Origin of the sequence: Streptomyces sp. NPDC086147, from assembly GCF_040702165.1 — a bacterium.
Lineage (GTDB): Bacteria > Actinomycetota > Actinomycetes > Streptomycetales > Streptomycetaceae > Streptomyces.
Genome location: NZ_JBFBJO010000025.1, coordinates 1 through 57,671, shown reverse-complemented (window position 1 = coordinate 57,671; position 57,671 = coordinate 1). Strand labels below are relative to the sequence as shown.

44 protein-coding genes, 1 tRNA gene and 8 pseudogenes (1 of these 53 running past the window's edge) are annotated in these 57,671 nt (G+C 67.5%); 20 read left to right on the top strand and 33 right to left on the bottom strand.

Features of this window, described 5'->3' with window-relative positions; translation table 11 throughout:
• Both AB0398_RS31035 and AB0398_RS31030 read right to left on the bottom strand, forming a co-directional pair.
• Nucleotides 1-360: the 5' portion of a hypothetical protein gene (locus AB0398_RS31035; protein WP_366378984.1), read on the bottom strand. The gene continues 216 nt to the left of window position 1, outside the view; the window shows 360 of its 576 coding nt (coding positions 1-360); it begins with the start codon at nt 358-360; its stop codon lies off the left edge, out of view.
• Nucleotides 361-1,950: 1,590 nt separating this feature from the next.
• Nucleotides 1,951-2,397, bottom strand: coding sequence for an RNase adapter RapZ (locus AB0398_RS31030; RefSeq protein WP_366378983.1), 447 nt, complete (start codon nt 2,395-2,397; stop codon nt 1,951-1,953).
• Nucleotides 2,398-2,571: 174 nt separating this feature from the next.
• On the opposite strand from AB0398_RS31030, the gene AB0398_RS31025 reads away from it, so the two are divergent.
• Nucleotides 2,572-2,829 (top strand): hypothetical protein, encoded by a 258-nt coding sequence (locus tag AB0398_RS31025; protein WP_366378982.1) that lies wholly within the window; start codon nt 2,572-2,574, stop codon nt 2,827-2,829.
• On the opposite strand, the gene AB0398_RS31020 is transcribed toward AB0398_RS31025, so the two are convergent.
• A complete protein-coding gene (locus tag AB0398_RS31020) occupies nt 2,810-2,986 on the bottom strand; it encodes a hypothetical protein (protein WP_366378981.1) in 177 nt (58 codons plus the stop codon). The two genes, AB0398_RS31025 and AB0398_RS31020, sit on opposite strands and share 20 nt — an antisense overlap.
• Nucleotides 2,987-3,071: 85 nt before the next feature.
• On the opposite strand from AB0398_RS31020, the gene AB0398_RS31015 reads away from it, so the two are divergent.
• A complete protein-coding gene (locus tag AB0398_RS31015; RefSeq protein ID WP_366378980.1) occupies nt 3,072-3,290 on the top strand; it encodes a hypothetical protein in 219 nt (72 codons plus the stop codon).
• Between the two features lie 19 nt (nt 3,291-3,309).
• Here AB0398_RS31015 and AB0398_RS31010 read toward each other — a convergent pair whose 3' ends face one another.
• The 5 genes from AB0398_RS31010 to AB0398_RS30990 all read right to left on the bottom strand — a co-directional run bounded on the left by AB0398_RS31010 (nt 3,310) and on the right by AB0398_RS30990 (nt 7,097).
• Entirely contained in the window at nt 3,310-4,707 is a 1,398-nt protein-coding gene (locus AB0398_RS31010) for a hypothetical protein (RefSeq protein ID WP_366378979.1), read from the bottom strand.
• 438 nt (nt 4,708-5,145) lie between these two features.
• A complete protein-coding gene (locus AB0398_RS31005; protein WP_366378978.1) occupies nt 5,146-5,343 on the bottom strand; it encodes a hypothetical protein in 198 nt (65 codons plus the stop codon).
• 97 nt (nt 5,344-5,440) lie between these two features.
• The gene (locus AB0398_RS31000; protein WP_366378977.1) at nt 5,441-6,316 is read right to left on the bottom strand and encodes a helix-turn-helix transcriptional regulator; all 876 of its coding nucleotides are present in this window, start codon (nt 6,314-6,316) and stop codon (nt 5,441-5,443) included.
• 12 nt (nt 6,317-6,328) lie between these two features.
• The gene (locus tag AB0398_RS30995) at nt 6,329-6,865 is read right to left on the bottom strand and encodes a DUF6879 family protein (protein ID WP_366378976.1); all 537 of its coding nucleotides are present in this window, start codon (nt 6,863-6,865) and stop codon (nt 6,329-6,331) included.
• On the bottom strand, nt 6,834-7,097 hold the full coding sequence (locus AB0398_RS30990; protein ID WP_366378975.1) for a hypothetical protein: 264 nt from the start codon (nt 7,095-7,097) through the stop codon (nt 6,834-6,836). The genes AB0398_RS30995 and AB0398_RS30990 overlap by 32 nt, the downstream gene beginning before the upstream one ends.
• 197 nt (nt 7,098-7,294) lie before the next feature.
• Between AB0398_RS30990 and AB0398_RS30985 the strand changes: the two genes are divergently transcribed.
• The 3 genes from AB0398_RS30985 (at nt 7,295) to AB0398_RS30975 (ending at nt 10,026) form a co-directional block, all read left to right on the top strand.
• Entirely contained in the window at nt 7,295-7,774 is a 480-nt protein-coding gene (locus tag AB0398_RS30985; protein ID WP_366378974.1) for a DUF6415 family natural product biosynthesis protein, read from the top strand.
• Nucleotides 7,771-8,001, top strand: a complete 231-nt coding sequence (locus tag AB0398_RS30980; protein WP_366378973.1) for a helicase associated domain-containing protein — start codon at nt 7,771-7,773, stop codon at nt 7,999-8,001. Before AB0398_RS30985 ends, AB0398_RS30980 begins: the two co-directional genes overlap by 4 nt.
• Nucleotides 8,002-8,385: 384 nt before the next feature.
• Nucleotides 8,386-10,026: a hypothetical protein gene (locus AB0398_RS30975; protein ID WP_366378972.1), complete on the top strand. Its 1,641-nt coding sequence runs from the start codon at nt 8,386-8,388 to the stop codon at nt 10,024-10,026.
• Between the two features lie 186 nt (nt 10,027-10,212).
• Here the strand turns inward: AB0398_RS30975 and AB0398_RS30970 are convergent.
• Nucleotides 10,213-11,020, bottom strand: a pseudogene (locus AB0398_RS30970) (transposase family protein).
• Nucleotides 11,021-11,248: 228 nt separating this feature from the next.
• On the opposite strand from AB0398_RS30970, the pseudogene AB0398_RS30965 reads away from it, so the two are divergent.
• A pseudogene (locus AB0398_RS30965) lies at nt 11,249-11,994 on the top strand (transposase family protein).
• A 20-nt stretch (nt 11,995-12,014) separates the two neighbouring features.
• On the opposite strand, the gene AB0398_RS30960 reads toward AB0398_RS30965, so the two are convergent.
• Entirely contained in the window at nt 12,015-12,764 is a 750-nt protein-coding gene (locus AB0398_RS30960; RefSeq protein ID WP_366378971.1) for a transposase family protein, read from the bottom strand.
• Nucleotides 12,765-13,057: 293 nt separating this feature from the next.
• On the opposite strand from AB0398_RS30960, the gene AB0398_RS30955 reads away from it, so the two are divergent.
• From AB0398_RS30955 to AB0398_RS30945, 3 genes and pseudogenes are all read left to right on the top strand, one after another.
• Entirely contained in the window at nt 13,058-14,764 is a 1,707-nt protein-coding gene (locus tag AB0398_RS30955) for a serine/threonine-protein kinase (RefSeq protein WP_366378970.1), read from the top strand.
• On the top strand, nt 14,746-15,855 hold the full coding sequence (locus AB0398_RS30950) for a serine/threonine-protein kinase (protein ID WP_366378969.1): 1,110 nt from the start codon (nt 14,746-14,748) through the stop codon (nt 15,853-15,855). The genes AB0398_RS30955 and AB0398_RS30950 overlap by 19 nt, the downstream gene beginning before the upstream one ends.
• A 96-nt stretch (nt 15,856-15,951) precedes the next feature.
• Nucleotides 15,952-16,957: pseudogene (locus AB0398_RS30945) on the top strand (IS630 family transposase).
• Nucleotides 16,958-17,094: 137 nt separating this feature from the next.
• Here AB0398_RS30945 and AB0398_RS30940 read toward each other — a convergent pair.
• The gene (locus tag AB0398_RS30940) at nt 17,095-17,445 is read right to left on the bottom strand and encodes a DoxX family protein (RefSeq protein ID WP_366378968.1); all 351 of its coding nucleotides are present in this window, start codon (nt 17,443-17,445) and stop codon (nt 17,095-17,097) included.
• 96 nt (nt 17,446-17,541) lie between these two features.
• On the opposite strand from AB0398_RS30940, the gene AB0398_RS30935 reads away from it, so the two are divergent.
• Nucleotides 17,542-17,973, top strand: coding sequence for a helix-turn-helix domain-containing protein (locus tag AB0398_RS30935; RefSeq protein WP_366378967.1), 432 nt, complete (start codon nt 17,542-17,544; stop codon nt 17,971-17,973).
• 308 nt (nt 17,974-18,281) lie between these two features.
• On the opposite strand, the gene AB0398_RS30930 is transcribed toward AB0398_RS30935, so the two are convergent.
• Entirely contained in the window at nt 18,282-19,802 is a 1,521-nt protein-coding gene (locus AB0398_RS30930; RefSeq protein ID WP_366379010.1) for an ISL3 family transposase, read from the bottom strand.
• Nucleotides 19,803-19,982: 180 nt separating this feature from the next.
• On the opposite strand from AB0398_RS30930, the pseudogene AB0398_RS30925 reads away from it, so the two are divergent.
• The 3 genes and pseudogenes from AB0398_RS30925 to AB0398_RS30915 form a co-directional block, all read left to right on the top strand.
• Nucleotides 19,983-20,267 (top strand): annotated as a pseudogene (locus AB0398_RS30925) (IS5/IS1182 family transposase); the annotation flags it as partial.
• Between the two features lie 125 nt (nt 20,268-20,392).
• Complete coding sequence (locus tag AB0398_RS30920; RefSeq protein WP_366378966.1) at nt 20,393-21,796, top strand: DNA cytosine methyltransferase; 1,404 nt, start codon at nt 20,393-20,395, stop codon at nt 21,794-21,796.
• Complete coding sequence (locus AB0398_RS30915) at nt 21,793-22,614, top strand: very short patch repair endonuclease (protein WP_366378965.1); 822 nt, start codon at nt 21,793-21,795, stop codon at nt 22,612-22,614. Before AB0398_RS30920 ends, AB0398_RS30915 begins: the two co-directional genes overlap by 4 nt.
• Before the next feature lie 597 nt (nt 22,615-23,211).
• On the opposite strand, the gene AB0398_RS30910 is transcribed toward AB0398_RS30915, so the two are convergent.
• From AB0398_RS30910 to AB0398_RS30870, 9 genes are all read right to left on the bottom strand, one after another.
• The gene (locus tag AB0398_RS30910) at nt 23,212-24,528 is read right to left on the bottom strand and encodes an RNA polymerase subunit sigma-70 (protein WP_366378964.1); all 1,317 of its coding nucleotides are present in this window, start codon (nt 24,526-24,528) and stop codon (nt 23,212-23,214) included.
• 5 nt (nt 24,529-24,533) lie between these two features.
• Entirely contained in the window at nt 24,534-25,133 is a 600-nt protein-coding gene (locus tag AB0398_RS30905) for a hypothetical protein (protein WP_366378963.1), read from the bottom strand.
• Nucleotides 25,130-26,785 (bottom strand): DEAD/DEAH box helicase family protein, encoded by a 1,656-nt coding sequence (locus tag AB0398_RS30900; RefSeq protein WP_366378962.1) that lies wholly within the window; start codon nt 26,783-26,785, stop codon nt 25,130-25,132. The genes AB0398_RS30905 and AB0398_RS30900 overlap by 4 nt, the downstream gene beginning before the upstream one ends.
• 5 nt (nt 26,786-26,790) lie before the next feature.
• Nucleotides 26,791-29,106, bottom strand: a complete 2,316-nt coding sequence (locus tag AB0398_RS30895) for an ATP-binding protein (protein WP_366378961.1) — start codon at nt 29,104-29,106, stop codon at nt 26,791-26,793.
• Nucleotides 29,107-30,132: 1,026 nt separating this feature from the next.
• Entirely contained in the window at nt 30,133-30,960 is an 828-nt protein-coding gene (locus AB0398_RS30890) for a phospholipase D-like domain-containing protein (protein ID WP_366378960.1), read from the bottom strand.
• Nucleotides 30,936-32,807, bottom strand: a complete 1,872-nt coding sequence (locus tag AB0398_RS30885) for a hypothetical protein (protein WP_366378959.1) — start codon at nt 32,805-32,807, stop codon at nt 30,936-30,938. Before AB0398_RS30885 ends, AB0398_RS30890 begins: the two co-directional genes overlap by 25 nt.
• 60 nt (nt 32,808-32,867) lie before the next feature.
• Nucleotides 32,868-36,347, bottom strand: coding sequence for a hypothetical protein (locus AB0398_RS30880; RefSeq protein ID WP_366378958.1), 3,480 nt, complete (start codon nt 36,345-36,347; stop codon nt 32,868-32,870).
• 251 nt (nt 36,348-36,598) lie between these two features.
• Entirely contained in the window at nt 36,599-36,928 is a 330-nt protein-coding gene (locus AB0398_RS30875; RefSeq protein WP_366378957.1) for a hypothetical protein, read from the bottom strand.
• Between the two features lie 72 nt (nt 36,929-37,000).
• Nucleotides 37,001-37,870, bottom strand: a complete 870-nt coding sequence (locus AB0398_RS30870) for an IS5 family transposase (protein WP_366378956.1) — start codon at nt 37,868-37,870, stop codon at nt 37,001-37,003.
• Nucleotides 37,871-38,080: 210 nt separating this feature from the next.
• Here AB0398_RS30870 and AB0398_RS30865 point away from each other — a divergent pair, with 210 nt between their 5' ends.
• The 3 genes from AB0398_RS30865 to AB0398_RS30855 all read left to right on the top strand — a co-directional run bounded on the left by AB0398_RS30865 (nt 38,081) and on the right by AB0398_RS30855 (nt 40,380).
• On the top strand, nt 38,081-38,422 hold the full coding sequence (locus AB0398_RS30865) for a hypothetical protein (protein ID WP_366378955.1): 342 nt from the start codon (nt 38,081-38,083) through the stop codon (nt 38,420-38,422).
• A gap of 525 nt (nt 38,423-38,947) precedes the next feature.
• Entirely contained in the window at nt 38,948-39,541 is a 594-nt protein-coding gene (locus AB0398_RS30860) for a TetR/AcrR family transcriptional regulator (protein ID WP_366378954.1), read from the top strand.
• Entirely contained in the window at nt 39,538-40,380 is an 843-nt protein-coding gene (locus AB0398_RS30855; protein WP_366378953.1) for an alpha/beta hydrolase, read from the top strand. Before AB0398_RS30860 ends, AB0398_RS30855 begins: the two co-directional genes overlap by 4 nt.
• Nucleotides 40,381-40,746: 366 nt before the next feature.
• Here the strand turns inward: AB0398_RS30855 and AB0398_RS30850 are convergent.
• Nucleotides 40,747-41,512: pseudogene (locus AB0398_RS30850) on the bottom strand (transposase family protein).
• Nucleotides 41,513-41,857: 345 nt separating this feature from the next.
• Between AB0398_RS30850 and AB0398_RS30845 the strand changes: the two are divergent.
• Nucleotides 41,858-45,115, top strand: coding sequence for an RICIN domain-containing protein (locus AB0398_RS30845; RefSeq protein WP_366378952.1), 3,258 nt, complete (start codon nt 41,858-41,860; stop codon nt 45,113-45,115).
• A 309-nt stretch (nt 45,116-45,424) separates the two neighbouring features.
• Here AB0398_RS30845 and AB0398_RS30840 read toward each other — a convergent pair.
• The 7 genes and pseudogenes from AB0398_RS30840 to AB0398_RS30810 all read right to left on the bottom strand — a co-directional run bounded on the left by AB0398_RS30840 (nt 45,425) and on the right by AB0398_RS30810 (nt 50,193).
• Nucleotides 45,425-46,410, bottom strand: a pseudogene (locus tag AB0398_RS30840) (IS630 family transposase).
• 246 nt (nt 46,411-46,656) lie between these two features.
• Nucleotides 46,657-47,422 (bottom strand): annotated as a pseudogene (locus AB0398_RS30835) (transposase family protein).
• Nucleotides 47,423-47,743: 321 nt separating this feature from the next.
• A complete protein-coding gene (locus AB0398_RS30830; protein WP_366378951.1) occupies nt 47,744-47,929 on the bottom strand; it encodes a CsbD family protein in 186 nt (61 codons plus the stop codon).
• Nucleotides 47,930-48,005: 76 nt separating this feature from the next.
• On the bottom strand, nt 48,006-48,416 hold the full coding sequence (locus AB0398_RS30825; RefSeq protein WP_366378950.1) for an STAS domain-containing protein: 411 nt from the start codon (nt 48,414-48,416) through the stop codon (nt 48,006-48,008).
• Between the two features lie 80 nt (nt 48,417-48,496).
• The gene (locus AB0398_RS30820) at nt 48,497-48,913 is read right to left on the bottom strand and encodes a hypothetical protein (RefSeq protein ID WP_366378949.1); all 417 of its coding nucleotides are present in this window, start codon (nt 48,911-48,913) and stop codon (nt 48,497-48,499) included.
• Between the two features lie 155 nt (nt 48,914-49,068).
• Nucleotides 49,069-49,521 carry an SHOCT domain-containing protein gene (locus AB0398_RS30815; RefSeq protein ID WP_366378948.1) on the bottom strand — a complete coding sequence of 151 codons (453 nt, stop codon included), beginning with the start codon at nt 49,519-49,521 and terminating at the stop codon, nt 49,069-49,071.
• An 87-nt stretch (nt 49,522-49,608) separates the two neighbouring features.
• Nucleotides 49,609-50,193 (bottom strand): DUF308 domain-containing protein, encoded by a 585-nt coding sequence (locus tag AB0398_RS30810; protein WP_366378947.1) that lies wholly within the window; start codon nt 50,191-50,193, stop codon nt 49,609-49,611.
• A 791-nt stretch (nt 50,194-50,984) separates the two neighbouring features.
• Here AB0398_RS30810 and AB0398_RS30805 point away from each other — a divergent pair.
• The gene (locus AB0398_RS30805) at nt 50,985-51,899 is read left to right on the top strand and encodes a hypothetical protein (protein ID WP_366378946.1); all 915 of its coding nucleotides are present in this window, start codon (nt 50,985-50,987) and stop codon (nt 51,897-51,899) included.
• Between the two features lie 229 nt (nt 51,900-52,128).
• On the opposite strand, the gene AB0398_RS30800 is transcribed toward AB0398_RS30805, so the two are convergent.
• The 4 genes and pseudogenes from AB0398_RS30800 to AB0398_RS30785 form a co-directional block, all read right to left on the bottom strand.
• Nucleotides 52,129-52,623: a hypothetical protein gene (locus AB0398_RS30800; protein ID WP_366379011.1), complete on the bottom strand. Its 495-nt coding sequence runs from the start codon at nt 52,621-52,623 to the stop codon at nt 52,129-52,131.
• Nucleotides 52,624-53,202: 579 nt separating this feature from the next.
• A pseudogene (locus AB0398_RS30795) lies at nt 53,203-53,400 on the bottom strand (helix-turn-helix transcriptional regulator); the annotation flags it as partial.
• Between the two features lie 237 nt (nt 53,401-53,637).
• Nucleotides 53,638-53,802, bottom strand: a complete 165-nt coding sequence (locus tag AB0398_RS30790; protein WP_366378945.1) for a hypothetical protein — start codon at nt 53,800-53,802, stop codon at nt 53,638-53,640.
• A 380-nt stretch (nt 53,803-54,182) separates the two neighbouring features.
• Nucleotides 54,183-54,267 (bottom strand) — tRNA-OTHER (locus AB0398_RS30785).
• Nucleotides 54,268-54,604: 337 nt separating this feature from the next.
• On the opposite strand from AB0398_RS30785, the gene AB0398_RS30780 reads away from it, so the two are divergent.
• The gene (locus AB0398_RS30780) at nt 54,605-57,271 is read left to right on the top strand and encodes a Helicase associated domain protein (RefSeq protein ID WP_366379009.1); all 2,667 of its coding nucleotides are present in this window, start codon (nt 54,605-54,607) and stop codon (nt 57,269-57,271) included.
• 114 nt (nt 57,272-57,385) lie between these two features.
• Complete coding sequence (locus tag AB0398_RS30775) at nt 57,386-57,619, top strand: hypothetical protein (RefSeq protein WP_366378944.1); 234 nt, start codon at nt 57,386-57,388, stop codon at nt 57,617-57,619.
• The last annotated feature ends 52 nt before the right edge of the window (nt 57,620-57,671 follow it).

The window sequence follows — 57,671 nt, the reverse complement described above, 5'->3', positions numbered from 1 at the left end:
GCCGGTGTTCCAGGTGACGGTCAGCGTGCGGGTGGCGCTGCCCAGTAGGTCGAAGCAGCTGCGTGCTCGGGGGGCGTTGTTGAGGGTTGCGGTGCCGGAGGTGACTGCGGTGGTGGCGGAGACGCAGGGGCCGAACTGGTAGGAGACGGTGGAGGCGACCTGTTGTGGGGTGTTGGTGAGTGCCGGGCTGTAGGTGGTGACCGCGCTGCTGGGCGGTGTGCAGGTGAGGGCGAGGATGCCGCTGGGGGTTGCCTGGGCCGCCGGAGCTGCAGCGAGTGAGCCTGCCAGCAGGCAGGCACCCATGAGCAGGGCGGCCAGTCGGGACCGGGCTCGTTTGGTGGTGAGCGTGAACGGGGGCATCGGATCGTCTCCCATCGAAGGGGGATGCTGCGCAGGATGGTTCCGGGTGCCACGGCGACGCGAAGCCGTACGGGTCTGCCGCAGCGGGGGAGTTCAGGGTCCAGGGCACTGTTCGCCGTTGAGAAGGGCGTGGGCGAGACCAGGGGAAGCGTATGGGGGCGCATGGCCCAGCGCGCGGTCTGGTGGAGCTGTGCACGTATCTCCGTGGTGGTCTTTGCCGTTACGCCTGATGGCCCCACGATTCATGCGAAGACGTGTCCTGTGTGCGGTGCGGTTCGTTGCCTGTGTATGAATCCTCGATCTGTGCGTGCTCTGGCTCTTACTACGACCGCCTTCGGTGTGGTTCTTGGCGGTGCCGGGAGTGCGGCTGCCGGTGGTATCGGTGACCTCCTTTCGCCGGCGTTCGGCACAGCCTGCGCCAATCATGGTGTCGGTGGTCAGGCTGCGGGGGAAGCCCGGGGTGGTTCAGGACACGTCGACGGAAATACGGTGGGTGTCCCCCTGGCCAATGCGCTCAATCAGTGCGGTGGAGCAGATCTGCCGGGACAGGATGCCGTCATCAATCTCGCGAGGCCCGATTCCGCACAGAATCTGGCCATGGGTACGCTCACTCCAAAGCCCGCCTCGGATTCATATGTGGACTTCGTTATCGGGCAGGCCTCCGTAGAGCTGACCAACCTCTTCAATGGGGACCAGGCGCTGGGGCAGGCGCTGGGAGGGTTTCTGGGCTCGTCTGGAGGCCTCCGGTAGCCTGTCGGCACCCCAGACACCGGCTGCCGGTGGCCCTTGGGACAGCCGGCGCATCCTTCAGCCGGTTTGAAGAGCAGCCACCTTCGCACCGAAGCCGCTCTGTTCAACAACCCTGAGGCAGGGTTGTTGAACAGAGCGGCTTCGGTGCGGGACGTTTGCGCACAATTTGGCACGCAGTAATTCTTTAACTCGCTTACCGAAATAGCGATCGAACTCGAAGACCTTCCGGTTCGCCTTCAAAAACCGGGCAACTCCGCACGGAAAATGTTCACACCAAAGCAAGACCGGCCGCTTAATGGATCCCTGCCCGCCCAAGGGACTCACATTACCGGGCCTCTTTCACTGCTGGATTCCAGGAGTGAGGATCCAGAATATTATTGCAGGCCAGAGGCACTCAAGGTGGGCATCTGAGTTGCGGACTGGGGAAGCTGGGTGAGCGGCGCATTCTGCCCAAGCTGACCGAGCATGTCCTGGGCACCAGGCAGGTCTGCGCCGCCGCACTGGTTGAGAGCCCCGGTGAGGGGAAGGCCGGCAAGGTTCCCGCCCGCGGACCCCGTGCTGTGTGTAGTGGCTCCGTCCGCCTTCGCGCCCACCTGGTGGTTGGCGCAGGAGGTGCCGAAAGCCGGGCTGAGGAAGTCACCGATACCGCCGGCGGACGCGGGAGCGGCGACCACGACGCCGCCCGCCACGGCAGTGGCGGTGAGAGCAAGCGCGGTGAATGCCTGAGAGCGTTGTGTCATGACCGGTGAACGAACGCTGCGACAGCCGGTCACGTACCGACTCACCCGTCCGGTGACATGCCCCGGCCCGGTCGGCGGCCGCGACCAGGGGCCGGGTGGATCAGGCCGGGGTCGAAGAGGAGGACAGGACGGGGTGGCCGATGTGGTGGTGCTCGATCTCGACGCCGTACGCCCCGCTCCACGCCTCCCAGACCAGGAGCCCGACGGCTTCCGCTACCGCGACGCTGCGGTGCCGGCCTCCCTGGCATGCCACCGTGAGCCGCACCAGGCGGCCCATGGGGACTTCGTCGACCAGGGCGCGGAGCTGGACGGCGGTGCGCAGGATCACCTCCAGGGCGGCGGGGGTCACCAGGACGTGGGCGTGCACGTCGGCGTCCAGGCCGGTGCGGTAGCGCATCGCGGGGTCGTCGGCGGGGTTGCGTAGTGCGCGGCTCAGGTCGAGGTACAGGCCGTCGGTGACGAGGCCCGGGGCGCCGTCGTGACGGACGCCGATGGAGGAGACTACGGCGGCGACCGGGCCGCGGCCGGGGAGGTGTGTGATCTGCATGCCCCCCACGCTCCCGCCCCCACAACTCCCCTGCCAATAGTTGCCCGTTGCCTCTGCGGGTAGGCAACGGGCAACGCACCGGGGGCCGTTGGTGCGGGCGAGGGGTCGGGGCCGCAGGGCGGGGCCTCGCTCCCCCGGGCGGGCGCGAGGCCGCTGGAGGGCTACGGTGGGCCGATGGACGCACGCGAGGTCATGGTGGAGCTCCACGGCGGGCAGCTAGACGGGCAGCGGGTCCCGTTCGACCCGGAGGATCCCGATCCGTGGATCGCGGTCATCAGCGACCACGGCCGCTACCCCGGAGGCCGCTCCCTGTACCGGCCCGACGCGGACGGCGTCTGGCGATGGGAATGCGACCTGCGCCCCGAGGAACTGCGACCCGGCCCCCGCCCTCGGGCGGGGGCCTGGAACCGGTCTACCGCTCGCCGAGCTTGACCTCGTAGGACTCCACTTCAGCGCCCTCGCCCAGGGCCTCGCGCTTGAGCCGCATGTAGCGCTCAAGGGCCGATTCGCTGTACGAGACCGCCGACACCCCGGCCTTGTCGCCCAGCCGCCAACGGATCTTGAAGCTCTTGCCCGCCTGCTTCGCCACGGTCTCCTCCTCCTGTGCTCCGGTACGGCTCCAGCCTCGCACCCGTCACTGACAGCGCAGGTCAGATACTGCGTAGGCTCAGCGCATGAGCTACCACGCGGTACTCCAGTTCCGGCCGCCGGACGGACCTAGGGTCATCTGCACGTGGGAGCGGGAGGAGATCGCGGACGGCAGGTTCGAGGAGTGGGTCTACACCTACTCCGAGCATCCCACCGCCCGCATCACACTGGTCGAGGAGAATGCCGGCGCCCGCCGGGTCCTGTCGGAGTGGACCCGGGCCACCGGCACCATCCGGCACACCTGAGGCTCGCCCGCCCCCTGTCTCAGGCCGGCTGCTCCGCAGGGGCGGGGCGGGTCAGGTGCGCGCAGCGGATCCCGCCCGCCGGGTGCCACTCCATCACCGGCTCGGCGGTGCGGCTGTGCTCAGCGCAGTACGAGATGGGGATCAGGCCGCCGCAGGCCTGCCGCACGCACACGCACTGCGCGCCCGGGGCGGTGTGGGGGACGGCGTGGTCGACCGTGCCGCCCCGGGGGCGGCGGTCGGCGGTGCCGCGCAGGCCGGCGGGCCACACGAGGGTGATCCGCAGCCCGCCCAACCTCGACCGGTACTGCTCGCTCACCCGCACTCCGCCCGGGACCGCGAGCGGGGGCGTGGCGGGCGCGGTGAGGCGGCGCAGGGACGCTCCGGTGTAGGTGGCGGTGAGGGCGGCCAGGGCGTCGGCGTCGGTGTCGGTGTCGGTGGTCCAGCCGGACAGGCGGTCCTCGCCGGCGGCGTCGTCGGCCAGCTCCAGGACCGGGTCATCGAGCCGGAACCGGCGCTCCCCCGCCGCGCCGGACCGCGCGGTGAGGGTGGCCGACGGCATGCCCGCAGGTACGGCGATCTTGTCGTGCGCCAGGAGCCAGGCGACCACCGCGGATCGCTCGAACCGGGGGTGGACGTCGGTCCCGGCGACCGGGGCGGGGAAGTCGTCGTGACGGCGGCGCCAGTTCACCACCGCCGCCCGGCCGACCCCGGCCATCCGCGCGACCGCCGCCAGGAACACCGTGTCCCCTTCCGCCGGGTCGGCGGGGTCGAGGGAGGCGAGCGGGGAGCGGCGGCCCGGGGCGAGGGCGCGCAGGGCCCGCCAGTCCACCGACGGGCGGGAGACGGGCAACAGGGCGATGTCCTGGCCGGAGTACAGCGGGACTGTGACCGGGCCGCCCCGGCTCCGCTTGAACGCGACGTCGACTGTGCGCACGGGGGCGATCCACCCGAGACGGACCACGTGATCCCACTCGGTGCGGCGCACGCCGAGACGGACGGCGGCCTGGTCCGGGCCGAGGAGGACATGGCGGTCCAGGAGCGCGGGCAGGTCCCTGCGGCGGGCGAGGGTGGCGACCTGGTCCGGGTGGACGTCGGGGGTAGCCGGGTCGCCGCCGAGGTAAGCGAGCAGACCGGCGCGGACCAGGTGCCCGATCGCGGAGGCCGTCACCGGCGGACGGCCGAACGGCAGCGGCTCCCCCAATGCTTCGGTCAGCCGCTCCGCCGCCCGCCACGCATCGGCCGGCCCCCGCAGCGCCGCCCGGATCCCCTCCGCGTCGGCGGCCTCCACCACCGCACGCGACCACTCCGTCCCGGCGTCCGGCGCCGGAACCAGCCCTGAGGCGACCGCCCACCGCCAGGCCGACACCGACACCCTCAGGCGGCCCGCCGCCGCGTACTCGTCGTACGTCTCACGCATCACTCGCTCCTCATCTCGCACCGTGGCGCGGCCCGACGACCGGACCGCGCCCGAAACATGCCGAACAATCCTTTTTTGTCAATAGCCGGATTTTCAGGGGGAGTTGGACCGCCACCGCAGAAATCGCGTACGCGTAGGCGAGGGCAGAAGTCACCCGTGCGGGGGATGCGCCCGACAGGTTCTGCCGGGCGGAGCCGACACGTCTGCGTCCCCTTGACCGAGGGTGGTCAAGGGGACGCGGCCTTGGAGTGCAAGGCAGTCAAGGGGGTGCGCGCCTTCGATCCGAGCGGGCCGGCCCCCGCCGGGCGGGGCAGTCACATAAGACGCAGTAACACACGGCGCCAGACGGGGGTTTCGGGGGATCGGTCGAGGTCAGCCCGTGTGAATAACAAGTCGTGTGAACGCGTGTGTTACTGGCGGCGGGGCTGGTTCGGCGGGTCACCGGAGCGCCACGACCAGGGCGACGAGAGCGACGAGGGTGGGGGCCCAGGTGCCGCAGACGGTCAGCGGCTGGGCGAAGCGCGGGTGGCGCAGGACGACGTAGCCGAGGGCGCCGAGGTAGAGCGGGAGGACGAGGGCCAGGAGCAGGAGACGAGCAGGGTGAGCGTGGACACGGCAGGGCCCCCTACAAGGCATGGGCGGGCACGCCGGTTCGGCGTGCGGGTGAAGTGGATGGCGCGGTGGTGCTCCGTACGGCGGTAAAGGCCGGAGGGGGCGCCTTTCGCCGTTCGGGTCAGGCGGCGTCGGGTTCCCGAGCCGCGGACAGCGCTTCGATCGCGTTGACTATGAGGGCGCGGGCGGCGGCCCCGTATACGGCCATGCTGCGCAGCTCCTCGAACGCCGTCTCGTACAGAGTGACTTCACTGGGTTGGGTGATGTTCACCTCGGCGGAGAGCAGCTCGATGGAGGCGAGGGTGTCGTCGTACAGGTGGAACACCTCCTGCGGCCACAGTGTCCGGCTGGGGGTGCTCATGGGGATGATGCCGAGGGAGACGGCCGGGAGGGCGCCGGCGGTGAGGAGGTGGCCGAGCTGGGCTGCCATGTCGTCGCTGTTGCCGAGCTGATACCGGAGGACGCTCTCCTCGATGACGACGACGAAGCGGCGGCCGGCCTGGTGGATGATCCGGGACCGTTCGACCCGGGCGGCGGCGGCCTCGGCGGAGTCGTCCGGGACGCCGAGCAGGCGCGAATTGCTGGAGAGCAGGGCTCGGATGTAGCTCTCGGTCTGGAGGATGCCAGGGACGAGGGTGGGCGAGTAGATCCGGAAGAGCCGGGTGGCCTGATAGAGGCTCGTGTAGCTGGTCTGGAGCTGGCGGAGGCCGTTGCGGGCCCGCGTGCGCCACTCCTGGTACATGGTCTCGGCGTCGCGGGAGAGCGCGACGAGGTCGGCGGCCTGGCCGTCGGCGCCGCAGGCCCGGCACCAGGCGACGATGTCGAGGGTGGATGGTGGCGTCTTGGCCGTCTGGATCCGGGAGACCTTTGAGTGGCTCCACCCACATTGGGTGGCGAGCTTGGTGATCGTCAGCCCCGCGTCCTCGCGCAGCTCACGCAGGTGGCGCGCGACGCCCTCACGAGCGGCCTGCGCCGAGGAGGACGGGGAGACGGACATGATGAGCTCCTGCTATCGAATCTTGTACTCGGCGTGCGGGACAGCACGCTCCCATACCGCCTCGATGGCGTTGGCGTACGCCCTCACGAGGTCGGGCTCCGTACGCAGCTCCATCGGCACGGCAGCCCACAGGCCTTCTCCGGTGAAGTGGTTGAGGAGCAACTGTTCCTCATCGAAGAGCCAGCCGTCCACTACCGGCAGGAGGAGCCCGACGGCCTGGTCCCGGGGGAGCCACCGCACCCCCTCGCCTGCGGCCACGTTTACCGCTGTGCCCGCGTGCTCGTACCGGATGTAGTCGCTCACCGGCTCCGACACGATCCGGACCCGCCGCATCACCACCCCGCGGGTAGTCGCGGCCCGCACCATCTCCACCCAGGGTGCCCAGTACGCGGAGGCTGGGTCGACGTCGCGTTCGCCGGTCTCGCGCCAGTGTCGGTAGTCGTCGGCCTCGTCCGGCACGGTGTAAACGTCGCGGAGCTCCAGGTGGATGGCCGACCACTGGGCGCCGGCGAGTAGCTCATCGAACCGCGGCGGCTCGTTCTGCGGCATCGCAGGCCTCCCTCAGGATCGGGACCATGTGGACGGGTACCCGGACGACCGTCTCCCCGGCCGGGATCGCCTTGACGTGGCCGGGCGCGTTCTTCTCCACGCACTCGGCGCGGGTCGCCTCGTTGGCGGTGTAGCTCTGGATCACGATGTCGCCGGCTTCCTCGTCGACCCAGGCCGTCGGGCTTCCGGTCTGCCCGGACTCGGGGTCTACGCCGATGAACTGTAGGGACATGTTCGGCCTCCCTCGTAAGGGTGTGCACTGATGTGCACCAACGTGCCGCCGCCAAGGCACTCGGTCAAGGGTGCGAACATGCCAGAGCGGCAGGTCGGCTGAATCTGTGCACAGCCGTGCACAACGCTGGTGTGCACGCACAGCCGCTCCCTACCGTCATAGCCACCGGCAGGCACGACAGAGGGCAGGAGCAGCCGATGCGCGAGCACACCGAGCACACGAGCCAGGCAGGTAACACCCCAAGCGCGACCGAGACGGACCTCGGCACGACCCTCCTCCGCCAGGCCGCCACGGCCCTCGAAGAGGAGCACGCCGAGACAGCAGCATTCAGCCTCGTCCGCCAGGCCCTCGCCATACGGCAGACCCCCGCCCCTCAGGAGCTCGCCGAGCTCACCGACTCGCTCCTGACGCACTGCGCGAGCCTCGCCGTCGGCGTGCAGACCATCCCCGCGCGGCAGCGCCCGGCGCGTGGCGCGGGTGCGCTCAGGGACTGGGCCCAGCTCCAGGCCGACGGCCCCGCCGACGGGCCCCTCGGCCCCTGGTCGTACGCCCGCCAGCTCGCGCTCGTCGCCCGCAACATGCTCCAGGCGATCTGCGACCACCGCGGCGCGGCCCTGGAGCGGGCCGCGTACGTCGGCCGGCCGAGCCTGCCGCCGCTGGCGCCGAGCTCGCGGTGAAGGAGTGGCAGCGGCAGACGCTCTACTGCCTGGCCGTCCTCGGGCTCCTCGCCGCCGTCGTCTACAGCACCACGCACTGCAAGGTCGTGGAGATCGACGTCGACGGCGAGAGGGAGCCGGTGCCCGTACGGCTGGGGGTGTGGGTCTCCAACAACAGGGCGAGGCGGGACAAGCTCACCTCGGAGAAGCTCGAGGCTCTACGAAAGTTGGGCATCGACTGGGCGTAGGAGATCCGTCTGTGGCTGCACCGTCTGGATGGACGGGCGCTGCGTCTGATTCTGGGACCAGGCCGTGGGTGTGGAGCGTACGTCGCCTCGCCCGTGCCCCGGAGTTTTTCCGGCTGGGTGTTCTGTCCTGGGAGGTTGTGGACGGGTGAGGCAGGTCTCGATCGGTCGGCGCATGTCCGCCGGAATCTTGACAAGGGTGTCCGAGGTATCTGGGCGGAGCGGGCTCGCTCGGCGCTCTGGGTGGGGAGTGTGAGAGCCTGCCCGAGGCGTCGAGGGGGGCAGGGGCGTCGCCGCGAGGGTATCGGGAAGGTCGTGGGTGGGGTGAGGGACGTGATGCTCCGGGTGGCTAGGGCACGGTGGGCCGCTCAGGGGATGGTTCGGGCGGTGGCGGTAGTGGTGGCGGCGCTGGTCGTGTCGCTGCTTGCGGTCGTACCGGTAGCAGGTGTGTCCGCGGCGGCGCGGGCCGCGGATACCGCATCGGCAACGCCGCCGGCTGCGCCACCGCCTGGGCCTGCGCCCGAGTCGTGGTGGCCGACGGCCATGTTCGTGCCGGTGGAAGGCACGCCGGCCGCCGAGCTGGGCGGGCAGCTCTTCCCCACACTGTCCCCCGCGCCCGGTGGTGGGCGGGTGACCGGGATCGTCGTCACCTACGACCTGTCCGAGGTCGCCCACGCGGTGCGGGTGGTACGGCCGGACGCCTCCTGCACGGCGGCCGGCGAGGTCATCACCTGCCGGGCCATCGACGACTACTCGCTGGCCCCCACCCCCTTCTCCCTGCTCGCCCCCGCCTCCGCACCCCTCGGCGACGCCGGCACCGTCATGGTCCGATTCTCCGGCCGTGCCAACCTCCCGCCCGAGTGGAAGGTGCGGGTGTCCGTCGGACCGCCGGAGTTCCACACGCGGCCGTTTCCCGAACGGTTGTTGCTGCCGGCCTCGTCCCGCGGCACGCCGCCCCCGCTGCGTCCCGCGTTCGTCAACACCGGCGGGCCGCTGCCCACGAGCGTCGTGCTGTTCATATCGGTCAATGACTCGATGCCCGGGCGGAATCGGGTCGAGGACCCGGCGAGGCGGAGCAGCCCGGTCTTGAACGAGACCCTGAAGCTGCCCCGCACCTTCCGTAACTGCCACTACAGCCCCCGCGGGGACGACGCCATCTGCGAAATCCGCGGCCGCCTGCGTCCGGGCCGGGGGTACGAGACGGACGCGGAGATCCGGGCCGAGAACAGCAGCTGCTGCCAGACCGAAGGCTCATACCAGTACCGCGTCTCCGCGTTCGAGGATCTCAAGCCCTTCGAGGTCGCCGAGTACCGGGCGCTGCCCGTGGGCTCCGGCCGGGCGCTGGGGCTCAGGTCGACCGACGCCTCCGGGCTGACCGGTACCGCCTCGGAATCGCTGTCGTTCCGGTCGGCGGACCTGTCCGTCGGAACGCGTTTCTACGCGAAATCGGTGGTGATCGCGGGGATGGTCGGCGCCTGGGCCTCGCTCGAACTCCCGCAGCCGACCGAGACGGACGGCTTCGGTGCCCCGGTCTCCGGCAGCCCGGTGACGGTCGCCCTCCCGCCCGGGGTGTCCTTCGCACCCGCTCCCGAGCCAGGCTCATACCCCTCGGAGCAGCAGTGGTGCGCGCCTGAAGACCTGTCCGCGCGGAGTCTGACCTGCGCGGCGGGTGCATTCCCGACCATGATCGCGGTGAGGATCGACCAGGCGGTTCCTGGCGCCCGGGGCAAGGTGTCGGTCGCCGTCCCTCCCGGTGACACCGACCCGTCCGACAACGAGCTGCCGATCGAGGTACTGGCCACCGGTACCGCGAAGCCGGAGCCACCCAGGGCCACGGCCTCGGCCAAAGCCTCGCCCGACAACGCAACCGGCAAGGGGCCAGGAGGATGGGCTGCCCCGGCCGTGCTGGCACTGGTGACCGCGGCTGGCACAGCAGCGCTCCTCACAGCCCGACGCCGCCGGCGCGCCACGGCCGACGCCCCGACCAACGGCCCCAAGGACACGGGGCGGGTACCCCACGACCTTTGACCGGAAGATCACACCCGCACGGTGCGATCTCTCGGTTTCATGGCAGTGCGCCACCTGCACAGCTACCGCCCCGTGACAGTGAGATCGCCACGATCTCTCACACCTATGACAGTACGCTCCACTCAAGAAAACCAGGTCGACCTGCGGCAATAGGCCGCCCCACCGCTGTCTCTCACTGAGCCTCTTTCATCCTGAATAGCTGCAGGTCAGCAGGGTGTGGACGGCTTGGACGATGGTGCCGATGCGGCGGGTGGAGCATCGGGCTCGGCGGAGGATGCGCCAGGACTTCAGCTGCGCGAAGGAACGTTCGCCAGGAGCTCTCAGGCGGGCGTGGTCGCGGTTGAACTGCTGGTAGTGCTCCGGCTGTTCGCGGTGGTGGTAGTACGGGGTGCGGAAGGTGGCGCCAGCACCTTGGTAGGCGCGGTCGGCGAGAACGAGGATCTGTCGGCTCAGGCAAGCCTGGACGACGGCTGTGGGCCCGGGCCGCGGTCAGGTCGTGAGTGCGGCCCGGCGTTGCACGCGAGAACCACAAGGGTGTGCCGTCGGGACGGGCGATGACCTGCACGTTCATGCCATGCCGGCGGTGCTTCATGGAGTAGTACGGCTCGTCGGCCGCGATCCGGTCGATGGGAATCAGCGTGCCGTCAACGATGACGTGGTCGCCTTCACCGAGGCCGGTGAGGGCTTCGTGGAGGCCGGGAGCCCAGCCGGCCAGGACATCCAATGTCTCGTCGACGTAGCGCCAGGCGGTGGCCTGCGATATCCCAAAACCCGCCCCGAGCTGCGAGAACGTCTCGTTCTTCCGCATATGGACCAGCGTGAGAAGCGCCTGCTTGAAGCACCCGAGCCTGCGCCGGCGGGTATTACGGGCCTGGCGACGCTCATGGAGTAGCCAGGCAACGTGCTCAACCAGCTCGTGCGGGACGTCAAGCATGGCAGGATACGGAACCACCAGGGCCCCTCCGGTCGCCAACGTGTTGAGTGAGATCACCACGCCAACGACCAGGGGCCCTGCCTCGTCACCACACCCGCTGACCAGCCCATTTCACCCTCCAGCACAGGATGAAAGAGGCTCACTGAGCCGTTTCATCCTGTCTCTGTGGGGTGAAATGGCAGGTCAGCGGGGGTGGGTGACAAGGCGAGGCTCCTGGTCGTTGCGGTGGTGTTCTCTACGCACCACGCATCGTCCGAGGAGCCTCGCTCGGTCCCGCATCGTGTCACGATCGATGTCCCGCATGAGCTGGTCGAGCATGCTTCCCGGCTCATCTACGCACGAAGGTGTGAACGCGGTTCGCGGTGGCGGAAGCCGGGCTGCTTCCGGCAGGCCCTGCTCGTACTGGTCCATCTGCGGAAGAACGAGACGCTACCCGCTCTGGCGGCCGGCTTCGGCGTCTCGACCGCCACAGCCTGGCGCTACGTCGACGAGACTCTCGACGTCCTCGCGGCGTGGGCCCCGGGCCTGCACGAGGCCCTGACCGGCCTGGGCGAGGGCGACCACGTGATCGTCGACAGCCGCCCTGATCCCCATCGACCGCATCGCCGCCGACGAGCCGTACTACTCCATGAAACACCGCAAGCACGGGATGAACGTGCAGGTCATCGCCTATCCCGACGGCACACCACTGTGGTTCTCCCGCGCGACGCCCGGCCGCACCCACGACCTGACCGCGGCCCGCGCCCACAGCCGTCGTCCACGCCTGCCTGACCCGGCAGATCCTCGTTCTCGCCGACCGCGCCTACCAGGGCGCCGGCGCCACCGTCCGCACCCCGTACTACCACCACCGCGAACAGCCCGAGCACTACCAGCAGTTCAACCGAGACCACGCCCGCCTGAGAGCTCCCGGGGAACGGGCCTTCGCCCAGCTGAAGTCCTGGCGCATCCTCCGCCGGGCCCGATGCTCCACCCGCCGCATCAGCACGATCGTCCAAACCGTCCACACCCTGCTGACCTGCAGCTATTCAGGATGAAAGAGGCTCAGTAAGGATCTTCAGCGTCGCCTTTCGAGGGTGAGGACGGCCTTGGCAATTGACGTGAGCCGGTTGGGGCTGACCCGCGCTTTGCGGAAGATTCGCCAGGCCTTGAGCCGGGCGAAGGCCCGCTCGACGGGGAAGCGGAGTCGTGCGTGTGCTCGGTTGACGGCTGCTTGCCTGGTGGTGAGGGGTCTTCCGAGGTGGCGTTTGAACGGGACCTGGAACGTGCCGCCGGCCCCGGCGTAGGCCTTGTCGGCCAGCACGGGGATCCGCAGTCGCTCACAGATCGTGACGATGCGGTGGATGCGGGCGGCGGTGATGTCGACCGTGCGGCCCGGCAGTGCGGGTGAGTACCAGATCAGCTCGCCCGCGGGATCGGTGACGGCCTGGATGTTCACTCCGTGCCGTCGGGCCTTTCCGGAGTAGTCCCGTTCGTGATCGCCGACACGGTCGCACTCGGCGATGGTGCCGTCCACCAGGACGTACTCGGGACGGGCTCGGCGGAGCGCCTGTGTGAGGGATGGCGCCTTCGAGGCGAGGAGTTTGATCACGCTCTGTACATAGGCGTGGGCGGTGCCTTCGCTGATCCGGAAGCCCGCGGCGAGCTTCGCGTAGGTGGTGTGCTCGCGCAGGTAGACCAGGGTGATGATGGCGCGCTGCGAAGGTCGCAGTTTGCACCGGCGGTCACCCTCGCGGGTGACGATCAGCATCGTGACCCACTCCACGAGCGCATGCGGCAGGTCGAGTGCGGCAGGATAGACGACCAACGAGGCCTCCGGTCAAAGCGGTTGAGACGTCAAACATCTCGAACCACTGCCCGAAGGCCTCGTCTGCTATCCGCCCGCACTCGTCACCCGATCGGTGACCACTCTGAAGATCCTTAGTGTTCGTGTATTCCGGTCTACCATCAGCGCGTCGTCGCCCACTCATTGCAGTCGGGCTCCGGCAAGACGCGGGCGGGGATCTTTTTGTTGTAGGTGAACGTCTCCAGTTCTGGCCCGTCCGTAGATAGAATTTTACTCTCGTGCTCATGACATGTAGTCGCCGAAAGGAATCCAAGGTGGGGGAGTTACCGGGCGGAGCGGACATCCAGCCTTTGGAGGACGATGATCCGGCCCGGCTCGGCCGATTCCCATTGATCGGCCGCCTGGCAGCCGGTGGCATGGGGCGGGTCTATCTGGGCCGTTCACTCACCGACGGCATGCTGGTGGCCATCAAGTCCCCCCTGGCACAGGCTGAAGTCAGCGCTGTCGACCGCAGACGCTTCGCCCGTGAAGTAAAGGTGGCCCGGCGGGCGGAAGGCTTACACACCGCACGCGTACTGGGAGCGGACGCCGAAGCTGAACGGCCATGGCTGGCCACCGAATACATTCCGGCACCCTCGTTGGCGGAACTGGTCTCAGGAGCCGGAACACTGGCTGGCGCAGCTGCCCGGTGGGTGACACGCGGAGCTGTGGAAGCAATCGCGGAGCTCCATCGACACGGGATCGTGCACAGAGATGTGAAGCCGCATAACTTGCTGTTGCCTCTGAGCGGACCACGGCTGATCGACTTCGGCATCTCACACGCAGCTGACCTGACACGTACGCAGCTGACCTTGGGCACGGTGGCCTTCACCTCACCGGAGCAGGCACGCGGTGAGCCTTCAACAGCGGCGTCGGACATCTACTCCCTGGGTGCAACCCTCTTCTACCTCGTCGTCGGCCGCGCCCCGTACCCGGCCGGTACGGAGATGCTGGCACTGCTCACATACGTGGCGGAGGCGAACCTCGACCTGACGGGCCTACCCGACGAAATCGCTCCAGTGGTGCGCAAGTGCCTCGCCCTAAGACCCAAAGACCGGCCGGGAGTGGAAGACCTGCTGGACAGCCTCACCACCGAACTGGCCGAGATGCCCACACTGACTAGTCCGGAAGGCTGGCTACCCCACCCCTGGATCACGATCATCGAGGCCTATGCACGCCAGGGCCGCGAGCTCACAGTCGATCCCCGCGCAGCTGGCATTGCTCCCGCGCAGCCCGCGAAACCACAGGAAAGCACACTGCTCCTAGGCCGCCCAGCAGCCCACTCTGCACAAACAGCCGTCGAACGTACGGCACACCTGCCCACTACCCCCCAGGACGACACACCACAGCCCGGCGATCGCCCTGCACAATCGCGAAGCCGTCGTGAGAACGTCTTCGTGCGTACCGTACAAGTGCTTATGACGTCCGTACTCTTGATACTGGGCGGCGGACTGACCTACGGCTACTACCAGAACAGGCAAGCCGAACAAAACGACCCCATCGACCGGGCCTTCGCCGAGATCAGGACCGGCGACTGCGTCCAGACCGCCCTCGATCTCACGGGCCACTGGCTCGCCCCTTCACCCCAGACCACGGACTGCACTGCACCCGCCGCTCACTGGCGCGTTGTTTCCTCCACCAGCCGGGCAGTACCAGACCGCTGCGGAGCCCCCTACTCCGCAGTGGCCTGGACTCGGTCCAGCCGCGCAGCCACCATCAGTCTCTGCCTCGAACGGCTCTTCCACCCGGGCGAGTGCGTGATCGGCGCTCAGCCCGTCCCCGCAGTCCTCACCGAGGTCACGCCGCTCAGGACCGCGTCCGTCTTCGCCACGACCGTCCAGTGCTCCGATACAGCCCCGGACACCCTCGCAGTCCTGCGCGTACTGCAGTACGGAGCGTCCGACACGGCCTGCCCGCCACGGACACAAGTCCGCTACAGGTTTTCCGACCGGGGGCGGATACTGTGTTTGACGACGATCTGATCCTGCGTCCACTTCACCGGGCAGATCCCACCTCGCTGGGTCCGTACCAGCTCCTCGGACGCATCGGCGCTGGCGGTATGGGCCGTATCTACCTCGCGAACCGGGACGGGACCGAAGGCCTCTATGCCGTCAAAACCCTTCTGGTCGAAGGTCTGACAACCGATGCGGACCGAGACCGATTCGCCCGCGAGGTCAAGGTGGCCAGACGCGCAGCCGGACCCCAAACAGCTCGTGTATTCGACGCGGACCCGCACGCCTCGCTGCCCTGGCTCGCAACGGAGTACGTCGCGGCACCTTCCCTGGGTGATCTCGTGACACGCTGCGGAACTGCTCATCCCACTGCCGCCGCCCGCATCCTCGCTGACTGCGCCGTCGCCCTGGAAGCACTGCACTCCACTGGGGTCATCCATCGCGATCTGAAACCGCACAACATCCTGCTGACTTCCCAGGGAATACGACTCATCGACTTCGGCATCTCACATGCCTCCGACCTGACCCGCACCCGTGTCACACTCGGCACCGTCGCCTACATCGCTCCCGAACAAGCCCGCGGGGAACCCGCCACAGCTGCCTGCGACATCTGGGCCCTGGGCGCCACACTCAGCACCCTGGCAACCGGTCACCCCCCCTACCCCGACACTGGCGACCCGGTGCGCCTTCTGGCACTCGTATCTCGAGCAACGGTCGACCTCAGCGACCTTCCCGCCCCACTGCGTCCGCTCGCAGAAGCGTGCCTGACCCCCGACGCGGCCGACCGGCCCACCCTGACAGAACTGCGCGTATTGGCCGAGGATTGTAAAATCGCGCACCGGCCGTTCCGAACCGACGCAGTCGAACCGCCTGATAGCTGGATCGCCCTGATATCCGACTACGAGATTGAAGGGGAACAGCTCAAGGAGGAGTACGCCCCCGGCCCGCCGGCACATGGTCTCGAACGAACTCGGCGAATCGCGGGGCTGACGCCGAAGGGGTGGAAAGCCGCCGGGAGTTTGATCTTCAACTTCAGTGCACTGATCTTCCTCGGCACTGCAGGTCTGCTCGCCCTCATCATCGTCATCGCGGTCGTCGTGATCACCCTCTTACCTTATTGATCCGAAACGGTTCGGGTTCTGGGTCGTTGGTGGTGTGTGAGCGATCTAGTGGGGGACGCGCGGCATCTGTCGCCGTCGGCGCAGGAGGCCCTTCGGCTGCGGGCGGTGGCCGCGCTGGTGGCGGGGCGGGACCGTGAGGACGTGGCGGCGGTTTTCGGGGTGTCGCTGAAAGCGGTCGATATCTGGTGGGCGAAGTGGCAGGCCGGCGGGCGGGATGCGCTGGTCATGCGCCCGCGGGGCAAGCCGGTAGGGGTGCACCAGATGCTCGGGGAGGCCGAGCAGGCCGCCGTGCGTCAGGCGGTTCTCGACCATCGCCCGTGCGACGTGGGCCTGGGCGGGCAGCTGTGGACGCGGCGGCTGGTGGGCGAGCTGATCGCGAAGCTGTACCGGGTGAGGCTGACCGAGGTGGGGGTGGGCAAGTACCTGAAGCGGTGGGGGCTGTCCTTCCAGCGCCTCGACAAACGGGCTGTGGAACAGGACCCGGAGGCCGTGCGCCGCTGGCACGAGGAGACCTGGCCGGCGATCAGGGCGAAGGTGAGGAGGGACGGCGGCGAGATTCTGTTCGCCGACCAGGTCGGCATCCGATCGGACCAGGTCACCGGCCGCACCTGGGGCGAGAAGGGGAAAACGTCCGTCGTACGGCGGAGCGGGAACCGGTTCTCGGTGAACGCGATGTCGGCGATCAGCACCAGGGGCCGGCCGGATGCACTTCATGGTCTTCACCGAGAGTTTCACCGCCGAGGTGATGTGTCGCTTCCTGGACCGGCTGGCCGGCCACTTCGACCACAAGGTCCACCTCGTCGTCGACGGGCACTCCGCCCACCGGTCCAAGAAGGTCCGCGACTGGCTCGCCGCCCACCCCGACGACGTCGAGCCGCACTTCCTCCCCGCCTACTCACCCGAGCTGAACCCCGACGAGCTGGCGGGCGCCGACCTCAAGCACAGCCTGCCCAAGCAGCACCGAGCCCGCGATCAAGCCGAACTCGCCGCCGAAACCCGCCGCTTCTTCCGCCGGCGCCAACGCCAGCCGCACATAGTCCGCGGCTACTTCGGCGGCCCACACGTCCGCTACGTCCTGGACGAGGACCCCATGGGTTTCTGATCAATACGCTGTGGCCCACGACCACCGGCTGATCTTCGTTCGTCTATACAACTCACGATGATCAACGGTGGCCGTCCTCATCGGAGACCGACCTCACTCGGCACGATCAAGGCGGGCGTCAGACCGGCTGTCCGCTGTCAGAGGGTGGCGGCACGCAGCAGGATCAGGGCGACGGAGACGATGGTGAGGACCGCCGCCGGAGACGCGCCCCTGCGGTCGCCGACGCGCAGGTGGAAGGCGACCGCCCCGGCGAAGTAGAGCGTCAGGCCGATCGCGGCGGCGATTCCGACGGGTCCCCACCAGAGTCCGGCGATCACACCGGCCGCGCCCGCGACCTGAGCGCATATCAGGAGAGCCATCATGCCCTGCGGCACTCCGAGGGTGGACATCTGCTCGGTGATGTGCCGTGTGCGCAGGGACTTGGCCCCGGCCGATACCAGGAGGAGCGCCGACATGAGCACGGTGACGACGGCAAGGGAGACGGACATGGCTGGAACCTCAATCGTGCGAGATGCGGGTAAGGGGGCGTGCGCACCTCGACGACGATAGGCGGCCGAAAGGTACCTCCAGGTAACCTTCGGGGCATGAGCCTGCGACCCGGAATCGCGTTCCTCGCCGACTGTCCCGCTCTGCTGGCCCTGGAGATCATCGCCAGCAAGTGGTCCATGGTCACGCTCTTCGCGCTGACCGACGGCCCGTTGCGTCACGGCGAGCTGGTCGAGCTGAGCGGTGGCATTTCGCGCAAGGTGCTGACCCAGACGCTGCGCCGGCTCCAGGCCAACGGGCTCGTCGAGCGGCACGCGTACGCCGAGGCGCCGCCGCGCGTGGAGTACGCCCTGACCGATCTCGGGCGAACCCTGGAGGAGCCCATCAGGATGCTCACCGCATGGGCGCGGGAGAACGGCGAGGCGGTCGTCACCTTCCGGGAAACAGCCCAGGTGGCCAGGGCCATCGAGGCGGATCAGGCGACCTTGGTGAAGACTCCTCATGTTGATGAGAACCCGAGCCGTTTCTGATCAATACACGAACGACAGCCAACCTGCACTGGAAAACGACAGCGACCTTCACCAAGAAAACGACACCCCCACAAGCCCACCCACCCCAACCACCAGCAAAGACAGCTCACACACCCAGTGCAGACAACTGACGCCACACACTGAAAAACACACGACGCCCATCAAGTGCAAGGTGGTCAAGGGGGTGCTCGCCTTCGATCCGAGCGGGCCGGCCGCCGCCAGGCGGGGCGGTGTCGGCGTACTCGTGAAAATGCGCACCGGGGTACGGACGAAGGGACTCTGTCGCTGATCTTGTGATGCTGCTGGGTTCAGGTTCTGAGGAGAATCCGCGTTCGGAGGAGATCGAGTTTGGCTCGGCCGTAGCCGGCGCGCTTGATCAGCTTGACTCTGGTGACCTGGCCTTCGACTTGGCCTGAGCTCCAGGTTGAGGAGAGGCCGGCGACAACGGCGTCCTGGTCATGGAGGAGTCCGCGGGCGAACTGCTGCAGCGATGGCAGGTTGCTGCCGTGGACCTGCTCGATCCAGTCGAAGAGGTCTTGACCGCGTCGGTCGTGCATGAGGGTGGCGAAGGTCCGAATGTGTTCGACGGCTGCATCGAGTTCGGGGCAGGCCGATCGGATCGCTTTGAGGCCGAGGAGTTCGTGGGGCCGGAGCCGGTCGGGGTGCGTCATCACCCAGCGAAGTGCCCGCCGTGGCTTGGGCAGGGCAGGTGTGGGAGGGGCGGTCTGGATGCCCTGTTTCAGTTGGCGGATGTATCGGTTGACGCCAGTGCGTTCGCCACGAAATCCCTGGTCACGGACTTCTCGGAAGAGCTGACTGGCGTTGCGGCAGCCTTGGGTGAAGCGTTCGTAGAGGTAGGGCTTGTAGTCGTCCAGCAGGGTGCGTCGCTGGGTGACCTTGACTAGCAGCTCGTCGACGTCCGAGGTTTGGGCGTATCGGCGGACCGCGTAGTAGTCCAGGTCGAGGTCCCGGCTGATTCCGCGGAGGGAGCGGCCCTGGGCGAGGAGTTCGTGGATGCGGCGGTGTCGTTCGCGGATCCGTCCGACGATCCGGCGGGGCCGGCCGCGGACGTCGAGTGTTCCGTCCGGTGGTGCGACGGGGGCCTCCTCGTCAGACTGCCCGGCCGTTTCGTGGCCGGCGCGGATGCAGGCGTAGTGGCTGGTGAGGGTCCTTTCGACGGCTTTGGCCAGGTTGTTCCAGAGGTGCCATACGTCTGCGATCTGGACTGCTTGAGGAGTGGCTGCCCTGGCCGCCTCGGCATAGGCGGAGGCCCTGTCGCGGCAGATGATCTCGACTTCCGGATGGTGTTCGAGCCACCGGGCGACCGCCGCGGCCTCCCGCCCAGGCAGGACGTCGATGGGGCGGCGTGCTTCGAGGTCGACCAGCAGCGTCGCGTAATTGTGACCCTTGAGCAGGGCGAACTCGTCCACTCCCAGGACCCGCACCATGCCGGGTTCCTCGAGGTCGGAGGCTCGAAGAAGCCGTAGCAGGGTGTCCTTGGCCACCGGCATCCCCATCCGTCGGGCCAGCCGGGCTCCAGCTCGCCCGGCCAGGGCTTCTGCGACCCGCACCAGCAGCTTGCGAAGAACCGGGGTGTGTCGGGCATGAGGGCTGGTCAGACCCGGTATCTGTTCGACGAAGGTCACCGCCGGGCAGCCGGAGCTGAGGCACTTGAACCGGCGGACCAGCAGCCGGACCACCACCGGAGTAGTCCCCACCGCAGCGTCTGCCAGGCGCCGTTCGTACCGGCCGTGCACCCGCCACGACAGAGATCTGCACCGCGGGCATCTGACCGCGTCGGCCCGGGCCCTCGTGCGAAACGTGACCACACCAGCGTCCCGCGAGATCGACTCCACCACCACACCCGACAGATGTGGAAACAATCGCACCAAACCCCCAGAACTGCACACCCGGAGGCTGCCCAGCTCAGCCGCCAAGCATCACAAGATCAGCGACAGAGCCCATTCGTCCGTACGCAACTGGGGGAAAAGTCCGTACGCCGACACCTGGTCCAGGTCCTCCTCGACGACGGTTACCTCGGGCTGAGCGGAGACCATCGGGGCAGGGCTCTCACCCAGCCGCGCAAGCTACGGCAAGGCGCAACACTTCCCTTCCTCGAACATACCGAACGCCGGCGACACGAGCACTCCTCGCAACGGATCACCGTCGAACACTCCCTCGCCGATCACAAGCGCTGTAACCAGCTCCGGCGCTGAATCCACCGTCGCGACCGCCTCCCCGATGCCTACCGCGCTATCGCCGGCCTCGTCTCCGACCGCAACACCACCACCTGACGGACACCGTGAACAGGGCGAACACAGCTCGCCTGCTATCACTCACCAACTCATTACGTGTTTTATGGATCGTTTGTTCGAATAGAATGTCCCGTCGACTCCCCATTCCGCGGTACGATCCGGCCATGGTTGACCAGCTAGACGAGACCAAGATCCCGCGCGACCGGACAAGCGTGGAGCTGTTCGCGGGCGGAGGCGGCCTCGCCATGGGGGTCCATCGCGCGGGATTCCGCCCGCTCCTGTTCAACGAGTTCAACAAGCGCGCCTGCGAGACGCTGATGGCCAGCGCCGGGCGGACACTTGGCGATTCCGGGCTCGCCCTCACGCGGGACACGGCGCCGCTCCCACCGGGGCCCGGCGAGCCCGCGCCTCTGTACCCGGGCGACGTGCGCGAGCTCGACCTGAGGAAGTTCGAGGGTGAGGTCGATGTTCTCGCCGGCGGTCCGCCTTGCCAGCCGTTCAGCGCCGGCGGCGTCGCCAGGGGCGACGAGGACAAGAGGAACATGTTTCCCGCCGTATTCAATGCCGTGCGCGAGATGCGCCCCAAGGCGGTCATCTGCGAGAACGTCCGGGGCCTCCTGCGCCCCTCGTTCGCCGACTACTTCCAGTACATCAAGAACGAGCTGCGCCTGCCCTTCATGGAGCGCGACTCCAAGCCGACCTGGGAGTCGCACAACGCCGCGCTGATGGACGCGCTGGGCGATCCTGACCCGAGGCTTCACGCCCTGGATGTCGACGGCGGCCTGCCGGCCGGGGACCGCAGCCCTGATCGTTACAGGGTGATCGCCTTCCCCGTCAACGCCGCCGACTACGGTGTGCCGCAGGTGCGCAATCGTGTGGTCATCGTCGCCTTCCGCGCCGATCTCGGTGTCGAGATCGTCAGGGACTTCGCTCGGTATGTCAGGAACCACCGCTTCTCCCAGCCCGCCCTCCTGCGTTCGATGCGAGACGGGTCCTACTGGGAGCGCCACCCGGACGTCCGCCCTCACGTCAGGGACCGTGTCATAGCTCGCCTGCCGCGCGAGATCGAGGACGACGGCCGAAGGCCGTGGCTCACGCTCAGGGACGCCGTGAAGGGCTTTCGCCCCACTGATGGGCTGGAGCCGTCACTGCCTGCGCTGCCTGCCGTCGACCTCACCCGGCTCGACGAGAAGCACGACTTCGGCGGGGAGGGACTCGCTGGGCACATCGGCTGGCCCGGCGCCCGCATCTACAAGGGGCATACACCCAATGAGCTGGATCGTCCCGCCAAGACTGTGAAGGCCGGCGTCCACGGCGTGCCGGGAGGCGAGTCCGTCATGGAACTCGACGATCGTGTTGAGGACTTCGCCGCCCCGGATGGATGGCGCCGCCTCCACAGGTACATGACCGTCCGGGAGACGGCCCGTGTGATGACCTTCCCCGACGAGTGGATCGGTTGCGGTCCGCGCGGCGAGCAGATGCGGCAGCTCGGCAACGCCGTCCCGGTGGTCCTCGGCGAGTTCTTCGCCAGGGCGGTCTCAGACGCGTTGGGCGCGGCCGGACAGTGACGTCCCCGACCTCGCGGGCCGGGCGCGCCGGACGCTGGAAGGAGAGTCTTCCCCCCGAGCGCGCCTACAAGCGGCGAACCGGCGCGATCGCGCCAGCCCTGGAGCAGGATCGCGCCGCCGGGGGACGCGGCCGCCGCTCGGTGGATCTCGGTGACGGCCGCTATGCGCGCGCCTCCATCGCGTTGAAGCTCTACCGGCGTACCCGGCGAATCCGCGCCTATCTCCGCTGGTCATGCGACGGTGCCACACGGGAGCGTTACGTCTGTGAGGTTGACTACCCCACCCGCGGCGAGAACTTGGCCGAGGCTTGGAGCCAGGCCAGGCGGATGGGGCTGGTGACCGATCAGTCATTGCCCGAGGGCTCCACGGCGTCCTCCAGCGGTGTCCGGGCTGTCATGCGCGCCAACCGCGGGAAGGACACCAGGCCGGAGCTTGCCCTACGCAGACTTCTGTATGCGAGCGGTCTGCGTTACCGGGTGGACGCCCGTCCGGTACCCGAGGTAAGACGCAGGGCTGACCTGGTGTTCCCTGGCGCCAGGGTGGCCGTCTTCGTCGACGGCTGTTTCTGGCACGGTTGCCCGGAGCACTATCGGCCCGCGACCCGCAACGCCGAGTTCTGGCGGGAAAAGATCGAGGGCAACAAGGGCCGTGACAGCGAGACCAACGAGATCCTGCGATCGGCCGGCTGGAGCGTGATCCGCGTATGGGAGCACGAGGCCCCGGAGGCGGCCGCCGAGCTGGTTTCCGAGGAGGTGCGGACCCGGCGAACCACTATGAGACCCCGCGCGCCCTACCCACGCGGGACGATCATTGAGTGAGGGCGTCTGCCTCGCTCGTCAGCCACGACAACTGCCCCTCCCGCCCTAGTGCGCACCGCCGCAGTCTCCCTCCCAGGGTTCGGACTGGTCTGGATGGGAGGGGACGTGGTCGAGCGGGGGGCTGTCATCCTGCTGAGAGGCCACCACCGAGGAGTCCTGGGCACGTGGAGAGCGCGTTCCGCTGTCCTCAAACAGCCCATCCCCCGGTGGTGCCCCTTCGCGGCCAGGTCAACGAGTCGACGACCAGGATGAAACCGCCGTACCACCTCGCTCGATACGAGCTACTGCCCTGTCGCCTCAGGCTGGTGGTTCGGGTTCGTCTGGTAGTCGCCCGAGAGCCTGCCGCGAGCGTCTACTCACCAAGCCGCGATGATGGCCTCAGGGGTCACAGCCCCGTTCGGGTCATCGACCATGTTCCCGTCGATCTCGTATACCCAACCCCATGGATTCACCTTGGCCTCGGCAACCAGCTCGGGCAGGGGTATCCGCTGCCCACCGCGCTTCCTTCTGAACATCCCACGTCTCAACGCCTCCCCGGTCCTCAGGGGCGATGCTACGCAGCGCCGAAAGCTCCAAACGAAGTGCCCAGTCAGCTCGCTACCCGCGACCCACCCGAGTGGCCCGGCATTCCCCTTCCACGCATCCGTGCCGCACCCGAGCGGTCTCCTGGACGAGATCGAGGACCACCACGAGTACACAGCCCTCCACGACACCGAGCTCCACGGCGTCACGACGGAGACTGGAGACCTGCGCGAAGCCAGCGCCGCGTGTCACGGTGAGCGGCTCCTGCCCTCCGGCCGTGACAAACGAGCGACGCGCGGGTGCCCGCCGCAACCCCAATCTCCAGGTGAGCCACGCGTGCACACGGACACCACTGCCGCGAAGGAGGTCCGGGTCTACCGGGATCCGCGCACCTAGTACGTCACCACGGACGGCCATCGAGTCCGGCCTGGGCGGTTCGGGCTCCTCGATCGGCTGGGCGCCCCGCGCGATCAGGTCGATCAGTCCATCGGGCGTTCGCCCGATCTGATCGCTGAGGAGACACTGCTTGAGCCTCCAAAGACTCACCGGATACACCTGTGCGACCTGCGCGAAGAGGACACCCTGCGCGATCGGCCCGCACTTCGTGACCATCGCCACCAACGCCTCGACCGCGCTCCCGTAAGACGTGATGCGCAGATGGGACCACTCGGACAGCGCCCATGTGGAGTGCGGCCGTATCTGCGCGAAACGGTCGTCACGCCGGAGCGCCTCCCGGGCCGCCGCGACGGATGCCACCCCCATGGGCTCGACAAGCTCTTTCGCGGGGCGGGGGTGCCCCGTCTCCAGGAGATACAGGTAGGCGGAGTCACGTCCTCTCGCCTTGCGACGGACCCAGTGTCCGGCCCCGTCACGAACGAGCTTCGAGCGGGGATCGTCAAGGATCTCGGCGAGGCCGATGCCTAGGGGGATACCCACCGCGCGCGCCTCCTCCGCCAGGCTGTCCCCCCGCAAAGGGGCCCGGTCGACCAGTTCACGCAGTCTCTGGTCGAGCGCCTCGGGCTGGGTGGTCCACCAGCCTCGCAGAGGACCCGCCCATGTGCGAGGAGCGCGCAGCCCCGCCTCGGTCAGGAGCACGTCGAGGACGACGTGGTCAGGCGCGCCCAGGGCCAGCGCGAGGTCTTCCCTGCGGACGGCGGGTCCGTCCCCGGCCTCCCGCGCGACGGCGCGCCACCTCGGTGTGGCGACATCGGCCATGGCGGCGAGGTCTCGCCGGAGTTGGTCGATGATCTGGCGGGCTCTCTCCCGTGTCAGCCCGAACCTCGCGCCGGCTTCCCCCAGGGTGTGGCCCGCCGCGCGGAGCCCGACGATCCTGCGGGACCTGTCGTCGAACACCGATTGCCATGCCTTGGGCAGCCACTCCCCTAGTTCCACGGTTCTTACATCTCCTGGAAGTAGGTGACCCGCACGCCCAGGAACCTAGCCACGTGTTCGTGCGTGGCCCTCTCCTCCCGTGTCACTGGGGAGGAGAAGGCGTCGATGACGCAGATCGTCCAAGGGGCGGTCTGCCCGTTGGAGCGGTCGAGGATCGCGGGCCACAGCAGGTTCTTGAAGTTGGAGCTTGAGCCGACGACGAAGTGCAGTTCCTCGTCCTCCGAGCCGACCTTGCGGGCCTTCGCGCGCATGGGTTTTTGACGCTTGGAGCGCGGAACGACCTCCCACTCGCCTCCCAGAGTCTTCTCGATGATCTCCTCGATCGTGGCGGCGGGCTTGCTGACATACTTCGCGTACTTGGTCCCCCCTCGAAGGGCCCGCTGATACTCCTTCATCGGGCCGTCCTTGAGCCAGGGCCGGACGTTCGCGGCGCTGCCAAGGTGTCCGATGAGGCGGCCTCCGATCTCCGGGTCGTCCGTCCAGAGCTGGTACAGGTGAGTGCGCTCGTCGTCACTGAGCGCGAGCCAGTCGGCCTGCGCGGCCTTGGAGTAGACCAGCCGCAGAACGGCGTCCTCGACATCGGCCGGGATGTTGTACTTGCTCACTGGATTCCTTTCGGCATGGGGAATTGGAGACGGACCTCGTCGGCCGCGGTCTCGAGGTCGGCGGCGTCCTGGATCCACATGTCCATCAGGGAGCCGACCGTCTCGTCCTGGAACTCGATCCGCGAGGCGTGCGGGAGCTCCAGGTGTTCCGCCTCGGTCGCCTCCAGGGCCCGGCGCAGATTGAGGGCGGCCGCCGCGCGACGGATGTCCGTCACGAAGTCGAGGACCCTTAGTGCCTTCTTGTTGGGGCTCAGGCGCAGCCCGCGGCCGAGCTGTTGTACGAAGATCCTTCGGCTGTGTGTGACGCGCAGGAACGCGATGAGGTTCACGTCGGGAACGTCGACACCCTCGTTGAACACGTCCACGCAGGTGATGACGGGTACGCGCCCGAGACGGAACTCGTTCAACAGGACATTGCGATGCCTCTTGGGCAAACCACTGTGCAGATAGGAGGCGTTGGCCCACTGCGGGTCGGAGACCGAGAGAAGCCGCGCCATGTGTTCCGCGTGCTCGATCGTCTGGCAGAAGACGATCGCGCGGGGCTCGACGGTCTCCCGCCAGGCGGCCCGCAGGTGCTCCACGATCTCCTCGTCCCTCTGCGGGAGGAACAGGTGCCGGTTCAGGTCCTTGATCGAGTATCCGTGACGGCTGATCTCCTTGACGGTGTCCCAGTCGACGCCGTCGGCGTAGAGCCGGTAGTCGACGGCGGACAGGAAGCCTTTCGCCATACCCTCGGCGATGCCCATGCTGAAGCTGGGATAGCCGAAGCGCACGGTGATGTCGAACTTGTCGCCTCGCCACGGGGTGGCGGTCACTCCGAACTGCGCCGCAGCGGAACACAGATCGAGAAGTTCCGCAAACCTGCCGGTCTCCGCCACGTGATGGGTCTCGTCGATCATGATCAGGTCGGGCCGGTACCCGTTACGGGCGGCAGCGAGCGCGGACTCCACCGTCGCGACGACCACTCCCTCCAGGTTCCTAGGCTTGCTGTCACCCGTGAGGAGACGGGTGGGGACGGTCTTGGGGATGTGCCGCCACAACGCCTTCTCGAGCTGTTCGACAAGGTCCCGCATGTGCGCGACGACAAGCACCTTGGCCTGGGGTCGCGAGGCGAGGAGATTACCGATGACCTCTCCGCCCACGACGGTCTTGCCCAGCCCCGTCGCCAGGACCAGGAGGGCCGAGGCGTCGGCCGCCAGGTCACGCTCGATGGCCCGTACCGCGTCGATCTGGTAGGGCCTGAGCTCGTACCGGCTGGGTACACGCTCCGGCATACGGGCGCCGATGGTCTCGAGCGTGGCGCCGTGCCACAGGGCGATGTCCACGCCCACACCGGCCAAAGCGCGGCGGCGGGCCTCGGCCGTGGCGGTGATGTTGGTGTTTGTCGCCAGGACCGCCTTGTCCGCCCGGTAGTGGGTACGGGCGCGTTCGAGATCGTCGACGCCGGCGTGGTCCGCCGTGCCGTGCGCCTTCCACTTGCTCTGGAACACCCACTGCTCCCGGTTTCGCACGGCCAGGAGATCGGCGCCGTGGTCGTTGGCGCCGTCCACGACACGGACATCGTGGAACCCGAGGTGCCACAGCGTCCTCTCCAGGGCCTTGGTGAGGCCCGCCGGACCTCCGTCACGAAGCTCGGAGGGAGATAGGAACACCGCGCTCACTCGTCGCCGGCCAACTCGTCGGCGAGGAGGGTGACGCTGAGGCGGGCGCGCTGGAGCTGAAGGACGGTCGCCTCGCTGGCGAAGGTCCCGATCGTGGCCACGTCGGCGAGGTAGCCGGTTACCCGGGCGAGGCTCAGGGAACGGGCGGCCGGGGAGTGCACGGTGGTGTACGGGCCCCTGAAGACGCGGCCGTCGAGGAACGCCTCGGGCGTGGTGTCCACCATGCGGACAAGGGCCAGTGGCGGAAGGTAGGTGATGAACCCTGCGTCCTCTCCCAGGGCCCCGACCTCACCGACCCGCCCGGCGGCGATCATCGACTCCTCGGCGGCGTGCCGCTCCTCCTTGGTGAGACGGCCGAACATCTCCTGGTGCCCGCCGGCGCGGTTGAGCTCCGCCACCGCGCGGCTGCGGATCTCGTTCAACAGGTCGCGCGCCTCGGCGCCGACCGTGGTGCCGTCCAGCGCGCTGTCCTTGAGGGACTGGGCTCGGATGCCGGCGAGGAGCTGGGACGGGTTCCACTGGGAACGTGAACGGACCTTGAGGAGCGGCGCGAGCTCCACGAGAAGGAGGTCGGCGTAGTCCGCGCCGAACCGCTGGAAGACCTCGTGCTCGACATCGAGGAAGGCCATGAGCTCGTTGCCCGCGCGCTGGTCGAGCAGGACCGGGACGCCCTGGCCCGTGTCGTCGAGGAGAGGCCCGCTGTTCTTGAGCAGCCGTGTCTCGACGTTCAGGTAGCCGAGTTCCGGATGGCCGAACGGACGGCTGAGGTAGGAGTGGCGCGTCGAGGCGCGCTCGTAGCGGGCCAGGCGCTCGCTGCGGGTCTCGGTCCTCTGCTTCACCACGGTGGGCGCGCCACCGCCCGTCATCCCGACGGCCCCCTGGGTGGCCGTCGGGGTGACACCGGACGCGGGAGCGTCTGCGGGCACACCAAGGGCGTCCAGGACGGCTTGCTCGTCCGGCTGGCTCGGGACGCTGGCGGCGGTCTTGACCTGCTTGCCCTTGTTCTTGATCTCATCGTGCTGGAGGGCCGCCTGCCACCAGCGCTCGTCCGTCTGGTAGTCCGGGTTGCCTCGGTGGAATTCGTGACCCCAGCGGCGGGTGTCCTCGTGGACGGGCTTACGGCCGTCACCGGGCACCAGGCACCTGACGCCGGCGTCGTTACGGCGGTATCCCTTGAACAGCAGGGCGAGCGGCCTGGTGTTCTCGGGGTAGCCAAGGGATTCCGCTCGCTTGGGCTGGAGCGGGGCGACGCCTCGCAGCAGTTCCACGGCGCTGCGCCAGCTCCGGTCCGCGTACTCGAAGGCGTCCTTCTGGTACGTGACGGGGACGTGGTCGAGGTGGATCTCGCCGATGATGCGGCCACCCTGGTGGGCGAGGTCGATGGGGTACTCGGGGTCCTCGTTGCCGGGCACGCCGTCGGGGTTGTTCCAGGTGAACAACTGCTTGTCCCAGCGAAGGATCTTGCGGCCGTTGCGGAGGAAGTCGATGCCGTAGTCGGTCTTGTGGAGGTAGCGCTGGACGCCGAGCCAGCCCCAGACGCGGCGCTTTCGTACGGAGAGCCTGTCGCTGCCGCAGTCGGAGCAGACATCCCCCTGGGACAGTTGCCACTGACCACAGTCGGAACAGGCCAGGCCGTCCTGGAGGACCTCATCGATCTCGATGTAGGCGGGAACCCGCTCCTTGCCGTTGTACAGCACGGAGCGGTCGTCTCCCCAGCGGCAGTGTCGGACCGGCTTGACCTTCGTACCGCCCACATACAGCTCGAAGCCCCGCGCGTCCAGGATCCACGAGTAGACGGAGCCGAGCACGTTGCGGAGCACTGCCGCGTTCCGGCGCAGCCACTCCACGCGCTTTCCGTGCAGCCGGTCGATGATGATCTTCGTGCCATGCTGTGCGGGGTCGCTCTTCGGCTCGGTGATGTCCGTCGCCTCGAAGTCGTCCTTGATATGGTCCAGGTCGACCTCGACGCCGATCCACTCACTGTCACCGGATCGTGTCGTCAGGACGCGGGTGCGCTTGCCGAGGCGAGCGGTGGCCACGTTGAACCCCATGCCGAACAGGCCGAGCTTGTCGTGCATGTCGTTACCGGACCAGCCGGCCCGCACCGCCCGCTCGAGTCGCTCGTAGGTCATTCCCTGGCCGGTGTCGGTCACGACGAGTTCTCCGTTGGCCGAGGAGGGCAGGGAGACGCTGACCTTGAAACCGTCGGGCCACTCGACCCCGGAGCGAACGATCTCGCTGAAGTCGTCGAAGGAGTTGTCGACGAGCTCGGCCACACACTGCCACTCGTCGAACTGGATCTCTCCCAGCATGCGGAGCACACGGGCAGAGGGGGTGATCTTCACTCGAGCTGAAGCCTCTCCAAGAGAAACCGACACGCTCAGCGCCGCCTCGTCTCCCAGCACATGGCGAAGCTGCCCGGCTCAGAGGAGCCGTGCGTGAAGACCGAGCCTATAGGCGTGTCATGACAGCCCACAGGCCTACTGTTCATTTCGTACGGACTCGGCGGGGGGGCGTCGAGTCTGGTGGTGGCGGAGGTGTCGGGCGCGTTGGATGGTCTCGCGCCTGGTCTCCGCGGACGCGTTACCTCGCTGCCCCGGCCACCGCAGCGCCGGTGGTGTCCTGGGCGGCTTCCCATGGGTGCCCGCGGTCTCGCGGGCGTGAGTGGAGGGTCGGTGGTGTCGGCTCGCCATCGCGTATGGGCCGCTCGCCATGAGCCGCTGTATCAGATCCACTTCGTGGACCGTTAGGACGACGTCCAACCACTCTGTGGGTGGCCGGTGGGGAGGCTGGACGGGCTGGCCGCTACCTCGGAGTGGGTGTGTGGGTCTTCTCTTCCACCATGCCAAGCTCTTTGGGTCTCCATGAGCGCGCGGTACTCGAGCACGTCTTGGTGCTGGGGCTCGCCAGCGCGCCGTAGCCGCGGGGCTGCCTGGGCCATACCGGGGTGGTCGCCGCTTGGGGATCGGGCTCTGTGGGCGCCGGCCCACGGGTCCGGAGGAGCTTGTGTGTAGGCGGTCCTATAGACAGGACTCGCGTCCGTAGACGTGTGACGTCCATGATCGGTCCAGCGCCCGTGCAGGCGAGATTCTCGTATGGGCGGACCGCCCGAGCCGCTCTCGCGGCCGCCTGGTCACCGACAAGGTGCGTGCGTCACTTCCGGCTGGCCGTGGTCGACCGGTTTGGCTGGTCGGCTTCGCGGGACGTCGTCTGGCCCTCCTGTGAGCCCGTAGCGGGTGACATCACGGTGTGCGAGATCGTTTCGGGAGAGGGTTGTCGAGGCGTGGTCCTCGTTATTGTTGGGCAGGTCGGGGTCACGCGATAGGGCCGGTCCTCGTTTATGTAATGGAGCGTCGTGTGAGCTCGTCGGCTACTACTTGAAGCCAACGAGAGAGCGACCTGACTCGCGATCCTCGTAGGAGTACGCCCGCTTCGGCATGGGCGCCTGTTCCTCCTGGAGTGAGGTTCGCGGAGCCGATGTATCCAAGCTGATCGTCCGCGAGCACGATCTTGAAGTGAATCCCTAGTCCCGTCTCGTCCCAGGAACAAACTGTCAGCTTGTCACGGGCGATGCCAGCCGCCTCACGAAGTACCGCCACGGCTTTCACGTTGGCATTGGATCGGTTTGGCGCGGACCAGCCCAAAGCCCTAGTGATTATGGTAGCGGTCCCGCCCTGCCGCAGGAGCGTGGAGAGGGCTGGCGCGAGCGCAGTGGTGAAGGATGAGTGCAGGTATGGTGCGGCAATCAGTAGATTCGCTTGAGCGCTTTCCGCGACTTCGCGAATAGTGCGTCCCGTATCGAGTGGGAGTCCTGGCCCGCCATTGTCCCGGGACATCGTGCTCAGTGATTCCTTCAGGAAGGCGGGGACGGTAAGCACCAGTTCCCATCCCTCGTCTACTGACATCGCTACCATCGCGTGCGCTTGGGCGAGGAGGAGTGGCGCGCCTTCTGTGAGGTTTCCTTCGTTGTCGAGAATCTTCGCGTGTGACAGCGCGTAGGGGACGAGCCGTTGATCGACGACCGCGCCCATGATCACTGCGGAGACCTCAAGGGCGGTGCCCGCGGCGGCTGCGGTATCGGTCGCGGCCGCCGCCGTGGCAACGGGGTCTGAGGCTTGTAGCAGCAGGGAGACCAAGGGCCTCAGCGGCTCCAGTATCCGCGCCATCCTCGTCCGCTTTCTACTCCTGGCTGGGACATTCCTGCGGCAGGGTCGGAGACAAGCGGTGGGAGCGTGCCGAAGAGCAGATTGCGGTTTAGCACGGTGTTGAACCTCGCGCAGGCCACTTCGGAGAGGTGCAGGCACGCGGCGCACGCCCCGCCGAAGTCCCGCCGGCAAGGCGGGTCGAACACGCAGCGGGTCTCCGCGTCCAGTTCGGACAGCGCGTCCACCAAATCGTATCGGTATACGTGTTCCAGCCCGCCCAGAGTGAAATTACTGCGCGTGTTGGCGTAGACGAGGAAGGCGCAGTTGGCTGGGAATAGGTATTCCCCGAGAGAGTCGACGTTGAGTCCACACCTGGTGGCCAGGGCCTTCATCATGCGATGGGCCATGGAATGGACAAGGCCGAGTATCGCCTTGGAAATGGGGTTCTCGGGAGCGTTGAAGACGTCCAGTACCGGGTCGCCGAATTGGAAGATCCATCGCTGGGCGTCTTCTTGTGTGCTCAATCCGGGGTTCTCAACGACGCCGGAATCAGCAAGCCATTGCACCACGGCCAGCTTGTCCAGCTCGAATAGGAGACCCTCGGTCTCAGTGCGTACCCCATACATCGGGAACTTACTGTCTCGGCCAGCCGGAAAGAACCGGAATCGCTGCGTGGTCTGGGTGCCTCGACGCGTGGTGGCCACCGCGTTACTGCTGATCCTTGTGTAACCCGCCACGATGTAGGCGATGGGCAGTTCCCGAAGGAGAGTGACGTCGTTGAAACCGTACTGGGAGATCAGCTTAGGGTACTGTTGATAATAGGCCTCCAACTGCGTTCCGGCGTCACCGTCGAGCAGGTTCTGGATCGACAGGGGCTTGGCGTCCCATGCGAGGCCGAGCTGCCGGCACTCCTCACCGAATTCCTCGATCGTCCCGGCGTCACGTCCCAAGGCTTCGATTTGAGCGTCCCAGGCGGGCACGTCATCCTCACGCAGCTGTGCCTTGGCGATGAGCTGATCGTAGAGTTCCTCGCCCGGCCTCATTCCAAGGGCTTCCGCTGTCTGTCGCGCCTGCTCGATGGCGCCCCCGGCGGAACTCGCGCCGCCGGCTCGCCTGAGACCCTCGGAGCCCCTGGGCAGTGTGCCCAGGCTTTGCGCTACCGCGGCGGCGTATACGCCCTCGTAGGCGAGGGCGCCGTAGTCACCGCGTGTGGGTGGGTTGATCACGGTGACCTGTTGGGGATAGTAGGCCGCTGTCTGCGGCACGCGCATAACCTGGGGGCGTCCTTCACCGCAGGTCGAGCACCACCTGACGATTGGCTCGTCAGAGCGGCGCTGGCAGCCGGCGCAGGTCCAGTACCAACGCGAGGTGTTCAGATCACGGGTGTTGTTGAGATGCATCCAGGAGCGGCAACCCGAGGCGCACCGGGGCGCGGTGATCTGACTCAGATGACCGCACTCATGCACCTCACTCCAGGAGAACTGGTCCAACCGCCCATGCCCGGCGGTAAGACACACGGGCGAGGTGTCGGCGGGCCGGACCGTCCGGAAGGCTCCGCACGTCCTGCATAGGAAGGTGTTGGGGAAGCGAGCGGCGCGAAGATCCTCCGCTTTGACCAGACTGAACTGTCGCCGCTCGATCGCGATCAGCTCCGCTCGGGCTCGTGGATCGTTGCCCTTGGCGGTGGCGAAGGGGAGAAGTAGCCGGCGGAGTTGGGGTTCCACCCATCCTTCTGGGACATCGAGGGGGGTTACCTGGCGTGGCGGCTCGCCTAGCACTGAACCCTTGGACGACCAGTTGTATGGCTGTCCGGGCATGTACCGCCAGAGCGCCTGGATATTGCTGCGGGTGAGCTCTTCGAAGACCATGGGGGGCTCTCTCCGAGTGCGGGAAGGGAACGGCGGGGAGCGACGCGAAGCGGTGCGCGGCTACAACTCGCCGTAGATGGTCAAGGGCTCCTCGATGTCGCGCAGGGACCGAGGTACCGATGGATGCAGCAGATCGGGGAGCCTCTTGCCCGCCTCCGCGCGAAGCGGAAGTGTGGCTAGGTGGTCGTCGACCCAGGCATCGATGGCTTCGCGGTGCATGCGGTGATAAACGCTCGTGCTGTGGATGCCGAATCCGTGGCGCAGGAGGGAGACGAGTTGGGATCGGTTGACTGATCCGTCGTTAACGGCGTCTCGGAACGCCGTCGAGTCGGCCAGGGATCGTCGCCTGCGTCCTGCCGTGATCCAGTCCCGGTCAAGGACCTGCAGAAGCCAGGCCATCAGTCCGCCGGGCAGGACACGCTTTAGTACGGGTACCGACTCCCGGTTCACCGGCACTTTGTGCACCAGACGATCCAGGTAGCGGATCCACTCCGGGTAGTAACGAAAGACACTCGCGTCCCGGTCCCGACTGGGATTGATCACGTTGACAACCAGTCCCGGAAAGCGACGGCCCACACGCGCGGACGCCTGGATGATCTCGGATGCCTGAGTAGGCGTGCCCATGACCGCCATGACACCAAGCCTCGCGACATCAAAACCGTGTCCGATCGCCTTGGTCGCGGCGATGATCTTGACACGCTCGGAAGTGTTCGACGGAGGCCTCAGCAACCGGCCTACAGCCGAACGGATCACGTCAGGGCTGGTGTCACCATTGATGATGGCGAGGTTGTCCTCGCTTTCCAACAACTTACGGACCTCAGGATCCCTGACGAAACTAGTCAGATCCTCATTACGCAAGCAGTAGGCGACCAAGACCTCGAAGAGATCCTCACCCGCGCGCCGGGCCTCCTCGACGATCGAAGCGTTGTCCGCGTCCAACCCCGCCTCGGCGACAACACTCTTGGGATCATCACGCAGGTCGCGAACCCATCGATCGTGCACCATCGCGACCTCGCGAGTGGCGGTGACCATGGTGCTCGCCCGAGAGCGCACTCCCAGGAACCGACGTAGCGGGTCACCCTTACGGGTAGTGGACCAGAAGGTCTCCCCCGCCTCAGGGCCATTGACGGGAAAGCGCCGGGCCTCACGGTCATAGAGGTGGCGCACCTGGTTTCGGTAGCCCTCAATCGTCGCAGTGGCGCCGACGATCTGGAAGGGATCGTTCTTGAAGTGCTCGCTGATCCTCTGCAGCAACGACTCGTACATGCCGTCGAGCGCGCCCAGACTCTCGTCGAGGAGGTGGAGCTCATCGGCGATCTCCAGCCGAATGTGCCCAAAACCCTTCGGAACCGGACGCCGCTCTTCCTTGCATCCGAAGATGGGGCACCAGTTGGGGTTAGCGGAGTAACCGTGCCGTGGACAGAGGGAATGCGGACGGCCGAGCAGGATCTGGAAAGCCTGGTTCTGACCAAGCTGCGCGAGCTTGTCCACAGTGCCGACGAGCACGGAGGGCGCCCGGCGGTAGATGTCGTCATCGACTCCCCAGACGGGGAGGACGCCAGCCAGCTCACAGTCACGGTTCTCACAGACGTGACGCATGGTGTGGCTCGGATCGTCCCACCTGACAGTGAGGCTTCGACCGCAGATGGGGCAATCATCCAGGACTCTGCACGCCTCGGCGGTCTTCGGGTCGGTGGGGTCCAGGCTGTTGTTGTAGTTGCTGCCGTCGGGTTTGCGAAGCCGATTGGGTGTGTTGCCGCCTCCGACGAAGTAACCGATACCGAAGGCCCCGGTGTCACGGATGCGAGAGTCCCTTCGCCTTAGGACCTCCGCGTTCATCACCATCTTCGCGAAACGCTCGGTCTGCTGCAGGGCCAGCAGGCGAAGAGGGAAGCGGGCCCATACCTGGGTGCCGCGGGTGACCCCCGTGTACCTGCCGTAGAAGAGCGTGACGAGCATCAGTCCGAGGTACGCCTCGGACTTTCCACCGCCTGTCTGGAACCAGACGATGTTGACTTCTCGGTGCCGCTTGGGATCTACCAAGCCCGGCAGGCATCCGACGATCCAAGCCACCTGGAAGGACCGCCAACTGTCGTACTCGCCGTTCGCGGCGGCCTTGACCACTTTGTTCGCCGCCACGAACGCGTCTCGCACGCTCGGATCACTCCGCAGGATGTCCAATCCCGCGCGGACCCAGCCCGCTTCCGAGCGGGCGGCCTCGGCATCCGCCTCAGCCTCCGCGCGTGCCTCGTCGTTCCACCCTCGCGTCTTCTGCAGAACATCCAACGCGGCAGTGCCCCAGTGGTCATCCACCCAGACATCCAGGAGGTTGACCAGGGTCGAGACGGTGTCAAGCGGGTTCGCGATCAAGGAGTCGAAGGTGGTGTCGATGGGGACCTCGCGACCAGTCGCGTCGCTTGACCGCTCTCGGGGGTACGCGCGCCAGGTCGGTTCCGTGGCGGCGAACTCGGTGCGCAGTGTGGTGCGTCCGTCATGCTCTTGATGCGAGACAGGTGAGGCGTGGCCAAACGCCGGCACCGAACGCTCGTATCGATGTGACTGGGCGACCTGCTCCAGCTCATACGGCTCGATGCGTCCATCGAGCGTCGCTGTCAGGACAACCTGGTACAACCGGGTGTCCAGGTACGCCTCCTCGTAGGGGCGCGTTCCATCGATGAGCTGGTCCTTGGGAGCCGGGGTGGTGTTCACCACCGCGACGAAGACCTCGAAACCGTCATCGAGGGGAGCGATCTCGATCTCTACGGCCGCTTGGTGCCGGGGAGGCGCGACCTCCGTAACAGGGACAAGGTGGCGGGCGCTGTACGCGGCCCACGTTCGCTCGTCGACCAAGTCATGGTCATAGGGCAGGGATCCGTTTGCCGGGGCGCCCAGGCGCTGCCGGAAGAACTGGTGATCCTGGCTTAGGGCGGCTGCGCGCAGGGCCGCGGCGATCTGTTCCTCACCGACACGCATGGACAGCACCTTCGCGGAAGGCAAGGAGACGGGAATCCGCACAGGTTCCATCGCTACGTGTGTCCAGATGGCAGCGAGTGGGTACTTCGTGCCACGTCCGCCTCCCGGGACTTGGCCGACACGAGGGGGACGACCGTCGGCAGACACGGCGGTCACCTTTGTGTTCGCGCCGGCACCCGCCGTCGTACCACCCGTCCTGGACGCTGTGGTCGTGGAGGCACGCTGCTCGTCCACCGTAGGGTGCAAGGCCATGAACACCGATGCCGCGACCTCGATGGTGAGGGTCTCAGGCAGTGTCCGCACACGAAAGGAGAAGCCCTGGGCCGGAGGGGTGATCTGAAGCCCGCGGAAACCAGCGTTGGTTTCGGCGACGAGCTTCGCCTCGCTGGCGAGCATGCCCAGCCACAGTTGCTTCTGCGGCTGATCCAAGAGTCTCGCGCCAGTGGGGATGGACGTACCCGTGGCCTGGTCGACGATGCGCCGGGAGAGACAGCCGAGGAGAGCGTCGTATCGGTGGGCTGGAGTATCAGCCGGCACAGACACGCGGTTACGAGAGTACGCGGTCATGGTTGAGCTCCTGCTTTGAGGGACATAGGCGCGAAGCCAATGGGCACGTCCGGGATGTCCCTCGCGTGACCTGTGTAATGAGGTGTGAGGTGTGAGAGCTACGCGTACTGCGCTTCTGGTGCGGGACCATAGCAGCGCGTGACATCGCCCTACTTGCGTACCAGCCAGTAAGTATTGCTATAGAGACATAACTTGACTGGAAATCAGCTCTAGTTCACGCGCCACGAACAGACGTACGACTAGGTGGTGTTTTAGAACGCGGTGACCTGCCTGTTTGGCCGTCCGGGGAAGTCTCGGGCGGCCATCCAGATGGTGAGGTCACGGGCGATGTCGTTGATGCCGGTCGCCGTGGTGACCTCGTGCTCGTTGCGGGTGGTGTCACGGCGGACGATCTCGTAGCCGCCCCCGTCCAGGACGGCCACGGAAGCGAACCAGACGGGGTCGTCCTCGTCGGGCTGGACGACGACGAAGGTGTTGTCGGAGTTGTTGAGGTCGCTGATCAGCGTGAACAGCGCGTCCTCGGAGGGGTCGTCGATGCGGTCGCCGTTCTCGCTGTCGGCGCCGTAGTACTGAGCCCCCATCGTGGTCTCTCCCTCACCCTGCCGGCCCTGGTCGCGGTCAGCATGGCATGCGGAACCGACAGCTCGGGCCGGTCACAGCCATTCGCCGATGGCGGCGATCAGGACGGTGGCTTCGAAGCGGACCGCGAGTTTGTCGAACCGGGTGGCGACCGCCCGGTTGCGCTTGAGCCGGTTGATCCCGCACTCGACCGCGTGCCGGGCCTTGTAGTCCTCGCGGTCGAAGGCCGGAGGCCTCCCGCCGGCCTTCCCGCGTCGCTTGCGGTTGCCAGCCTGGTCGGCGGGCTCCGGGATCGTGCAGCGGATTCCGCGCTTTCGCAGGTAGGCCCGGTTGGCGCGGGAGGAATACGCCTTGTCGCCCCGCACCCGCAGCGGCCGGACACGGGGACGGCCGGGTCCGGTGCGGGGCACCCGAATGCCTTCCAGAACGGCGACGAACTGAGGGCTGTCGCCGCGCTGACCTGCGGTGACCAGCAGAGACAGCGGTCGCTGGCCCTGCTCGCAGGCCAAGTGGATCTTGGTGGTGAAGCCTCCCCGGGACCGGCCCAGTCCGTGGTCGTCGGGCTCGATTGAGGTTCCGCCCGGCGGTTCGTTCTGGGCCTGGCCGTCGCGGCGGGCACCCGCGGCGTGCTGATGAGCCCGGCAGATCGTGGAGTCGACGTTGACCTCCCACGTGATCAACCCAGCCGCATCCGCCCGAGTCTGCAGCCGAGTCAGTAGTCCGGGCCAGGTGCCGTCGCGCTGCCAGCGGCGGAAGAGTCCGTAGACGGTCTGCCACGGCCCGTACTCCAATGGCAGATCCCTCCACGGAGCACCGGTCCTCACCCGCCACCGGATCCCGTCGATCAGCTTCCGCCGGCCCAACGACGGCCGCCCCAGCACCGCGACCGGCAACAACGGCTCCAGCACAGCCCACTGTTCGTCAGAAAGATCCCCTCGCCCCACACCCAGATCATCGCGATGCGGGACGAGGCGCCGAGCCGATTTTCAAAACACGGCCTAGGCCCCGGGGACGGCCTGTTTGCCAGGACGCGACGTAAGCACGCCGCGTGCTCCATGGTCCGGCTCCCTTCCCAAAAGGAGGAAGCCGTGTCTTGCGCACACCGGGGCGCCGTCCGTCCCGAGCCACCCCGTGGCACCTCTCGCAGCCACTTCATGCCACTGCGCGCCGTCGCCGTGAAGGCGACCAGCCGTGCGGCGATCCACCGCGCCCTCATCACCCGTCAGCTCAGCTCGCACTCACCCGCAGGGGGACCCGTGACCGTCAACAACACCCAGCAGCCCGACCAGCCCGGCCGCCGGCGCTTCACCCACTACCTGCGCGCACTCGTCGCGCATCTCCGCACGCAGATCCAGAGCACAGACCCGTCCCTCAAGGCCGGCCTGCTCAGGCACCTGCACGGCGAGCTCCGCAACGGGATAGAGAAGGAGCTCCTGGAGCAGCTCACCGACGAGACCTCGGCGCTCGTGATGCTGCTCCAGTCCTTCATCCCGTGACGGGCACGGGCCGGTCTTTGACGAGGAGGCCGGCCCCGCTGGAGGGCTTCACCTCTCCAGGTTCCCGTGCCTTGGTCCCTGTCGACACCGCAGCTCGCGCCAGATGACAGCTCTTCCTCATACGACTGCCCCTTCGCCCCCGGCCACTGCGGCCGGGGGTTTCGTGCTTCCTGGAGGACCGCCGTGCGGACGTACGAGACGCTGCCCCGCTTCACCGTCGACCTTCACCGCCTCACCCCCGCACAGCGCCAGCGGTTCCACCGCGCCGTCCTCAAGGCCTTCGTCCCCGACCTGCGCACCGGACGCCACTTCCATCCGGGCCTGCGTATCAAGGGGGTGCGCTCCGCCCCTGTGGGATTTCAAATCCCGTGTCGGAATCTCACGGCCGATGTCGCATCGACATCGGATATGACATCGGCCGTGAGACCGCCCAGGTCAGAGGACTGGCTTACCGCGTGATGCCCCCGATTGTCTTCCTAGGGGTCCTAGGATAAAACTAGGGCCTCAAGGATTACGGGAGGGTGCATGGTGCGGGCCGGGCTGACAGCGGAGCGGGTGACGGTCGCGGGCGCAGAGCTGGCGGACGACGTCGGACTCGACCAGGTGACTATGTCGCAGGTGGCGCGGCGGCTGGGCGTGAAGGACGCGAGCCTCTACACGCACGTGCGCAGCCTGGAGGATCTGCGCGGTCGGATCGCGCTGCTGGGGGCGGACGAGAAGACCATCCGTATCGCGGAGGCGACCGCCGGGCGAGCGGGCAAGGATGCGCTTGTCGCCTTCGCGGATGCCTGGCGGGAGTACGCCCACCAGCATCCGGGCCGCTACATGGCAACGCAAAGCCCGATCCGGATCGACCCCGAGCTGGCCGCGAAGGCGCCCGGACCACGGCGGGCGGTCGAGCTGACCTACGGCATGCTGCGCGGCTACGGGCTGGCCGAGCCGGACCTGACCGACGCGGTCCGGTTGCTGCGCAGCACGTTCCACGGGTTCGTCGCCCTGGAGGCGGCGGGCGGCTTCGCGCACAAGCGTTCGCCGCAGCAGTCCTGGACCCGCGCGCTCGACGCCCTGCACGCCCTCCTGGAGCACTGGCCCCCGTCCCGAGAAGGAGACTCCTCATGACCGCCCCGACCATAGGCAGCCTGCGTGTGAATGGCGCGACCCTGCACTACGAAGTGCGAGGCCAGGGCCCGCTCCTGCTGCTGATTCCCGGAGGGACGGGCGGCGCGGCATCCTTCGACGGCATCGCCGACAACCTGGCCGCCGAATACACAGTCGCGACCTACGACCCGCGCGGCATGTCCCGCAGCACGCTGGACGACCCCGACGCCGAGCAGCAGGTGGCCGAGCACGCCGATGACGCGTTCCGGATACTGGAACTGCTGTCGCCCGGCGAGCCCGCCCGAGTATTCGGTGCCAGTTCGGGCGCGATCGCCGCCCTGCACCTGCTCACCGCCCACCCCGAACGCATCGCACGGGTTGTGGCGCACGAACCGCCAGTAGTGGAGGTCCTGCCGGACGCGGCTGAACACCGCGCACTCATCGCACACGTGCAGGACACGTTCCGCACCCAAGGGCTCATGCCGGCAATGGCCGTGTTCGCCGCGGGCCTGAAGAAGGACAGCGACACCACCGAGCCGAAGGGCGAGCTCAAACTTCCGCCCCAAGCAACGGCGCGGGCCGAGCAGACGATGGACAACCTGCCGTACTTCGTCGGGCAGATCGTGCCCAGCTTCATGTCCTACACGCCGGACATCCGCCGGCTGGAGGGGCTGTCGGACCGGCTCGTGATCGCCGGTGGGCAGGACTCACGCGGTGAGCTGCCCCACCGCTCGGCAGCTTTCCTGGCCGAGCGTCTCGGCACAGAGCTCCAGCACTTCCCCGGCGGGCACATCGGACTGACCACGCACCCCGCAGAGTTCGGCGAGCTCCTGCGGAAGGCCCTCAGAACCTCGATCTGAATCGCGCATGACCTGCTCGACTCCGTCGGAGGCGGTCGAAGGAAGCGACACGATCCTGAGACTCAACTCATCCGTCACTGTCTGAGACAGCCTGAAGAGCAGCAGGTCACGGCGATGCTCTATGACGTGGATCGCGAGATCCTATAGCCCCGGGGGTCTACGAGCTGACCTGGGCGCCGGACGGGCGGGCGACGTGATCGTACGGCCGGGCACGGATAACCGGGGACCGGCACATCATCTGGCGTCGGATCGGAACCCACGACGTCTTCGCCCGGCCCTGAACGGAGGCGCCTGGCAGGTGGTGTAACAGGCGAGGCTGGCCATCGCATGACCTGCGCACTTGTCCGCAGTCACACTGAACCCTTCTCATCCTGATCGCCAGGCGGTCTCGATGGTGTGAATGGCGGCGATGGTCCGGCTGATCCGGTTCGGGCTGCAGCGGGCCTTGCGGAAGATCCGCCATTGCTTGAGGCGGGCGAAGGCTCGCTCACCGGGCGCCCTCAGCCGGGCGTGGTCCCGGTTGAACCGCGCGTACCGTTCGGGCAGGTCGCGGCCGTAGTAGGCAGTGCGGACCGTGGCACCGGCTCCGCGGTATGCGCGATCGGCCAGGACGAGGATCTGCCTGGTCAGGCACGCTTGAATCACTCCGTGGGCGCGGGCGGCCGTGAGGTCGTGGGTGCGTCCGGACGGGCCAGGACCGCGACGTTCATCCCGTGGTGGCGGTGCTTTTGCGAGTAGTACGGCTCGTCGGCGGCCACCCGGTCGGTCCTGATCAGGGTGCCGTCAAGGATGAGAAACTCGTTCGGGTCATGGCCCTGCAACGCGTCCAGCAGGGTGGGTGCCTGGTCGGCCAGGATGTCGACGGCCTCGGTCACGTACCGGCCGGCCGTGGCGGTGGAAACACCGAACACGGCTCCCACCTGGTGCAGCGTCTCGTTCTTGCGCAGGTGTACCAGCACAAGGAGGGCCTGCTGGAAGCAGCTCAGCCGCCGCCAGCGCGAACACAGTTCACGCCTTCGGGCGTAGATGAGCCAGGAAACATGCTCAACCACCTCATGTGGGATGTCGAGCATGGCACGATACGGGACCAACAGGGCTCCTGTGTCGAGACGTTGATGAGTGAGATCACCAACCGAACGACCAGGAGCCCTGTCACGTCACGAACTCTCATCAGCCCCTCGTCATCAGCCTCAGAACCCAGGATGAGAAAGGTTCACTGACCCCGCGGCGGGATGACGGCAGAACCGCGTGACGGCCGAACGGCGGCTATGGGCGGCTTGATCACTCTTCGTTCACCTCGGGGCAAAACCCAGTCACTTTACGGCGCTAGAGTGCTCGTTCCCAGGTTCGAGGACTTCCGTCCGGTTCAGGTGCGGGACCGCCTGGCCAGCCGGGGTGCTCGCGCCGAGCCGGGCCCCGCGGCCCGGGCGGCAGGCCGGGGTCCCACCTGCCGTTCCGAGAGAGAGTGCCTCCTCCCATGTTCAACAGAGATCGCCGCAGCATGCGGCTGGTCTTCACAGCCGTGGCCGCGCTTACGGCCGCGCTCGTCGCCTCCGTCCTCCCAGGGGCGGCCGTCGCCGCGCCGGGACCGCCCAACCGGCTCGGGCCGGTCCAGATACAGAACGCCATGAACGGCCTCGCCGTGGACGCCGAGGCCGGAGACATGGAGGAGGGCCGCAAGATCCTCCAGTTCACGTACGGCGGCCGGCACGGGCAGCAGTGGTGGTTCGAGGCCGTGACCGGCGCCTCGTACTACCTGAAGAGCAACGTCAACGGTGCCTACTGCATCGGCCTCGACGGCACACTCGCGGTCCTGAAGCTGTGCGGCGGTGACGGTACGACCTGGGAGTTCGACCAGGTCCAGGCCGATACCTACCTGCTGAAGACGCCCGGCGGCGAGCAGTACCTCACGTCCCCCACCACGGCGGGCGGCAGGTCCAACAGCGGCGTCCAGCTCGCCCTCGGCAGCCGCGCCGAAGCCGACACCGGCCGCGGCCACTGGCACCTGACCGACCTGGTGCTGGAGGAGTACACCCCGCCGGCCGACCCCCGGCTCGACCAGGCGACGTTCCTCACCAGCCACAACGCCTTCAACTCCTACGGCGACGGCTACTCCTTCCCCAACCAGTCCCGCAGCATGGCCACCCAGCTGGACGAGGGCGTCCGCGGCATGATGCTGGACGTCTACGACGACGGAGCCACCGTCGAGGACCCGCTGCGCATGTGCCACGGCACGTGCTCGATCGGCGGCGACCGGCGCTTCGAGTACGGCCTCGGCGACATCGTGAAGTTCCTCCAGAAGGACAGCGACGCCGTCGTCACCGTCTTCCTGGAGGACTACGTCGCCGACCGGGCGAAGATGGCCCGCGAGATGAGCGCCGTACCCGGCCTGAAGGAACTGGTCTTCGACCCCGTGGCGCAGGGGGTGGGCACCCACGGCTGGCCGACCCTGTCCCAGATGCGCGGGCTGGGCAAGCGGCTGCTGATCTTCTCCGACAAGGGCGACGTCCCCGAGGTCGGCGTCCGCGCCCAGCGCGACTGGACGGTCGAGAACTACTGGAGCATGGGCGGCCTCGCGGGCAACAAGGACTGCTACACCCGCTGGGACGAGATCCCGCTCACGCGGCAGGAGCCCGGCTTCACCCCGCTGTTCGTGATGAACCAGTTCCGCGACGCTCCCACCGTTATCACCGCCGCCATCGACAACGGCGACTCCCTGGTCGACCGGGCGCTGAACATCTGCGGCCCGGCCGCCCGCAAGACGCCCAACTACGTCGCCGTCGACTTCTACGAGCTGCCCCTCGGCGGCTCCACCCACCGCGCCATCGAGACCATCGGCCGCCACCGGTACACCTCCGAGGCCGCCGCGAACCCGAACCCGCCCTCCCAGCTCCTGAGCGCCTACAACCGCAAGGCGCAGCTGCCCGGCATGCCGAACTGGTCGGCCGCCGGCTACCGCGGCGGCAGCCCGCTGCCCGGCGAGGCGCAGCACACCGGAGACGAGGCCTGCCGCATCACCCCGGAAGAGCTCGAGGGCACCTACGGCGTCAAGCCGGACGACGAGGCCGACGACTCCGCCGGCATCCAGCGGGCCATCGACGACATCCGCACCCGGTGCGGGGGCGTCGCGCAGTTCGAGCGGCTGTCGCTGATCACCCTGCCCGCCGGCAAGCTGAACGTCAGCCGCCAGATCTCCGTGGACGCCAGCTACCTGACCATCCGCGGCCAGGGCAGCGACCCGGCCCGGCCCGGGGGCACCCGGATCGTGTTCCGCCCCGACGACAGCACCAAGTACGACACCCTGACCTCGGACGGCAGCCGCTGGGACCAGGACGCCATGTCCTACGGGTCGGGCGCGGACACCGGCAAGGGCGGCTGGATGTGGCCCGGCCGCGGCCTGTTCCGCGTCTCGACCCGCGAGGTCGCCCCCCGGTACGCGGACGAGCTGGCCGCCGCCCCCGCCAACCGCAAGGACCTCTTCGAGGGCTCGGTCAACCAGCACTGGGCCTCGGGCGTGAAGCTGCGGACCTCCGCGGCCGCGCCGGGCTTCTCCGCGAAAGAGGGCGACCGGGTCGTCCACCTCGACGCCAAGGCCGACCCGGCCCGCTTCCCGGTCGGCGGGCACGTGTGGGTGGGCGCCGCTAACAGCCGGAAGTTCTACGCCCTCCAGAGCGCCACGGACGAGGGCCGGTACGAGAACCTGCACATGCGCCAGCAGGTCTTCCGCATCAGCTCCGTCGATGCGGCGAACCGTACGCTGACCCTGGATAAGCCGCTGGAGTTCGACCTCCCGGTGGACTCCACCTCGGACGGCTCCGCCGCGATCGACGACACCGTCTACCCCAGCAAGGTCACCCCGCTGAAGATGGTGGTCGGCGTCGGGTTCGAGAACTTCTCCTTCACCCAGGACATGCCCGGGATGACCCTCGAACAGGCCCGGCACAACTACGGCAACCTGGCCCCCGCATACGCCATGCACGGCCTGGTCTTCAAGTGGGCCGCCGACTCCTGGGCCCGCGGCGTCCGCGCGGAGATGACCGGATCGCACCCGATCGTCACCGAGGTCGCCAAGAACCTCCAGTTCGAGCGCAACCACCTCGACGGCGCCTGGAACAAGGGCAAGGGCGGCAACGGCTACTTCCGCGGCAGCCGCGTCTGGGACTCCCTCTACGCCCTCAACACCACCCGTAACCTGCGCCACTTCACCCTGCAGTGGTCGGCCTCGGGCAACGTGGTCTACGGCAACGACTTCGACTCCGACCTGAACCTCCACGGCGGCTGGGAGCGCCGCAACCTCTTCGAGAACAACACCGTCCGCGTGCCGTACGAGCACTACTCGGGCAACTGCACCGCCCGCTGCGGCGGCGAGGGCGGCGACGTCGAGGCCGGGACCTGGTACCCGATCTGGTGGGCCGCCGGGGCCAAGGCGCTCAAGTGGTCCGGCTCCTCCGGCCCGCAGAACGTCTTCCACAACAACACCCTCTCCAAGCAGCTCACCCCGGGCGGCCCGTACACGGACTACCTGCCGTACGGGAAGACGGGCGCGGGCGCCCAGCCCGTCTACCAGTTCGGCTCCGCGCCGGGCGACCCGTCCCGCTTCCAGCACCTGACCCAGGGCGGCAGCCCGATCGCCGACTGGAACGGCAGCGAGAAGGCCGACTTCACGGCGGGCGCAGGCGTGGACTCCACCCACACCGCACCGCTCACCTCCGTGTTCCTCAGGAACGCGGGGTAGCGACCACCCCGCTGAACACGCGGCCCGGGCAGTCCGTCTGCCCGGGCCGTCGCGTTCCATACGGGTGCGTCCCGCCGCGGGCGCCTCCTGACACGGGTGCGTCCGCACCCGGAGGCTGCTGCATCGAACCGCCGATGGTCCGGTGCAGGTCAGGACAGTCGGCGAGGAGCTGGGACTGGAGGTGGGGTTGCGCGGGAAGCTGGAGCCGCTACGGGCGAAGTTGACCAAGCTCGCCGACCGTGGATGGCTGCACAAGCGGCCCGACGGAAGGTTCGCCGCACGCCGCTATTGATCAGAAACTCATGGTGTTCACTCGTCAATGACGTAGCAGACGTGCCGGCCGCCGAAGTATCCGCGCACGATGCCAGGTTGGCGTTGTCTGCGGTGGAAGAACCGCCGGGTTTCGGCGGCGAGTTCGGTCTGGTTCCTGGCCCGGTGGGTGTGAGGCAGGCTGCGTTTGAGGTCGGCGTTGACCAGCTCGTCCGGGTTCAGCTCGGGTGAGTACGAGGGCAGGAAGTGCAGCTCGACCTGGTCCTCGTGGTCGGCGAGCCAGGCACGGACGGCCTTCGAGCGGTGGGCCGAGTGCCGGTCGACGACCAGGTGGACCTTACGGTCGAAGTTCCCGACAAGCCGGGCGAGGAAGCGGCACATGACCTTCGCGTCGAACGACTCGGTGAAGACTATGAAGTGCATCCGCCCCCTGGTGCTGATCGCGGACATCGCGTTCACCAAGAACCGGTTCCCGGTGCGGTGCACGACCGGCGTCTGACCCTTGGCTCCCCAGGTGCGGCCGGTGACCTGGTCCGATCGGATGCCGACCTCGTCGGCGAACAGCACCTCGGCGCTCTCCGCCTTCGCTCTGGCCCGGATCGCCGGCCAGGTCTCCTCGCGCCAGATCCGGACCGCCACCGGATCCTGCTCGACCGCCCGCTTGTCCGGCCGCTGGAACGTCGGTCCCCACCGCTTGAGGTACTTGCCCACTCCCGGCTCGGTGAAGCGGACCCGGTACAGCTTGAAGATCAGCTCGCCTGTCAGCCCCGCGTCCACAGCTGACCGGAAAGCCCCAGGCCGGATGAGGTGTGGTCGAGGACGGCCTGCCGCACGGCGGCCTGCTCGGCCTCCCCGAGCACTTGGTGCACACCAACCGGCTTGCCGCGAGGACGCATGACCAGGGCCTCCCGCCCGCCGGCCTGCCACTTCGCCCACCACTGGTCGACCACCTTCAGCGACACCCCAAAGACCGCGGCCACATCCTCGCGGTCCCGTCCCGCCACCAGCACGGCCACCGCACGCAGCCGCAGGGCTTCCTGCGCCGACGGCGACAGACGCCGCGCGTCCCCCACCAGATCGCTCACACCCACCCAACGACCCGAAACCCAAACCGTTTCGGATCAATAAAGGAACGTAGGGCATTAAACCATCAAAAGACACCAAAAGCGCATAGGAGACCGAAAACGGCGATGGCAGCGCCAATAACCCTGAAAGCCACGTTATTGGACTTCCCCATGCCTCCACCCTTCACCTGTCCCACTGAACCCTTCTCATCCTGATCGCCAGGCGGTCTCGATGGTGTGAATGGCGGCGATGGTCCGGCTGATCCGGTTCGGGCTGCAGCGGGCCTTGCGGAAGATCCGCCATTGCTTGAGGCGGGCGAAGGCTCGCTCACCGGGCGCCCTCAGCCGGGCGTGGTCCCGGTTGAACCGCGCGTACCGTTCGGGCAGGTCGCGGCCGTAGTAGGCAGTGCGGACCGTGGCACCGGCTCCGCGGTATGCGCGATCGGCCAGGACGAGGATCTGCCTGGTCAGGCACGCTTGAATCACTCCGTGGGCGCGGGCGGCCGTGAGGTCGTGGGTGCGTCCGGACGGGCCAGGACCGCGACGTTCATCCCGTGGTGGCGGTGCTTTTGCGAGTAGTACGGCTCGTCGGCGGCCACCCGGTCGGTCCTGATCAGGGTGCCGTCAAGGATGAGAAACTCGTTCGGGTCATGGCCCTGCAACGCGTCCAGCAGGGTGGGTGCCTGGTCGGCCAGGATGTCGACGGCCTCGGTCACGTACCGGCCGGCCGTGGCGGTGGAAACACCGAACACGGCTCCCACCTGGTGCAGCGTCTCGTTCTTGCGCAGGTGTACCAGCACAAGGAGGGCCTGCTGGAAGCAGCTCAGCCGCCGCCAGCGCGAACACAGTTCACGCCTTCGGGCGTAGATGAGCCAGGAAACATGCTCAACCACCTCATGTGGGATGTCGAGCATGGCACGATACAGGACCAACAGGGCTCCTGTGTCGAGACGTTGATGAGTGAGATCACCAACCGAACGACCAGGAGCCCTGTCACGTCACGAACTCTCATCAGCCCCTCGTCATCAGCCTCAGAACCCAGGATGAGAAAGGTTCACTGATCTCGATCTCTCCTCCGGGATGGGAGGAAAGCGACAGATAGGGAGTAACCTCTTGCAGTCGCTAGGGTTCATGCAGTCGACACTTCATCGCTTCCTATTTCTTTCAAATAGTTCTGCATTCCGCATGAAAAGTTTGTCGCGCAGGCACGGTTCTGCTTGATCGACAGTAGCGTATGTACCCGGTTTTCAATATCAGCAGGAAAAGCAGGTCGACTGTTCTACGCCAGTCCGCATCAGGAGCGCTTACGCTTGAATGAATCCCTGATGCCCCGAGTGCGCTCGCGAACCTCATCGACGGCTTCCTGAGATTTTGCTCGCGCCTGGTCAGTTTTCCCTTCGGCCTCCAGCCGTCGGTCACCGGTGACCTTCCCGGTGATTTCTTTGATTTTTCCCTTGAATTTATCTGTGGCGCTGCTCATCTTCGTCCTCCCTGTTTCAAAATGTTCAACTGCCTGGTTGGTGCCGGATTCATTGCGGACAAACAGGATAAAGGCTTCAGCCGCAGGAGTCCTCCGGGGAAATGAAGAAAAGACTGTAGGTGTCAGGGGAGAGATCGAGGGCGACGCGGACCGGGTGCGTGAGGGGACCGATGAGGATCAGGCGTCCGGGCCGGCGGTGCGCGGTGAGCAACTCCTGCACGAACGCTGTGTCCGCGAAGGTGACGTGCGTCAGATCGAGAAGGGTTCGTTCGGTCTGTGGGGTGTGTGTCGCGGTGAGGGCCTCATGCAGGCAGTCGGCACTGCTGGCGTCGAATTCACCCCCTGCGCTGAGCAGCGTCGTGGCGGGTGTGCCAGTCGGTTCGTAGCGGACGTAGGCTGTCTCATCGGCGCTGATCCAGACCGGGAAGCCCTCGACGCATACCAGGCGGGTCGGTGTGGTGTTCTTTCGCGCTCGATGATCATCCATGCCGTTTCACCTCGGCATCCGACCGTGGCAGGCACTGTGCCTGCCACGGGGTACGGCAGCACGGGAGGAGCTCTGAGTGGTCAGTGCAGGGCGGTGTCGTCGCGCCTGACCGTGCACAGGGCCCAGATGATGACCGCGGACATGGCGATCATCAGGATCGACCAGGCCGGGTAGTAGGGCAGCGACAGGAAGTTCGCGATGATGACGAGTGCTGCGATGCCCACGCCGGCGACGCGCGCCCATGTGGCCGCCGTGTAGAGGCCGAAGCTCACCACGACGGCGACGATGCCGAGAATCAGGTGGATCCAACCCCATGACGTCAAGTCGAACTCGAAGACGTAGTTCGGCGTCGTGAGGAAGACGTCGTCCTCGGCGATGGCCATGATTCCTCTGAAGATGCCGACGAGTCCGGTGATGCCGAGCATGACGGCACCGAAGACGGTGAGTCCTCCCGCCCACATCTGGCGTGCGGAGCCGGTGGAGTGTGTGGTGGTCATGGGAATGCCTCGCTTCGTGGTGGTGCTGGGCGCGGAAGCCTTGCCTTTCACGGAGGGTTCTTCCTGGAGTCGAGCTGCGCGGGAGACGGGCCTTGCGCCTGGTGTGCGGTTCCTCCCGTGGGGCCGCTCCTGACGGGGATCCGGTCCTTGGGGGTTCAGCGTCCCGCGGCGGGCGGTGAAGGTTGTGCGGCAGTGGCCTGGTCGTCGGTGAGGATCAGTGCCTTCGCCCGGCGGAACTCCTCATCCGTGATGTCGCCCCTCGAGCGCAGCTCGGAGAGTCTGGCCAGCTCGTCCACGCTGCTGGAAGGTCGTGAACCGGTGGCTGTCTTGCGGATGTAGGAGTCGAATTCCTGTTGCTGGGCGCGTGCTTGGGCGATCTCGCGGCGGCCCATGTCCTTGCCGCGGGCAATGACGTACACCAGGATTCCCAGGAACGGGAGCAGGACGACGAAGGCCAGCCAGCCGGCCTTGGCCCATCCGTTCATGTCGTGGTCGCGGAAGATGTCCGTGATGATCCTGAAGAGCAGGATGAACCACAGGATCCACAGGAAGAACCAGAGCATGCTCCAGAACACGCTGAGCAGCGGGAAGTCGTAGGCCAGGTACATGTTCCCTCTCCATTTCCACACCGCGGCGGTCGCCGCTGGGGGCCGAGATGTCTGACGCGGATTCCGGTCGTGTGCGGGATGCGGCCGTCAGATCGGATGGCCAAGGTCGTCCGCCTGGGCGGTATCGGCAGGCCGGTGCAGGCTCGAGCGCCACGCCAGGGCGAGTGCGGTCTCTGCCAGGCCGAGCAATACGAGCCAGAGGCCGGTAAGCCTGGTCAGGACCCGGGCCGACTCGGCTGGAAGCGCCAGGACCACGATGCCGGCGACGATGCCGAGAGAAGCGACCGCGGCGACCAGACCCCGGCTCGGCAACTCCTCCGCGGCCAGGGCGCCGTACAGAGCGATAACTCCGGAGAGCAACCAGACGGCGCCTACGACTAGGGAGAGCGCCGCAACCGTCTGGAACGGGTGGCGCAAGCACAGTACTCCGCCCAGGAGGAGCAGGAGGCTCACCAGTAGTCCCGGAAGCCGGTCGGCGGTATCCCGGCGGCCGAAGACCGTGACGAAGCGGAAGGCCCCGGTGACCAGCAGGTACAAGCCGATAAGCACGCCCAGGACGTGAATGGTCACATCCGGCCAGACCAATGCCAAGGTGCCCAGCACCAGTGTGGTGATCGATCCGGCGAGGAACCAGGCCCAAGAACCGGCCCTCTGGGACAAGCGGTCCGTCAAGACGGTTCCGTCCGCTGGGGAGCTCTGTCCGGCCCGGGACGCAGCCCCGGATGGAGAGGCCATGTCTCCTCCTTCACGCAATGGAGAAGCGCTTTGCGTGCCGATGCGCTTCCCGGCGACGCCGCAGCCTCACCGGGGGACGGAGCGAGGCGGCTTCACGCATATAAGACAGGCGGCCTGCGGGCGTGACCTGGGTCGTCCTCCGAATGACATCGCCTGCCCGGTTGGCGCTCTTTATAAAGGTTGGGAATGTAATGACCTTTATATCCCATATATACCTCTTGACCGTACCCCGCTCCGCGCATGTTGTCCTGCGGAAAGCCGGTCGCACAGTGAGTGACAAGTCGGACACAAGGCGCTCAAGAGAGAGCGGACTGCCCCTATGTACCGTATCGGCCTGTGGCACACGCCGGATCCTGAGACCGTGCCCGATGCCCGCCATAACCAGGCGCACGTCTGCGCATCTCAGGACGGCGTCTCAGGCAGTGCTTGTCCGCGCAGCTCAGGGCGGGTGAGACGGTTGCGTCGTTGCGGGCTGGGCGGTGGTGGTTGCGGTGGGTCCCCGGCGTCTTCGAAGCTGTGGGAGTCGCACCGGCCAGGGTGATTCGAAGGCCCCGGCAGCAGCTGACGACGGCTCCCCCATGTCTCTGCGTACCGGGCACCTATGTGCCCGACGTGCGGCGCTCTGCTCCCGGCGACCTCGTGCCCCCGCGTTCGGCGGGGGAGCCGGTGCCGGCTGGTGGCGACCGGGAGCGATCCCATGAGAACCACGATGAGAAGGAAGACACGACATGAGCAGCAATACCCACGCACGTCGTCGTCCCGGCCGCCGCGCGGCCATGGCTGCCGGGCTCGTCCTGGCCGTCGGGCTCGGCGCGTCGACGCAGGCGACGGCACAGGCCGCCGCCCCCGCCAAGACATCCGCGAAGGCGTCCACCGCGCTGCGGTCGGTCAGCGGCTTCAATGGTGAAGTGGTGACCCAGGTCGCCGATTTCTACGGCGCGTACATCGACGCGAAGGGCGACCCGAAGGGCCCTGACGCCGCGCTGGCCGGGGCGTTGCGTGCGCACTACCTCGCGCCCGCCTTCGCCGCGCGGCTGAAAACCTGGGAGAAGAAGAACAAGGTGGACGGTGTGCTGCGAGCCCAGAACGTCCCGGTGGACTGGACGGTGAGCGAGGGCGCCACCGGTCTCGAGGCCGTCGTCACCCTGGCATTCGGCGGCGGAGAGTCACCCACCACGACGACCAGGTTCGTCGTGGAGCAGGAGGCGACCGGCGACATCATCAACATCCGCACAACGAACAGCACCCCCGTGAAGGCGTCCGCCTCGGTGCGGTCGGTCAGCGGCAGGACCGGTGACCCGGTCACCCGGGTCGCCGATTTCTACGGCGCGTACGTCGACGCGAAGGGCGACCCGAAGGGCCCTGACGCCGCGCTGGCCGGGGCGTTGCGTGCGCACTACCTCGCGCCCGCCTTCGCCAAGCGGCTGAAGGCCTGGGAGAAGAAGAACAAGGTGGACGGTGTGCTGCGAGCCCAGAACGTCCCGGTGGACTGGACGGTGAGTGAGAGCCGCAATGGCCGTGACATCGTCGTCACCCACAACTTCGGCGGTGGGGAGGCGCCGACGGTGAGGACCGATCTCGTCGTGGAGCTGGAGCCAGTGTTCGGTGATGTCACTGACATCCGTGCTACGAGCGCCCGCTGACGCCACATCCGCTTCGCCTGCTCCGCTTCCGGCCCGCGCCGGAAGCGGGCCGGCAGCGCGCCGATGGCCAATATCGGCCGGCCTACTGCGCGGTGCACCGAGATGGCGGGGCGCGGCCCAGGGCATCAGGAAAAGGAACCCGAGACCCTGGCATCCACTCTGTGCCAGTGCCGTGAACCACGGCAGGCCCCCGTAGGCGCAGCGGTTGTCGCACACGCCATTTACTGCGTCAGCCGCCGGTGCTCGACAGGTTGGCTGCGGGGATCGGGACCCAGCGACCGGGTTGGTGATACACACGGTCGTACCGGTAGCCCGGCAGGCCTTTGGTGCTGGTGCTGCGGAAGGGGCGGCCGTTGTCGTCGATACGGACCGTGCCGGTACGGCCTTGTGACGACCAGTCGAGGTTGAGGTACCAGTCGCAGGTGCAGGACTCGTTGAGCGCGGAGACCATCAGCACTTCGGGCTCCTGCAAAGACACCCGGTAAGGGAAGTCGATTGCAGGAATCTTGGTGCCCGCATCGTCGCCGGGCATCGAACGGACCAGGGACTGGTGCGCGTCGAGGTCTACGGAGAAGAAGCGGGGTGTGATGCCGGCGCCGCAGCCGTCGTCTAGGACGTAGACACTGCCCCGGTCGGCAGCGGGGGCGGCACGGTTGACCACGCGTACGTGCAGAGCCTCCAGGACGACGGCGGCGGAGCCACGTCCCTGCACTGTGATCTGCACGCCGCTAGTGCCCCCGTGCACTGCTCGCTGGGAGCCAATCCACGCCGCGATGTCCTCCGGGTACGGCGGCGGCGGAACCTGCTGCGGCGGCCTGGCGACGACGTATTCTTCTCCGCAGCCGGTGAGTCCGCGTATGTGGGAGTTGGCGGTCCAGGTCAAAGGAGCCGCCTGTGGGGCCGCACCAGCGCTTGCCGAGTTCGACCCGGACTTGTCTGGGCGCGTGGCCGACGCCGGGAGGGGGCCGGCGGCAGATGCGGTGAACCCGAGGGCCGTGGCGAGGGCCAAGGCCGCCAGAACTCTCGATCGCACAGGCTGCCGTCGAAGGCGCCCGGGCGGCCGCAGCGGCCAGGGCGCTGAGGTGGGCTTGGGGCGCCGGTCTGCCGGTGTGACGGGACTGGGCGTCACCCCAAGCGAGTCGCAGCCGCTTGCGGAGACAGTCGCCGCGGCATTGCTCGCAAGGGTGACGGGGGCAGCTGCGCCCGTGGTGGTGTGGGCCGCAGAAGCCTGGCGGGTATCGGAGGGGCGTGAGCGTTGCCGTGTGGTGTGGGCCATGATCCACCTGCGGTGCAGCTCCATGCGTTCTTCATGAGAGGCGCCGCACAGTGCGGCGAACCGCTCGATCCCGGCGAAGTCCTGCGGCACCGCTTCCCCCGAGCAGTAGCGGTGCAAGGTGGAGGCATGCACGCCCATCCGGCGGGCCAGTGCCGCATAACTGCGGTCGGTACGCTCCTTCAGGCGCCTCAGCAACAACGCGAAGTCCGCTACATCATCATGCATCGAAGCCATGTGGTCCGTACTCGTATTCATCTGCCGGCCCATGAGGGCATCACCCGAGGAGGCACGACTCCCCGGCGCTCCCAGTATCTGCACGCTGATGAGCCCGAAACGGTTCCAAGAGCACGAAGCACAAGCACGCCAACACCCGCACCGCGGCCAGCGCCACCCGACACTACTGAACTTGAACCCGTGATGTCGGTGGTGTCGCAGAGACCGCTGAACTCTGGTCGTTGGAGATCAAGAGTGCGTCTGGAGCCAGCGCCGCGCAACAGCCAGGGTCACCTCGATGTCGTCGCTCCAGGAACAGACTTCCAGCCACGACAGGTAGCCGCCTTGCATGAAGACCAGGACCTCGCCGGGGCACTCGCCGGCCTCGGTGACGAGCTGCGCTTCGACCGCCACGGCAGTGCTGGGACCAGTGCGTGCGCGCTCCGCCTTGCTGGTTGCGAACAGGCGCGCCCATGGCAGCCGGCCACCCTCGCGATGGGCAGCCTACGGCAGCAGCTTGGTCACCTCATGACAGCCATGATCACCATCGCTGCACGGCATGAGCAGGCCTGGACCCGCTCGTCCTTGCTGACGCCCATCCAATGCCACTGCTGCCCCCATCCACAGCGTGCCCGCGAGCGAGGCGGACGACCTGGTGGCCGCGTTGGAGGCCGGGGCGGTCGCCGGGGCGCAGTGCGAGGTGGTGGAGCCGGGCGGGATGGCGCCGGCCTCTCGGGGCGAGGTGTTCGAGGACGGCTGGGACACGGGCGTGGCGGTCGTAAGCCGGGCAGGGTTGGCCAGCACCCGGATTCGAACCGGGGTTTCCGCATCGGGGCGAACCCGAGTGCGGTGTCCTGGGCCGCTGGACGACGCGTGGCCGGGCGCAGCGTATCCGTACTCCGGCCGGTGGCGCTCCTCCTTTTGCAGGTGGTAGTCCGTTCACCCCCACACCACGGCGCGGCGCCGGGTGCTGGAGGCCCTGGGCGAGGCTGGCGGCCCGTGCACGGCACGGACGCGGAACGCGGACGGGGACGTCGTGGTCTGCACACTCGATGCCGGGCACTACGACCCGGACGACAAGCCGCCCTCCAAGGACGGGAAGCGGGTGGCTGGCACAAGGCGGATGCGTCGATCTGGAACGACCTCGGTGCGGCCTGCACTCCGCACGCGGCCATCTGAAAAACCACGGGAATTCAGGCTCAGGGGAAGCATAGAAATTTCAGCGATTCAGCTCAAGGAACACCAGGTAGATCAGCGCTCCGCGTTTCGTAGGTGGGTGGGATTCCCTGCAAGATCATCTGCGCCCCCGCGGGGTGCCCGTGCCACGATCGTGTCAGCGACCGGCTCGGGCAAGACGATCACGGCGGCCGCGTGCGCGCTGGAGAGCTTCACGGACGGCCGGATCCTCGTCACGGTCCCGACCCTGGACCTGCTCGCCCAGACCGCCCAGGCGTGGCGCCTGGTGGGCCACCGGGCCCCGATGGTCGCGGTGTGCTCGCTGGAGAACGACCCCGTGCTGAACTCGCTGGGGGTGCGCACCACCACCAACCCCATCCAGCTCTCCCTGTGGGCCGGGCACGGGCCGGTCGTCGTGTTCGCCACCTACGCCTCTCTCGTGGACCGTGAGGACGTGGACGCTCCCGAGGGGCAGCGGAAGGTTCGCGGGCCACTGGAGGCAGCTCTGGCGGGCGGTGAGCGCCTGTACGGCCAGCGCATGGACGGGTTCGACCTCGCGATCGTGGATGAGGCGCATGGAACCGCCGGTGATCTTGGTCGTCCGTGGGCGGCGATCCACGACAACGCCCGAATCCCGGCGGACTTCCGGCTCTACCTCACCGCGACCCCGCGCATCCTCGCCGCACCCCGGCCGCAGAAAGGTGCGAACGGCCAGGAGGTGGAGCTCGCGACGATGTCGGACGACCCGGAGGGGACCTACGGCGCGTGGATCGCGGAGCTCGGCCTGTCGGAGGCGATCGAACGGGAGATCCTCGCCGGGTTCGAGATCGACGTCCTGGAGATCCGCGACCCCTCCCCCGCCCTCGGCGAGTCCGAGGAAGCGCGGCGCGGCCGGCGCCTGGCGCTGCTGCAGACCGCGCTCCTGGAGCACGCCGCCGCGTACAACCTCCGTACGGTCATGACGTTCCACCAGAAGGTGGAAGAAGCCGCCGCGTTCGCGGAGAAGCTGCCCGAGACGGCGGCCGAGCTGTACGTGACCGACGCCTCCGACGAGGACCTGGCCGCCGCTGGCAAGCTGCCGAAGTCGTCGATCGACGCGGAGTTCTACGAGCTGGAGGCCGGCCGTCACGTCCCACCGGAGCGGGTGTGGTCGGCGTGGCTGTGCGGCGACCATCTCGTCGCCGAGCGGCGCGAGGTGCTGCGGCAGTTCGCCAACGGCATCGACGCGAACAACCGGCGGGTCCACCGGGCGTTCCTCGCCAGCTGTCGCGTGCTCGGGGAAGGCGTGGACATCACCGGCGAGCGGGGCGTGGAAGCCGTGTGTTTCGCCGACACTCGCGGCTCCCAGGTCGAGATCGTCCAGAACATCGGCCGCGCGCTCCGCCTCAACCGCGATGGGTCCACCAAGGTCGCCAGGATCATCGTGCCCATCTTCCTGGAACCGAACGAGGACCCAACCGACATGGTCGCCTCCGCCAGCTACAAGCCGCTCGTGGCCGTGCTCCAGGGCCTGCGCAGCCACGATGAGCGCCTCGTCGAGCAGCTCGCTTCCCGGGCGCTCACGAGCGGGAAGCGCAAGGTCCACGTGCAGCGGAACGAGGACGGGCGGATCGTCGGCGCCGCCGGCGCGAGCGACGGCGAGGACCAGGAGCACGACGAGGACACCGACGCCGCTGCCGAGTCGGCCCTGCTGCACTTCTCCAGCCCGCGCGACGCTGCGACCATCGCGGCGTTCCTGCGGACCCGGGTCTACCGGCCGGAGTCACTGGTGTGGCTGGAGGGCTACCAGGCCCTGCTGCGATGGCGGAAGGAGAACGAGATCACCGGCCTCTACGCCGTTCCCTACGACGTCGAGGTCGAGGTCGGGGCCACGAAGTCATTTCCGCTGGGCCGGTGGGTGCACCAGCAACGCAAGGCCCTGCGCGCCGGCGAGCTCGAGGACCGTCGCAAGGTCCTCCTGGACGCGCCGGAGGCCGGGATGGTGTGGGAACCGGGCGAGGAGGCATGGGAGAACAAGCTCGCCGCGCTGCGGTCTTACCGGCGGGCGACCGGGCACCTCGCGCCGCGTCAGGACGCGGTGTGGGGCGAGGGCGAGGCGATGGTGCCCATCGGCCAGCAGATGGCGAATCTGCGCCGGAAGAGCGGTCTGGGGAAGGACGCAGAGCGGGCCGCCGTGCGCGCACAGCAGCTGGCCGCGGTCGACGAGGACTGGAACTGTCCCTGGCCACTGGACTGGCAGCGCCACTACCGCGTCCTCGCCGACCTGGTCGACGCCGACGGCGTCCTGCCGGCCATCGAACCCGGCGTGCTGTTCGAGGGCGACGACATCGGACGATGGCTGCAGCGGCAGAAGAACCCGGGCACCTGGACGCAGCTCCTCCCCGAGCAGCAGGAACGACTGTCGAAGCTGGGCGTACAACCCGACCAGGCCCCGTCTCCCGCCCCGGCAGCCGCCTGTACGACGAAGGGCCCGAGCAAGGCCCAGGCAGCGTTCCAGCGCGGCCTGACGGCCCTCACGCAGTGGGTCGAGCGCGAGGGCGACCGGCCGGTGCCGAGGGGGCACAGCGAACAGATCGAGATCGACGGCGAGACGGAGCCGGTGACCATCAAACTGGGCGTATGGGTCTCTAACACCAAGACCCGGCGCGACAAACTGGACCAGGAGCAACGCGACGCGCTACGGAAGCTGGGAGTCGAGTGGGTATGAGCGGGCGGAAGGTGCCGGGCGTCAGGTTCGGTATCTTCGCGGTGCGCATCGTGCTTGACGCCGGGCTGGCAAACTCGCTCGTTTGTATCGTGCTGGGCCTTCTACGCTCCCTTCATGGATGAAGAGGAAGAACGTCATCTGCGTGCGCTTCTTGTGTTGTTGGAGCGAGTAAAAGCGCTTTCCGAGCTCACCACGGGCGAGAGAACGCCAGCTCCCTGGGAGGTTCAGCCCGAGAGTGAGCTGGCTGTCGACGACGCTCAGACCCATCCATATCGTGTGTCTCATGCCGCCTGGATTGCGGCGACGGGACTGCTGCAGGGTTGGGTGACACCTGACCTGGCTTGCTGAGAGGCGGCCTGGAAGGATGTCGCAGTGCCCAAGCCGTATCCGAAGGAGTTCC

Coding starts and splice junctions, on each gene's coding strand:
- AB0398_RS31030 (WP_366378983.1), bottom strand. CDS start 2,397: ATGCAGATCACACACCTCCCCGGCCGCGGCCCGGTCGCCGCCGTAGTC.
- AB0398_RS31025 (WP_366378982.1), top strand. CDS start 2,572: ATGGACGCACGCGAGGTCATGGTGGAGCTCCACGGCGGGCAGCTAGAC.
- AB0398_RS31015 (WP_366378980.1), top strand. CDS start 3,072: ATGAGCTACCACGCGGTACTCCAGTTCCGGCCGCCGGACGGACCTAGG.
- AB0398_RS31010 (WP_366378979.1), bottom strand. CDS start 4,707: ATGCGTGAGACGTACGACGAGTACGCGGCGGCGGGCCGCCTGAGGGTG.
- AB0398_RS31005 (WP_366378978.1), bottom strand. CDS start 5,343: ATGCCTTGTAGGGGGCCCTGCCGTGTCCACGCTCACCCTGCTCGTCTC.
- AB0398_RS31000 (WP_366378977.1), bottom strand. CDS start 6,316: ATGTCCGTCTCCCCGTCCTCCTCGGCGCAGGCCGCTCGTGAGGGCGTC.
- AB0398_RS30995 (WP_366378976.1), bottom strand. CDS start 6,865: ATGCCGCAGAACGAGCCGCCGCGGTTCGATGAGCTACTCGCCGGCGCC.
- AB0398_RS30990 (WP_366378975.1), bottom strand. CDS start 7,097: ATGTCCCTACAGTTCATCGGCGTAGACCCCGAGTCCGGGCAGACCGGA.
- AB0398_RS30985 (WP_366378974.1), top strand. CDS start 7,295: ATGCGCGAGCACACCGAGCACACGAGCCAGGCAGGTAACACCCCAAGC.
- AB0398_RS30940 (WP_366378968.1), bottom strand. CDS start 17,445: ATGTCCGTCTCCCTTGCCGTCGTCACCGTGCTCATGTCGGCGCTCCTC.
- AB0398_RS30935 (WP_366378967.1), top strand. CDS start 17,542: ATGAGCCTGCGACCCGGAATCGCGTTCCTCGCCGACTGTCCCGCTCTG.
- AB0398_RS30920 (WP_366378966.1), top strand. CDS start 20,393: ATGGTTGACCAGCTAGACGAGACCAAGATCCCGCGCGACCGGACAAGC.
- AB0398_RS30895 (WP_366378961.1), bottom strand. CDS start 29,106: ATGCTGGGAGAGATCCAGTTCGACGAGTGGCAGTGTGTGGCCGAGCTC.
- AB0398_RS30890 (WP_366378960.1), bottom strand. CDS start 30,960: ATGGCGCGGATACTGGAGCCGCTGAGGCCCTTGGTCTCCCTGCTGCTA.
- AB0398_RS30885 (WP_366378959.1), bottom strand. CDS start 32,807: ATGGTCTTCGAAGAGCTCACCCGCAGCAATATCCAGGCGCTCTGGCGG.
- AB0398_RS30880 (WP_366378958.1), bottom strand. CDS start 36,347: ATGACCGCGTACTCTCGTAACCGCGTGTCTGTGCCGGCTGATACTCCA.
- AB0398_RS30875 (WP_366378957.1), bottom strand. CDS start 36,928: ATGGGGGCTCAGTACTACGGCGCCGACAGCGAGAACGGCGACCGCATC.
- AB0398_RS30865 (WP_366378955.1), top strand. CDS start 38,081: ATGCCACTGCGCGCCGTCGCCGTGAAGGCGACCAGCCGTGCGGCGATC.
- AB0398_RS30860 (WP_366378954.1), top strand. CDS start 38,948: ATGGTGCGGGCCGGGCTGACAGCGGAGCGGGTGACGGTCGCGGGCGCA.
- AB0398_RS30855 (WP_366378953.1), top strand. CDS start 39,538: ATGACCGCCCCGACCATAGGCAGCCTGCGTGTGAATGGCGCGACCCTG.
- AB0398_RS30845 (WP_366378952.1), top strand. CDS start 41,858: ATGTTCAACAGAGATCGCCGCAGCATGCGGCTGGTCTTCACAGCCGTG.
- AB0398_RS30830 (WP_366378951.1), bottom strand. CDS start 47,929: ATGAGCAGCGCCACAGATAAATTCAAGGGAAAAATCAAAGAAATCACC.
- AB0398_RS30825 (WP_366378950.1), bottom strand. CDS start 48,416: ATGGATGATCATCGAGCGCGAAAGAACACCACACCGACCCGCCTGGTA.
- AB0398_RS30820 (WP_366378949.1), bottom strand. CDS start 48,913: ATGACCACCACACACTCCACCGGCTCCGCACGCCAGATGTGGGCGGGA.
- AB0398_RS30815 (WP_366378948.1), bottom strand. CDS start 49,521: ATGTACCTGGCCTACGACTTCCCGCTGCTCAGCGTGTTCTGGAGCATG.
- AB0398_RS30805 (WP_366378946.1), top strand. CDS start 50,985: ATGAGCAGCAATACCCACGCACGTCGTCGTCCCGGCCGCCGCGCGGCC.
- AB0398_RS30775 (WP_366378944.1), top strand. CDS start 57,386: ATGGATGAAGAGGAAGAACGTCATCTGCGTGCGCTTCTTGTGTTGTTG.